Raw genomic sequence first — 57,671 nt, 5'->3', positions numbered from 1 at the left:
GCGGAGCGTAATTTCTTCATCAAAATGGCTCGTCCATTCATCGAGTGTCTCCCGGTCTTCATCCAGACCGCCGAGCGTAATCACTTCCGACACCAGCTGGGCATTTTCTATCAGATGTTCTTTCGTCATATCCGTATATGTATTTTGAATAATCGAACTGATAAAAAACCACAGCACCAGTATAAATGTAATCGATAATATTAAATAAGATCCTGTGATTTTCAGCCACAGACGCTGCATTTAATCCTGTCCTTCCATCTTGTAACCGAAGCCGCGGATCGTTCGTATATACACCGGCTGCTTCGTATCCGCTTCGATTTTTTCACGCAAATGGCTGATATGAACATCCACAATGCGCGTATCACCGTCGTAATGGAAATCCCAGACACCGTTTAAGAGCTGGTCGCGGCTCAAAACCTTGCCGCGGTGGTTAGCAAGATACAGAAGCAATTCGAATTCTTTCGGTGTCAGCACCAGCTGTTCACCTTTAAACATCACCATATATTTGTCGGGATGAATTTCCAGCTCGCCGATTTTAATCACTTCATCTTTCGCCTCAGCCTGAACGAGGTTGGTCCGGCGTAAAATGGCTTTAACCCGCGCGACGACTTCTCTCGGACTGAACGGCTTGGTCATATAGTCATCGGCGCCGAGTTCAAGACCGAGAATTTTATCGAACTCATCATCTTTTGCTGTCAGCATTAAAATAGGTGTGTTAATTTTTTCCTGGCGGAGCGTTTTGCAGACATCCATGCCGTCCATGCCCGGCAGCATCAGGTCGAGAACGATCAGCGTAAGATCTTCATTCACAGCAATTTCCAGCGCATCATTGCCGTTTTCAGCTGTGAGCACTTCAAAACCGCTCTGCTCCAGGTTGAATTTCAGTAAGGTTAAAATTGATGGTTCATCATCAACGACTAGCAGCTTCTTCATCTATAAGACCCTCCGTAAATTTCATTAAGTTATAACAACTATATTTTAGCACAATTCATACAATTTACAGACGAACTTTACACCATCTTAACAATAAGGTTCTAAAGACCATTGTTTGTAAATCAATAAAATGATTTAGCCCCGTGTCTGTGATAAAATCAAGGATGAAAGCGTTACATAAATTTCTATATTAATGAGTGAAAAATAATGGATAACAGATATTCAAGACAGCTGCTCTATTCTAATATCGGCGAGCGGGGCCAAAAGCTTCTCGGAGAGAAAACAGCAGTGATTGTCGGACTCGGCGCACTCGGTTCTTTGTCGTCGGAAATGCTCGTGAGAGCGGGGGTCGGCAAGCTGATTTTAATCGACCGGGATTACGTCGAACTGACGAATCTGCAGCGCCAGACTTTATATAACGAAGAAGATGCAAGAGAGAAGAAACCGAAAGCCGCCGCTGCTTACGATAAACTGTCTAAAATCAACAGCGCTGTCGAAATTGAAGTGCATGTGGCGCACTGTGACGCAGGCTTGATTGAGTCGGTCGCACAAGAGGCGGACCTGATCCTTGACGGGACGGATAATTTCGATACGCGGATGCTGATTAACGATGCGGCTTTTAAATATAAGCTTCCATGGATCTATGCGGCCTGTATTGAAGGTTCATATTCCAGTGCAGCCTTTGTTCCGGAGAAAACTCCGTGCTTCAGATGCCTGACGCCGGTGCTGCCGGCGACGACCTTGACGTGCGACACTGCAGGTATTATCTCGCCGGCAGTCCATATGGCAGTCAGCCATCAGGTGACTGCAGCACTTAAAATTCTGACGGAACAGTTGACAGGGCCTTATCATATGCATATCGGCAATGTCTGGGATATGGATTATATGAAGTTCGATATCAGCAGCATGACGGAAAGCGCATGTCCGACCTGCCAGACGAAAGAATTCCCGGAACTGAACAGGGAAGAAACGAGCGCTATGAAATTCTGCGGTCGGGATATGATTCAGGTAATCGACGGCCGGCTGACTGAGAGCGTGGTAACAGAAACACTTGAACAGGCGGATATCGTCTATAAAAGAACGCCGTATTTTATCGAGTTTAACTACGGAGAGACACGTATCGTGAGTTTCTCTAACGGCAGAATGCTGATGCATAACGTCGTGAATTTAAATAAAGCACGGACCATCATCAATCAATTATTCGGCTAGGAGCGGATGTTTTTGAGTATTGTGGACAGAATTGACAGAGATATTAAAGTGGCGGTAATTACAGTTAGTGATACGCGCGATAAAACGACGGACAAAGGCGGTAAACTCGTCATTGATTATATCAGGACGGTGAATGCCTTTGTGCCTGAAGAACATTATGAAATCGTTAAAGACGAAATTGATACGATTCAAAATGCGGTGAAGCAGCACCTTGCAGCGGGCGTGGATGTTGTGATTACGACGGGCGGCACGGGAATCGCAAGACGCGATGTGACGATTGAAGCGGTGACGCCGCTGTTCGATAAGGAAATCGAAGGATTCGGCGAGCTGTTCCGCATGCTGAGCTACACGGAAGACATCGGTTCACGCAGTCTATTATCCCGTGCAGCGGCAGGAACTTACGGTCACCAGCTGATTATCTCACTGCCGGGTTCAAGCGGTGCAGTAAAGCTCGGCATGGAAAAACTCGTGATGCCGGAATTGAACCACCTGGTATTTGAGCTGAATAAAGAGAATTAGAGTGTATGTGACGTTGTGTATACATGAGCGTCTGTCATGCCTATGTAACGGATCTTTCGTATACATGAGAGCCCGTCATGCCTATGCATCGGATCTTTCGTATACATGAGAGCCCGTCATGCCTATGCATCGGATCTTTCGTATACATGAGCGTCTGTCATGCCTATGCATCGGATCTTTCGTATACATGAGCGTCTGTCATGCCTATGCAACGGATCATTCGTATACATGAGGATCTGTCATGCCTATGCAATGGATCTTTCGTATACATGAGGGTCTGTCATGCCTATGCAACGGGTCTTTCGTATACATGAGAACCTGTCATGCCTATGCATTGGATCATTCGTATACATGAGCCAACACCCAACCCAGCACCCAACTAAAAAAATCCGCCTGCTCAAGGTCAGACGGATTCAATCATATTTAAGCCTTGTAGTCGCCGGATTTGCCGCCGGATTTTTCAAGAAGCTTTGTTTCTTTAATAATCATACCTTTATCGAGCGCCTTGCACATATCATAAACGGTGAGCGCTACAGCGCTTGCTGCTGTCAGTGCTTCCATTTCAACACCGGTTTTGCCGGTCGTTTTTACTGTCGCTTCGATAACGAGCAAATAGGTTTCATCAGTTTCCCAGCGGAATGAGACGTCAACACCGGACAGTGACAGCGGATGGCACATCGGAATAATCTGATGTGTGTTTTTCGCTGCCATAATACCCGCTACCTGAGCGACACCGAGAACGTCTCCTTTTTTTACAGTGCCTTCGGTGATACCTTTATAAATGTTTTCAGGCACTTCAAGCAGACTCTGTGCAGTTGCACTGCGTTTCGTGACTGATTTATCTGATATATCGACCATTTTGGCACGGCCTTCTTCATTAAAATGCGTAAAATTAGACATTTGCAACCTCCTATTTAGTACAATAAGTATAAGTAATCAAATTATATCAAACATTCATACGAAACGATAAATAACTTAAATACAGCGAGGATGATAGAAATGACTTTAAACAGAACACCGGTTCATGTTAACGATGCAGTGGCAAAACTGATGGAAAGAGTCACGGAACTCGGCACAGAAACTGTCAGCTATAAAGAGAGTTACGGCAGAGTGCTCGCGAAAGATTTAACAGCGACGTCGGATGTTCCTTTATTTACGAAATCTGCCATGGACGGTTTCGCAATTCATTCACAATCGTCTCAAGGTGCTTCAGGTGATAATAGAGTACCGTTTAAAGTAGTTGAAGAAGTGCCGGCAGGCAGCTCGAGCGATTACGTCTTAAAAGAAAATGAAGCTTTCCGCATTATGACGGGAGCTGAAATTCCAGAGTCGGCGGATACGGTCGTTATGTTCGAACAGACGAAAGAAACTGAAGACGGTTTTACAATCCGGCGTGCGTTTACACCAGGTGAAAATATCGCACAAAAAGGTGAAGAGTGTAAAGTCGGTGACATTATTGTAGAAAAAGGCACGGTGATTAACCCGGGTACGGTCGCGACACTTGCTACTTTCGGCTACAGCGAAGTTGAAGTGTTCAAGCAGCCGGCGGTCGGCGTGCTGTCTACAGGAACAGAACTTTTAGAAGTTGAAGATGAACTCGAACGCGGGAAAATCCGCAACTCGAATACACCAATGGTAATGAGCCAGCTGAAACGCATGGGCATCGAAGGCAAGCATTACAAATTAGAAACAGATGATTTCGACACATTGTATACGCGGATTAAAGCGATGCTCGATGAAGTCGACGTGATTATTACAACAGGCGGCGTATCGGTTGGGGATTACGACCTGCTGCCGAAGATCTACGACGAACTCGGTGCTGAAGTCCTATTTAATAAAGTAGCTATGCGACCGGGCAGTGTTACAACAGTCAGTATTTTAAACGATAAACTGCTCTTCGGACTCAGCGGCAACCCGTCAGCATGCTATTCAGGTTTTGAACTGTTTGCCCGTCCTGCGCTGAACTTAATGCAGAGTGCAGCACTGCCGTTTGCTCCGCTTATTGATGCGGTGCTTGATGAGGACCACTCGAAGGCTAACCCGTTCTCGCGCTTTATCCGTGCGGAACTGTTTTTTAAAGAAGGGAAAATATATGCACGCCCGTCCGGTTTTAACAAATCAAATGCGGTGACATCTATTGCACGAAGCAACGGCGTTATCGTTCTGCCAGGCGGTACGCGCGGCTTTGTTAAAGGCGATGCAGTCAAAGTGATGATGACTGATGTCACGACAGGCGCAGACAATTTTGGGGTGGAGTAGATGAAAACTTTACAGATAGCAGGCTATAAAAATACAGGTAAAACAACGCTCATTCTCGACCTGGTAAATTTATTAAAACAGCACGGCTATACTGTTGCAGTGATTAAACGGCATCATATTACCGAAGACATCCCGAACGATACGGACACCGGCAGATTTTTTGAAGCGGGCGCAGATTATACTGCCTTCAATATGCCGGGACATTCCATTATGACGGAACGTCCCGACAAGCCGCTGACTGTACAGCTGCAGAGATTTCAAACTGAAGGCGTGGATTTCGTACTCGTTGAAGGCTATAAAAAAGAAAACTATTCAAAAATTATTCTGACCTATTCGTTTACAGAAGGTGAAACGGATATTAATGAAATCGGCCTGACGAATGTGTTAAACCGTTTTGATATGCGTTACGATAAGGATAATGCAGTGAACTGGTTTAAAGAATGGAGCAGTATCGGCAATGAAAATGTTTGAAGTAACAGATAAAGAACTGGATATAAACAAATATCATAAAATGACTGTAAATGAACATCAGGGGGCAGTATGCACCTTTACGGGACATGTCCGCGAATGGACGAAAGGCACGCGCACCGTTCACTTGGAATATGAAGCTTATATTCCGATGGCGGAAAAAATGCTCGCTCAAATCGGCGATGAAATATCGGAACGCTGGCCGGGTGTGATTACAGCCATCGGCCACCGTATCGGCAAGCTTGAAATTTCCGATATAGCAGTGGTGATTGTAACGAGTTCGCCGCACCGTACAGACAGCTACCGGGCGAACGAGTATGCAGTAGAACGGTTAAAAGAGATTGTCCCGATCTGGAAAAAAGAAATTTGGGAAGACGGCGAAAAATGGATTGGCGATTCCCGCAAATATCATCCGAGTGTGGAGGAAAACTAATGGAAATTAAAGTATTTGCAAGTATAAAAGAAAAAATCGGCAGCGACACAATTGACTTGTTTGTCGGCGACTCAATTACTGTCGGTGAATTAAAGAATCATATTTTTATCGACTACCCTGAACTTGACGGCGAAGTATTTCAGGTAGCTAAAAACGAAGCATTTGTTAAAGATGACGAAGTCGTTACATCAGAAGATACTGTGGCGTTAATTCCGCCGGTAAGCGGCGGTTAAATGATCGGGGTAATTTTAGCGGGCGGCAAATCGAGCCGCTTCGGCGAGGATAAGGCCTTGTATATGTTAAATGGCCGTCCGATGTATGAACATGTCGCACAATCGTTAGAAAATGTTCAAGCAATAGACGAGATTGTCATCAACACAAATGATAAACTGAAGACAAGCTTTAAAAATTATAAAGTAATTACCGATGATCCGGAGTATATCGACCACGGGCCGCTCGGCGGATTATACGCTTCGGCCAAAGAGTATCCGGGGCAAGCACTGATGGTGATTTCCTGTGATACACCGTATGTCGATTCAGCCTGGCTCGATATTCTTGCTGAAGAAGCAGAGAAGACAGGCGATACGGTAATTACGACTGATAACGACAGAGAGCACCCGCTCATCGGGGTTTATCAGCATGACACTCTGGTTGAGCTGTTAAAAGCGCAGCTTGAGACGAAACGGTTAAGTTTAAAAGCGTTTTTCGAGAATCTCGATGTCCAATATTTAAACATCGAGTCTTATAATTTCAATAGTACGACGCTGATTAATATCAATCGGAAGACTGATATTAAATAAGGAGGAATTACATGGCTCAGGTAGTTACAGATAAATTTGGCCGTCCGATCCGGGACCTTAGAATTTCGGTCACTGATAAATGTAACTTCAGATGCCGATACTGCATGCCGAAAGAAATTTTCGGAGATGATTTTGAATTCTTAAAGCGTGAACAATTGCTTTCCTTTGACGAAATTGAAAGGCTCGCAAGAATTTACGCCAGTCTCGGTGTGAAGAAGTTGCGTCTGACGGGCGGGGAGCCGATGATGAGAAAAGACCTTCATGAATTAATCGAACGATTAAACGTGATTGAAGGTATTGAAGATATCGGACTCACAACGAACGGACTGCTTTTGAAGAAACACGGCCAGAAATTATACGATGCAGGCCTGAGACGCATCAATATCAGCCTCGATGCGATGGACGATGAACTGTTCGGTAAAATTAACGACCGGGGTATCGGCACGTCGCGCATTCTGGAACAGATTGAATATGCAATCGGCCTCGGTTTCCAGATTAAAATCAATATGGTTGTGCAAAAAGGCTTGAACGAGCAGGAAATACTGCCGATGGCACGCTATTTTAAAAAGCTGCCTGTGACCTTGCGCTTTATTGAATTTATGGATGTCGGCAACGATAACGGCTGGAACTTCGATAAGGTGGTCAGCAAGAAAGAAATTCTTGAAACCTTGCAGACGGAATTTGATCTTGCCCCGCTCGATCCGGCCTATTACGGTGAAGTGGCGAAAGTGTACAAGCATAACGATGCCGAAGATTCGTACTTAGGATTTATTACGAGTGTATCGGAAAGCTTCTGTTCGACTTGTACGAGAGCAAGACTGTCATCCGACGGAAAATTTTACGGCTGTCTGTTTGCAGTCGACGGTTTCGATATTAAGACACTGATGCGGGATGGCATCAGTGACGAAGAACTGACAGAAGTATTAATGGGTGTCTGGGACAAACGCGATGACCGTTATTCGGAAATCAGAACAGAAATTACAGAAGAAAAACGCCGGGAGCGGAAAAAAATCAACATGAGCTATATCGGCGGATAAATTTACAGAAAACGTGAAGGGGCCTCTTCACGTTTTTTGTGTCTGAAGGTGAGACTTTGAAACTGAATTTAAGTTTAAAACGAGCTGTATTGTACAGTTTAATTGCAGCAATCAGCCTTGCATTTTATATAGCTTTCGGCCATCAGTTATCCCGTATACTGGAAAGCATCGTGATGGCTAAGGATTTAAGCATACTCTCGCCGCTCATTTATATGAGTGCGTTTTTTGTGCTGTTTATAATAACAGATAAATTTTATAATCTGTATACGCAGATGTCTGCGAATAAATCAATCGAAAGAAAAGCAGATCAGCTGATCGACCGCATCGATGTTAAAACGCAGCGGGAGTCAGAAGGTATGATCAACGCTCTGCTTGTGCACCTGGAGTCCTACCGGCCGTATGAAACATCGTTTACACCGACAATTATTAAAACGATGATTAAAGTTACGGGCATTATAGCAGTCTTATTTTTTATCGATATCTATGCAGCAGCGATACTGCTGTTTACTGCACCTTTTATCCCGCTGTATTATGTGCTCGTTGGCCTGCAGACGCAGGAAGAATCGGTAAAGCAGGCGACGCGTTTTGACAATATCGGCACCTTGTTTTTAAATCTGATCCGCGGCAAGGATACTGTAAAAAATACGCAGTCCAGAAATACAGTGATAAAAAGACTGGAAGAAGATAACAAAGGTTTTGTCAAGGAAACCATGCACATTTTAAAATACGCCTTCCAGTCGACGATGATGCTCGAGTTTATAACGATACTCGGTATCGGTCTTGTCGCTTTAGAAATTGCGCTCCGAATAATTATTTTTGAAAATATTTCATTCTATACCGCATTTTTCGTCCTGCTTTTAGCACCGGAATTCTACAACGCGCTGAAAGTGCTCGGGACGGAATTTCATAACGGGAAGCTCGCACTCGGCAGCTTTGAAAAAGCGAAAGCAATTATTAACAAACCTGAAATGAATACAGCTTACAGAGGCAAAACAGACAGTTACGCAGCAGAAGCTGACAAACTGACAATCAGCCATGGCGAAAAGCTGCTGCTGGATAAGGCCGATTTTAAGTTCGGTAAAAGAGGACTGACCGCGATTACAGGCGAGTCTGGAGCCGGTAAAACAACGCTCTTAAGAACTATCCTCGGACTCCATGAACCGGATTCAGGCACCCTCGATGTGTTGACTACTGATATCGGCTATGTTTCAGACCAAGTGTATTTTTCTGATACGACGATCTATGACTATGTGTCGGGAGACAGTCATTCAGAAGAGAAAGTGCATGACATTCTCGAACAGTTAAATCTGTCATCGAGTATCGATAATTTGGAAGCGGGCATTCATACGCCGATTGTTAATCATAATATTCCATTATCCGGCGGGGAAATTGTCCGCTTAAAAATGGCGAGAGTATTAATCGCACGGCCTGACATTATTATCATGGATGAACCGACTGAGTTTCTCGATGCTGAAACAGAGCAGCTCGTGATGAAATATCTCGCTGAATTAAAAGAAACATCTGCAATCATTGCAGTCATTCACCGCCGGCAGCTGCTCGCAATTGCAGACAGTCATTATGTGCTAAGTGAAGGGCGCTTGAAAAGAGGTGAACGGATATGATGTATTTAAAAGGTGAAAAGATGCATATCTTCTACAGTATCGTCCTCGGCATTATCGGCGGGCTTGTAGGTGTTGCGATATTTGGACTGAGCGGCTACATGATCAGTTTAAGCTTCTTTGAACCGCCGTTCTTCCTTATTATTTTAATTATCGCCGCTATTAAAATGTTCGGTCTGACAAAAGGTGCTGCGAAGTATCTCGAGCGTCTTTTAAGCCACGATGCCACATTTAAAATGATCGGCAGATTAAGAGCGTCCTACTTCAAACAGTCGGTAAACAGCGAGGAGGATACACACAGCGTCCGCTATATTCAAAAGCTGACGAGTTACTTTGACGATATTGAAGATTATTATATCCGCATTATTTATCCTTATATCGTTGCGGTGTTTATCTCGCTTATATTAACGGTGCTGTCGCTGCTGGTTGATCCAAAACTGCTTGTGATTCTGCTCGTATCGGTGCTGATTCTGCTGCTCGCTATGCCGCTCATTATAAGCGGTATTTCAGGCAGGCTGTACGATGAGAGAAACAAGGCGGAAGATACACTGTTTACAGAGCTGTATCATTACATTCATGACTTTACGAATCTGTTTGTCGTGAAAGAAGATAAAAAAGTCAGCAGTAATATTAAAACTACCTATAAAAAGATTACGAAAAATGAAAACAGGGAAGCAGCCTTAGATGCGGCAATCGATATCATCAGTCTGTTTATCCAGCTTGGCGTGCTTCTTCTCGTCATTATTCTGTTCAGCGGCGATTATCCTTTATTAATCCCGATGATTATCCTGCTCTTGATGAGTTTCTTTGAACTGGCCATTCCGGTTATTAAACCGGCCAGTAAATATAAAGCGGTCAAAGCACGCGTTGAAGCGGTAAGTGATCCGGGAGAAATGATGACTGAGAACAAAGATCAGAAGCTTTCCTTATCCAATATGTCCTTCCGCTATCCGGAAACCAAACGCGATGTGCTGAGCAATATAAATATAGAAATTAAACCGGGTGAGAAACACGCGCTAATCGGCAGCAGCGGTTCCGGCAAAACAACCCTGCTCAACCAGCTGATTAAGCAGTCGGACGCGGGGATTATGCCGCAGCATCTGGATTTTTACAACGCCACGGTCAAAGAAAACCTGACGATGTTCAATCATTTTAAAGCAGATGAAGATCAGCTTGAGGAATTGCTTGAAAAATTTGAGCTGGGCCACTTTAAGCCGGATGACTATATTACGTCGGCTGAGTATTTATCGCTTGGTGAGAAAAAACGGATGCATCTGATCCGCATGTATATCGAAGATAAAGATACCTGGATAATGGATGAGCCGACAGCAAGTTTAAATACGCGCCTCAGAGATAAAATATGGCAGGAAATTTTCCAGAAAGATACAGTGCTTACGGCGACGCATGACCTCAGCCATCTGGAGCAGTTTGACTATGTGCATTATCTGGAAGGCGGGACGATAACAGAAAGCGGCAGCGTCAAAGAAGTCCTCGGACAGGACGGGCCGGCCAGAGAAGCATACAGACGATACAGAGATACTTTGTAAAGATGTTTTAACATCGGAGATATCCTTATGAAAACGGATTTTTATATGATATAATGTTCTTAATTTAACAAAATTAGTGGAGGTGACGGCTGTTGGGAAGGTGTATCTGAAAAGAACTTCAAAAAATACTGTGTTAACAAATAGCAGATTTATTCATGAACAAACGACCCGAGCGGTCACAAATTATCGGAGGTGAACCCCGCAGGAGGGGAACTGATTGGATATATCCACTATAACTAATTTATTATTATTTACATTATTAATCGTACTGACAATGTTGTTCGTAGGATCTGAATTTGCATTTGTTAAAGCACGTATGTCGAGAATACATTCGCTTGTTGAAATGGGAGACAAAAGAGCAGAACGCGTAGAAAAAATGATTAACAATCTGGACTATTACTTATCTGCCTGTCAGCTGGGAATTACAGTGACAGCACTAGGTTTAGGTTGGATCGGGGAATCGACGTTTGAAGTGATTTTACACCCGCTGTTTGATTTAGTCGGAGTACCGGACGCCATGCAGACGGTAACGACAGTTGCAGCAGCATTTATTATTGTTACATTTATTCACGTTGTTGTCGGTGAACTTGCACCTAAGACAGTGGCGATTCAGTATGCCGAAAAAATGGCAATGGGATTAAGCGGACCGTTATACTTCTTTGGTGTTGTCTTAAAACCATTTATCTGGACGATGAACGGTGCAGCAAGAGGACTTGTACGCTTAGTTGGTATTAAAGAAATGCCGACAGAACAGGCGCACTCGGAAGAAGAACTTAAAGTGATTATGACTGAAAGTTACCAGAGCGGTGAAATTAACCAGACGGAACTTTCATATATGCAGAATATATTTTCATTTGATGAACGTACGGCAAAAGACGTTATGGTGCCGCGGACGCAAATGATTACACTTGAGGAACCGGTAACAGTTGATCAGGTGGTCGAAACGATTAAAGAGTACAACTATACAAGATATCCTGTCACAGAAAGCAACGGTGACAAAGACAACATTATCGGTTTCATTAATGTCAGAGAATATTTAACAAATCACGTATCGGATGAACATGTTGCCGCAGGTGATTATATACATGACCTTCCGGTGATTACAGAATCATCGCGGATCAGCGATGCACTTGTTAAAATGCAGAGAGAAAGCGTTCATATTGCCTTAATCATCGATGAATACGGCGGTACAGCCGGAATGATTACGATGGAAGATATACTTGAAGAAATCGTCGGAGAAATCCGTGACGAATTCGATGAAGATGAAGAACTGGACGTCATTAAAGTCGACGATAATCTTTACCATATCAACGGACGGGTACTGCTTGACGATCTTGAAGATGACTTTAAGATAGCATTTGAAGAAAGCGAAGACATCGATACAATCGGCGGCTGGATGCAGAGCATCAACACCGATATCGAAGAAGGCGGCTATATCGATACCGCTGAAGACCGCTGGCAGGTGCTGGAAGTTGAAAACCACTCCATTAAACAGGTGGCATTCTTAAGAGATTACAATGTAGTTTCTGCTGACGAAGAATCGGAAGAAGCTGTTGAGCAGGAAGACGAAAAATAATATATATTGAGAAATCGGGACATTTTGTCCCGATTTTTTTGTTTTGCGGAGGAAATTTGGCTAGGGGTCTGGTTTGCAGTCCGATGAAACCCGCTCATCTGACTGAAACCCTTACTTGCGGTCCGATGAAACCCGCTCATCCGACTGAAATTCTTACTTGCAGTCCGATGAAACCCGCTCATCCGACTTCAAAACCAACTCTAACCACCCGCCAATAATATGGTAAAATAAAATCAAATATAAGGGGTGATGGACCGATGGATATTGTTGGACTGGCAGCAGTAATTCTAACATTCACTGTACCGCTGTACGCAATTTACAGGGGATATAATCAGAGCGATGACAAGATGGAATTAAAGAAAATGAAAGAACAGCGAAGACTCGAAGAAATTAAACAGGAAAACTACTTGCTGGAGAATGAATCGATGCGGATTGAGCTCGACAAAATTAAAAAAGAAAATGCAAGAAAGCAAAAAACGCTTGAGAATAAAGAAAATTCGAGATGGCTGATTGAAGAAACTGAAGATGAAACGAAAGACAAGGCTGAATAGGGCTTTGTCTATTTTTTTATAAGCACCGGACGCTGTGATAAACTGGAGTTAAGAAAAATCGGAGGGATGATATGGGAGTTTTTGAATTCATATTTTTCACGTCCTTAGTGACGTTCGGCTTTATCGCAAGTATTCCATTATACGCTATGCGGCGGGGGTACAATCAGAGTGACGAAAAGCTTGAAATCAAAAAGCTGATTGAACAGCGCAAGCTTGAGCAGATTAAACAGGATAATTATCTGCTGGAGAATAAAGTGATGGCTCTGGAGCTTGAGAAGATCAAAAAAGAACGCGAGCTGCGAGAACAGAAAGCACTGGATGCCAAAGAAAACCGGCGCTGGCTGATTGAAGATAAGAATGAAGAGGAAATTAAAAAGGGGTAATAACAATGAAAACATTAATTAAAAACGGTCTGATCGTAACGACGGAAAATGAATATAAAGGCGATATTTTAATAGAAGGGACTAAAATAGAAGCGGTCGGCAGAAATTTAAGAGTGGAAGCGGACAAAACAATCGATGCCGAAGGCATGGTAATTCTGCCGGGCGGCGTGGACCAGCATGCGCATTTTTCTTTTGAATTTATGGGGGAAAGAACGAAAGGTTTTGAAACGACAAATGCAGCAGCCCTTGGCGGTACAACGACAGTAATTGAGTTCGTCAATCAGGAAGCGGGCAAAGGTCTCGTTGAAACGGTAGAGGAGTATCGTAAAGAATGGGTCGAGGGTATTTCTATGGTGGATTACAGTTTCCACCCGGTCATTACCGACCCGACACCGGAAACGTTTAAAGATATTAAAAATCTGCCTGAAGCAGGTTATCCGACAGTAAAATTATTCATGGCATATAAGGGTCAGTTTTTCCATTCTGATGATGAAGCGGTGACTAATGCCCTCCTGGAAGCGAAAGATGCGGGTGTGACTGTCATGGTGCATGCGGAAAATGCCGACCTGATTGAGCTTATGCAGAAAAAAGCGATTGCGAATGGTGATACGGATCCGTATTATCACGCACTGACACGTCCGCCGATCGTAGAAACCGAAGCGACGGAACGCGCCATTAATCTGGCACGCTTTGCAGAGGCGCCGATTTATATCGTTCATGTCACGACTGAAGGGGCGGTCAACGCCATTAAGAAAGCGAAAGAGGAAGGACTGCCGGTCTACGGTGAAACGTGTACCCAGTATTTACTTTTCAATAAAGAGTATCTCGCCAAAGAAAACTTCGAAGGTTCGAAATACGTATGTTCACCTGCTTTGAGAGATGAGGCTGACCAGGAATACTTATGGAAATCGTTAAAAGACGGTTCGATTAATGCGGTAAGTTCTGACCATTGCGGTTTTACCTTTAACCAGAAGAAGATGGGTCTGAATGACTTCAGAAAAATTCCGAACGGAACGCCGGGCCTTGAAAACCGTCTGCCGATGCTTTGGACTTACGGTGTCGAAACAGGAAAAATCACGCGTTCAGAACTGGTGGATTACTATTCGACGATGCCGGCTAAAAACAATGGACTCGATCACAGAAAAGGATACCTTGCGCCGGGCTATGATGCAGACATTGTCATTTATAACCCGAATGTGAAGAAGAAAGTTACGGTTGAAGACAGCCTGAATGGTCTCGATTATACAGCTTATGAAGGATTCGACCAGATTGGTGAGTGCGATGCAGTCTTCTTAAGAGGCACGCCGGTCGTTAAAGATGGTAAATATATTGGTGAAAAAGGCCAAGGGGCATTTATTAAAGGCACAGCTTTCGGTACAGCGTTCAGCTGATAATGTTTTAAAAAGGGGTAAAACATGACTGAGAATAGTATTTCAATCAATAAAGAGCGTTTAATTCAAGATATGGAAGCAATCAACAGTAATACAGCGACACCAGGCAATGGCCGTACGAGATTTTCTTATTCTGAAGAAGACAGAAAGACGAGAGAGTATTTATCAAAAGAATTCACAAACTTAAATTTAGTAGTTAAAACAGATGGTGCGGGCAACATCAGAGCGAAATATGATCCGAAAAAGAACGACTTGCCGTCAGTAATGATCGGTTCTCATATTGATACTGTAATGAACGGCGGGGAGTTTGACGGTCTTGCCGGAACTATCGCAGCCTTGGAAGTCATCCGGACAATCAAAGAAAATAAGACAGATATTACTCATCCTGTTGAACTGGTGATATTCTCAGAAGAAGAAGGCTCGAACTTCGGCAGCACAACTGTCGGCAGTAAAGTGATGACAGGTAAACTGACTAAAGCGGATTTAAAGACTTTATATAATAGTGAGAAACAGTCAGCTTATGAAGTGATGCAAGCGTTCGGTTTTGATGCGGATTCAATAGGAAAAGACCTGCTTCAAAAAAATGAGGTAAAAGCGATGATGGAACTGCATATAGAACAGGGCGGCGTTCTGGAAGAAGAAAGTAAATCTGTTGGTATCGTTCATGCGATTGCGGGAATGAATACTTTCCAAGTAACGTTAAACGGTGTCTCGAATCATGCAGGAACCACGCCGATGCCTGGCCGGAAAGACCCTTTAGTTGGAGCATCCAAGGTGATTATTGCCTTGGAGGAATATGCACGGACTCAAGTTAATAATACAACTGTTGCGACAGTGGGCAAACTGGAATGCAGTCCTTCCGGTTCTAACGTTATTAATAAGACAGTGACTTTTAATGTGGATATCCGCGATATCGAGCAGAGCGGAATTGATCAGGTTTCGAATTATTTAAAAGATAAAATAAAAGAAACCGCAGAAACACAGCAGCTGGAATATGAAATAGATTTAATAGGAACATCAGCACCGGCGAGATTATCTGAAACTGTAATAGATACGCTGGTAGCCAAAGCAGAAAAACGGGAGATGGATTACTTAAAACTGCACAGCGGAGCAGTGCATGACACGATGATGCTGGCGGATGTGGCAGATGTTGCGATGATATTTGTGCCGAGTAAAAACGGCATCAGCCACAGCCCGGATGAGTATACGTCTTATGAAGATATTGAAGACGGTGCGAATTTGATGCTTGAAGCGGTGATTGAGCTGACTCAGTAAAAATAATACCTTTCGGGGTATTATTTTTTTACTCAAACAACGACTATGTAAAATTTTTTAAGTAATGACATAATTAGAATAATATTCTGTAAAAGGAGGATACTTTCATGAAAAAACTTTGGTTCATGCCGTTTCTTATACTGCTACTTATAATGACAGCATGTTCAAATGACACTGAAAATAATGAAACAGCGAGCGAAGAAAGCAGTGAAGAAAATAGTGAAGAAAAAAATATTGAGAACAGAGAAGAAGACGAAGCTGACACGGCAAATACAGAGAATCAGGAAGAAAGTGAAGCAGGACAATCAGAAGAAGAATCAGAACCTGCCGATGACACAGAAGAAGACAAGACAGGGAAACAAACAGCTGCAGATCAAGCGGACCAGTCTGATTCATCCTCGGACTTAATGTTTGATTTAAACTCCCCGGAAGTTCAGGCGCAGCTGCTTGGAACGAGTGCTGGAAATGATGAAGGCACTTTTGAACAGGACTTTATCACTGAAGGAATGACGCAAACAGAAGTGGAAGAGCTATACGATCCTTATGAATTTACGTTTTATTCAGGTGGAGCTTCACCGGCATTTCACGGCAACTTAGGTGTTGTGTACAGTGAACGTGCGCCCTACGGCCCTGGTGATGATGGTTCAGACAGCAGCATTAACCCGGATGAGAACTATGTGGAGTATGTCTGGTACTATGCTCACATTGAATCAGATGAACTTATAAATGCTTTAGGAGAACCAGATGATTATAATGATGGAAGTCAGTCTATGAATGGACTGCCACATTATGTTTATGAAGGTGAAGGAGACGACGGAAGGTATTACATTACTGGAGCAAGTACGTATAATTCACCTGAGGGAGAACGTATTGGTCTAATCAAACGGGAGATTTTTGATGAAGATCCAAAAGAGCAAGCTTCATCCGATAATGGAGAACGTTATTTTGAGGACTATTATACAGAAGGATTCCCTGTTGAACTGACAGAGGAAGATGATTATTTCACTTATGACACGTTAAGGAATTTTATTTTCAAAACGTATTTAGATAATTTGGCTGATTATTACAATGACGAAAATGACGATGTGCTTTCTATTCTGGAAGGAAATGCACTAGATAAAATTCAGGCTAATAAAGCATCCGGCAACTTTGCAGATCATCAAAATTATCCGGGAACAACAGCTTCCGTTCAACAGATTTCAGAGAGAGAATATCAGATTACTGTAAACAGAACGTATTCTCATGCAACATCGAATGGGCAGGAAACTAGACAAGTTACCTATACTGTACTCGATACTAATGGCATGTTGAAAATAACTGATTATGAGTAAGTACAATATTTATAAAAGATACCCGCAGAGTGCAAAGAAGTCTTTGCACTCTGCGGGTATGTTGTTATTGTGTATGCAAATATAATTTTACGTCACAAAGAGACGCAGTTTTGATGGATTTTTTAAATAAATAGATATAATCACTTCAGCTATAATTGTTAAACTGTTAATAAACAGATATAATTTTTCACTTTAGAAAATTAAAGGACTGTATAATCTCGTCATAGTTTCTTCCTAATCAACTACTTCAACGATGACTTGATCGCCTTCTCTAACAAGTTGTATAGCTTCTTGAAACACAATCCTTTCAGATATATTTTTTCCTAGTAACTTCTCAGTAAATATTTTTTCTGAACAAAATTTTTTAAACACTTCAATCTGCCTATTGAGATTCTGATCCAGTGTAGAAACACGAGCATATGCAACTTTCATTAAATCAATCCTTTTTTCTAACACTTAATTTACACCCTAATCATACAGCGTGAAGCTAATCATATCAATACATATATAATGTCTATTGAGGGTCTAATCTAATCAAACAAAAATTTAAGAGAGAAGTCATATCTACAAGTTTTTTAACCAGAAGATTATTTTGATCTATTTCAAAAATTTTCAAACCGTTCTTAAAAGTGTATTTTTATAACCGTATGATAAAAGAGAAATTTTAGTCGCTTACTTCGTTTCAAGATATTACTGATACAATAAGGTTAAAAATCGGTACGTTTAACGGAACAAGTGTAGGTATTATAATAAACGTTTTTGATTTTGATGAAAAATAAGCTGTTCAATTTTTGATTGAACAGCTTTACCTAGTTATCCTTACTTTTATTCTTTTACCCTCAAAAGGCGGAGAGCATTCAGTATTACAATAATAGCAGCTCCTGTATCACTTAATACGGCCATTCATAGTGTAAGTATTCCCAAGAATATCAGAACAAATGCCGCCAACTTTATTGTGATGGAAAACCAGGTGCGGTTGGGAAAATCCCCTTCCTGCGATTACCGTTCACAAACGCCCAAAAAGAGCAACTGGCCCTTTTAGCTCTGGGACTGTCTTGGCATAGAGAAGGTAAAACCTTTCCCACTTAAAAGAACGGAAAAAGACGCTCTGTCCTGGCATTATCTTTGGCTCGACGCTTGCCCCCATACGGATATTAATCGTTTCGAAACTTTTAATACAGTCAATTTAACTTTTGAATGTAAACTGGCTGCCTTAAGTCACTGTTTATGATTTTATGCTTCCCATGCTCTTTAATTGCTTATTTGACCGCCCGTATGATAAAAACGGTATGCAAGGCATTGTTTTTACTCATAACATCTTTATTAGATTGCTCTGTTTTTTAGTGTCCAATGTTATGGGAACATTGTAGAATCCACACTTCAAAGTTCATTCATGTCAATCGATTCGTTCATTATTTAGATCTTAATAATCGAAGTCCATTTAGTATAACAACTAAAGTACTTCCTTCATGAACAATTACACTGATTGTAATATCAGTTAATCCTAACAAACTAACGACAACTAAAAAGGCAACAACTGCCATTGAAAAAATAATATTTTGCCTAATAACACGACCCATATTTGAGGAAATTTTATGAGACTGTACTAATTTAGATAAATTGTTCTGCATTAAAACCAAATCAGATACTTCTACTGCCACATCAGTACCGCCCCCCATAGCTATACCAACATCAGCATTAACAAGGGCCGGTGCATCGTTCACACCATCTCCGACCATGGCAGTAACTCCAAATTTTTCTTTTTGTTCTTCTATAATTCTGGATTTATCTTCAGGCATTACATTAGCGATAACTTCGTCTATTCCCAATTGTTCGCCTACAGCTTTTCCCGTCATTTCCGAATCACCAGTAATTAAAGTCGTGTGGATACCAAGTTTCTTAAAGTAATTAATTGTTTCTTTAGCATGCTCATTCGGAATATCCATTAGAGCTATAAGCCCAATAACTTCTTCATTTTCTGCTACGTATACAACCGTCTTTCCTTCTGATGCCCAATCATGATTGAACTGGGTATACTCTTCAGAAGCACTTTCAAAAGAAGTAGGCTTACCAATACGATAATTTTTTCCATTATAATCTCCTGTCAGACCTTTTCCAATTTGATTAGTAACTTCGATGTCTATTTTATTTTTAACTTCAAATTTTTCTAAAATAGCATTAGCGAGTGGGTGATTGGATTCCTTTTCAAGGGCGACTATAATATCAATAATATTTTCTTCGTTCACAGAATGAGTGAAATAGTAATTTGTTACTTTAGGTTCTCCGTTCGTAAGGGTTCCTGTTTTATCGAAGGCAATTGCATCTATATCCGCTAATTGTGATAGGTAAGTACTTCCTTTTGAAAGCACGCCTTTTTTAGCTAGGTTAGATGTTGTAGACAATGTTACAGATACAGTAGCTGCTGCCAAAGCACACGGTGAAGCTGCGACTAAAAGCACTAATCCCCTGTAAACACTTTGCGACCATGTCCAATCAAATAGAAAAGGAGCAAGTAACATTACTAATGGTATTGCGATTAAAACTATATTAACATATTTAGGCTCGAATTTTTGAATGATACTGGCAGCTTTTGTTTGATTATCTTGGTTTTGACTAACTAATTGTAAAATTTTAGAGAATACAGTATCCTTGTTTTCCTTAGTGACTTCCATAGTAAAAGTACCTGTTCCATTAATCGTACTTCCAAAAACTTCGTCACCCTTAGACTTCTCTTTCGGTATACTTTCTCCATTAATAGAAGATTCATCAATTGAGGTAGTACCGGATAAAATAATCCCATCAATTGGAACTTGATCACCGTTCAGCACTTGGAGTTGATCTCCAACTTTTAATTCACTGACATCAACAATTTTTGTGTTTCCATCAGGTAGGATTAATTTAGCTGTCGTTGGGTTCATTTCGAGTAGCTTAGTAATTTCTCTTTTACTTCTTCCTTCAGCGTAATCTTCAAGAAAATGAGCGCCGGAAAAAATAAGTATCAAAAGGGTTCCTTCCCAAAAACTCCCTATCAGAGAAGCCCCGATTGCAGCTAATCCCATTAGAATATGAGAATTAGGAGTGAATTTTCCCTTTAATTTAGTATTTTCAACTGTCTCTCCAATTCCTTCGAGAATAATTACATGGTAGCCGGCTGTGATTGTGGCAATTGAAAATAAGATGTTTTGTATTAATAAATTTGCATCACTTAAAAAAAGCCCAATTATAGCCAACACTAAGCCAATAAAATATGAAATAATTGGCATTTTTCCGTGATCATGATCATGACTATGATCGTGGCTATGACTTTCGTGTGCTTGTTGCTCTTGAATATTTTTCATTTCTATCACCTTTCTAAATAAATATGATATATCGGGTTCCAATATATTCGCAGTAAGCTTTACTAAACCAGGACGTTAATTGACCACATCCAAACTTTTTGTATCCAATAATACATCCTATGAATTTATCAACCGTATTCACTAACCCTCTCTGCTACACCCATCTCACTTTCCTTCGAGATATCATACAACGCTTTCCATTCTGTTTTTTTGTTTTCCATATCCATTGCAAAACCCCCTTTTCATATGCCTATAATATTGTTATATGATCATATAACAATATTAATGACGTGAATTATTATTAACACTCATTACTGGTTTACGGAATACTAGTGATGACAGGCGTGATCGATCGCCTGTTTTAGCATATTCATAGTATGTTCATCATCATGGGAATAAAACAATGTTGTGCCTTCCCTTCGGAATTTTACTAACCGTAAATTTTTCAAGAACCGCAATTGATGGGAAACTGTTGATTGTCTAAGATGTAGCGTTTCAGCAATACCGTTTACCGAATACTCCTTATAAAAGAGCAAATGGAGAATCCGGATTCTCGTAGGATCACCTAACGCTTTAAATGTTTGCGATACGACAAATAATGTTTCATCATCTAAGTCCTTATTATTTACTTCCTCTAATTCCTTTTTTTCTTCCATTATCCTTCCCTCACTTTAGGTTTCAATTCAAAACCTTATATATAATAATCACTATTTATCTACATATATTAATATATGTTCATATATATGATATCACCATCTGAATAAAGAATCAAATAATATTTAATATGAATTCATATATTTTGTTTTGATTTTTTAGAGTAAAATAAACAAAGCCTTTTTAAGAATAGTGGGATGAGTGCAGTATGGATGATCGGGCGTTAGCTTCCGCACTTGGAATTGGTGTTGGCGGTGGACTCGCTTGGATAATGGAAGGTTTTCAAAGTGGTTATGGCTTTATTTATTCATTATGTGCAGGCCTTATAATTGGCTTATTATTTTTTGAAATGATTCCGGAAAGTATTGAATTAGGCGGGTGGGTAATTTTACTCGGTGGAATAGCAATAGGCTTAGTATTATTCCAATCCATTCATCTATTAATGGATAAAATTACAATTATCACTAATAGTCATCAAAAAGATATTTTCGTTCGATCGGGGGTACTTTTAATTATCAGTATAGCAATTCATAATTTCCCTGTTGGCATCGCGCTTGGACCAACAATTGGAACAAGTATGGGAAATTTCATGTTGACCACCTTAGTTCTACATAACATACCTGAAGGAATAATTATTTTTAGCTGCGTTCGGTATGCTTACTTGGATACTGTTCGCAATAATTTTAGCAATCCATATCACGACAGGGTAATTATTCAGTCAATTGTTCGAGATTGGAAAATCATCTTTCATTGCATTATTTTCCTTAGCGTATGTTTTCCGTGTTTTGTTGGTAGGCCCTTTATTATTCAAACATCTGCTTGAATAAAGAAAAATAAGATGATACACTATATTCAAACAAATATTTGAATGATGAGGTGTATGTATGAATAAAAAAGAAACATGTGAAGTTTTTTGTTATGACGAAGAAAAGGTTAACCGGATGCAAGAGAATTTACAAACTGTCGATATTGCCGGTATATCACAGATGCTTAAGGCTATTGCCGATGTGAATAGGGCAAAAATCACCTATTCCTTATGCAAGGAAGAGGAATTATGCGTCTGTGACATCGCAAATATACTCGGTGTGACTGTAGCAAATGCATCTCATCATTTACGCACGCTCTACAAAGAAGGCATCGTTACATTCAGGAAAGAAGGGAAACTCGCGTTCTATTCTCTGGAAGATCAGCATATTAAAGAAATCATGACGATTGCATTAATACATAGGAAAGAAGTGATAACCAATGTCTGAAGGGATTGCAGAACTGACTGAAGAAGAAAAAAATATTTACCGTGTTCAGGGGTTTTCTTGTGCGAATTGTGCAGGGAAATTTGAGCGCAATGTGAAGAAACTACCTGAAGTTCAAGATGCGAAGGTGAATTTTGGCGCATCAAAAATTTCTGTATATGGTTCTGCAACGGTTGAGGAACTGGAAGAAGCAGGAGCATTTGAAAATCTCAAAGTGGTGCCTGAAAAGTCTAGTCGTCAAGCGCAACCAGAAGTTAATAAAGAAAAAAATGTTTACCGTGTTCAGGGATTTTCCTGTGCAAATTGTGCTGGCACATTTGAGAACAATGTGAAGAAACTACCTGAAGTTCAAGATGCGAAGGTGAATTTTGGCGCATCAAAAATTTCTGTATATGGTTCTGCAACGGTTGAGGAACTGGAAGAAGCAGGGGCGTTTGAAAACCTCAAAGTGGTGCCTGAGAAATCCCGGGAAGAAAGTGGACAAGACAAAAAAGAAAAGGAAGTAACCATTCCATTTTATAAAAAGCACAGCACTCTGCTCTATTCGCTACTGTTTATCGCTTTTGGCTTCATTTCAATGTTGGTGAATGGTGATGACAATATTCTTACACCACTGCTATTCATCACTTCCATGATTGTCGGAGGGGCTTCAATGCTGAAAACGGGTCTCCAGAATTTAGTCCGGTTTGAATTTGATATGCGAACCCTGATGACAGTCGCAGTGATTGGCGGTGTCATCATCGGAGAATGGGCCGAGGTCGCCATTGTTGTCATCTTGTTTGCCATCAGCGAAGCGTTGGAGCGTTTCTCGATGGATCGAGCAAGGCAATCCATCAGTTCATTGATGGATATTGCTCCTAAAGAGGCACTTGTCAGACGCAACGGACAGGAAATGACAGTGCACGTCAATGATATTGCTGTGGGCGATATCATGATTGTTAAGCCTGGACAGAAAATTGCTATGGACGGCGTAATTGTCAATGGCTACTCTGCAATCAACCAGGCAGCAATCACAGGTGAATCAGTGCCGGTTGAAAAATCGATCGATGATGAAGTATTTGCAGGGACACTGAACGAAGAAGGCTTACTGGAAGTTAAAATCACTAAATTGGTTGAAGATACGACCATTGCCAAAATCATTCATCTGGTGGAAGAAGCACAAGGTGAGCGTGCTCCTGCCCAGGCATTCGTTGATAAATTTGCAAAATATTATACGCCTGCCATTATGGTTGTCGCAGTGCTGGTTGCGATTGTACCCCCGTTATTTTTCGGTGCGAGCTGGTCCACTTGGGTGTATCAAGGGTTAGCGGTTCTCGTTGTAGGTTGTCCATGTGCATTGGTAATTTCCACGCCGATAGCGATTGTTTCGGCAATCGGAAATGCTGCCAAGAAGGGAGTCCTTATAAAAGGCGGGGTCTACCTCGAAGAAATGGGTGGATTAAAGGCCATTGCATTTGATAAGACCGGCACACTCACAAAAGGCGTCCCGGTTGTAACTGATTATCGTTTAATCGACAATGCAATTGATGAAAAGGAAATGCTGGCAGTCATCACAGCATTGGAAGATCGTTCCCAGCATCCATTGGCATCCGCGATTATAAAGAAGGCAGACAGTTATAACCTTCCTTATTCTGATATTTTTGTCGAAGACTTTTCTTCCATTACAGGCAAAGGGATACGGGGCAAAATCAATAATGAAATGTATTACGTTGGCAGCCCGGCATTATTTGAAGAGATAGAGGCAGCTAATTTCAATGATTCAATTAAAAGTGATGTCAAAACACTTCAAGAACAAGGTAAGACCGTTATGGTTGCAGGAACGAAAAATACAGTTCAGGCAATCATTGCAGTCGCGGATGAAGTCCGCGAATCAAGTAAAGCGGTAATCCAGAAGCTGCATCAGGCAGGCATCGAAAAAACAGTCATGCTTACGGGGGATAATCATAGTACTGCCCGTGCGATTGGTTCACATGTCGGTGTCACAGATATTCAATCTGAATTACTCCCGCAGGATAAACTAGACGTAATCAAGCAACTAAAAACTGATTATCGTCATGTAGGCATGGTCGGCGATGGGGTCAATGACGCCCCGGCGCTGGCAGCTTCCACCGTTGGTATCGCTATGGGTGGCGCCGGTACAGATACCGCTCTTGAAACAGCGGATGTCGCTTTAATGGGCGATGACCTGAGGAAACTGCCCTTTACCATCAAACTTAGCCGTAAAACATTGAACATCATCAAAGCGAATATCGCTTTTGCCATTGGAATCAAACTGATTGCTCTATTGTTGGTCATCCCAGGATGGCTGACACTCTGGATTGCGATCCTCTCAGATATGGGTGCCACGGTATTAGTCGCGCTCAATGGTTTGAGACTCATGCGTGTGAAGGAAGATGAATAGGTTTTGAATCTCTTCACTTTGAATCGAAATTTTAAAATATTGGAGATGGAAGAATGATTGTAACGGCATTTACAGCTGCTGCGGTTTACGTAGCAACAGGCATCGATTACCTTATTATATTGATTCTTCTGTTCTCACAAGTGAAAAAGGATCAGATAAAGCATATTTGGATCGGTCAGTATATAGGAACGGCAATTATCATTGGTGTGAGCCTTCTGGTCGCTTTGGGGGTTGCCAATCTGGTTCCCCAACAATGGATGATTGGTTTGCTTGGGCTCCTGCCCCTTTACCTGGGTATCAAAATATGGATTCAAGGTGAAGAAGACGAAGATGAAGGCAACATTCTCTCCCTTTTCTCTTCAGGCAGATTCAATCAATTATTCATAACGGTCACTTTCATTGTACTGGCTTCCAGTGCGGATGATTTCGCTATCTATATACCGTACTTTACGACTTTAAATATGATGGAAATCATTATTGCCGTCATTGTTTTCATGATCATGGTTGGTGTTCTATGTCTAATCAGCTATCGATTGGCTTCCTTGAATTTTGTTTCAGATAAAATCGAAAAATATGAACGTTGGATCGTTCCAATCGTCTTTATAGGATTAGGAATTTATATCCTATTTGAAAATGGCACATTCAACGCTCTGTTCTCATTCCTATTTTAATAGAAAATTTTATAAGCCGATATCTCTCTTTTAATGTGGTATTGTGTATTGCTATACATCCTAGCATAGGTGAAAGATTACTAATAACATTGAATGACATAAGACTGATGCGAGTTAAAGACTAATATTGTTCTATTTGAAGAGTAAAGAGAACTTCTTATAACTGCTAATTTTATTAGTCTAATTCTCGAGTTCCAATAAAATCTCTTAATGATATGAAATGTCACATTAAATACTAAGAAACTGCACAGTTTCTTTGAAAATTTAGCTTAAGCTAAATAATTAGGAGTGAATTTTTCTTAACAGTTAAAGTTTGTACTTAGATTGGTGTGAGAATGAACTTTTATTTTTAACAAAAATTTTCTTTCAAAGCCAACCAAAAATGCATGATTTGTTCGATGAAAGGAATCGTTACAGGAGGTGTAATATTATGAAAAAAACAACAAGAAGTATTCTTAGAGTAAGTATTATACTAAGTATCATTATTTTATTAGGGGTCACTTTGTGGTTCAATTTAACTTCTGATAAAAAAACTGTACAAGTAGGCGATGAATCAATTGATTTTCAATTGGAGACGTTAAATGGTGATTCAATACAATTATCGGATATCAATTCAGAAAAAGGTGTTATTTTGAATTTCTGGGGGACTTGGTGTAAACCGTGTCGTGAAGAAATGCCTGATATGAACCGAATTTATAATGAGGGACATGATGATTATGAAATCATTGCAGTAAATGTTTCGGAAGATGAGCAGCAGATTAATCAGTTCTTATCCAGTTTAGATGAAAAACTTGATTTTCCAATCGCATTAGATCGAAACAGAGATGTAACTAAAGCATATCAAGTCGGTCCATTGCCTACAACAATAGCAATTAATAAAAATGGCATTGTTGTGGATAAAAAAGAATATCAGTTAACTGTAGAAGATATTTACAGCTTTGTGGAACAATCAACTTCTGAATAGGGTGAACTTTGATGGAATTAAATAAGATAACATGTGAATCCTGTAATTATGTTAATCCACCTGGGACACAATTATGCCAGTCCTGCGGGAAAATGATAAATAGTGATTACGATAAAAATAAAATAAAAGATCTAATGCGCTATGATGGCAGTGCAATTCGTTCTAAAACCCGTTCTAAGAGTGTTTTTGATAAAATTTGGATTTTCTTTACATCAATAAAAGTCGGGGTAGCAATCATTGCGATCATAACTATTGCTGCCTCTATAGGAACGATTTTCCCTCAGGAATATTTTATTCCAGTGGGTGCTGATCCCCAACAGTACTATACAGAAAATTATGGAGCTCTAGGAAAAATTTATATCGAACTGGGTTTTCATAATTTATATTCTTCATGGTGGTTCATTTTGCTTAACGGCATGCTCGCATTATCAATTATTGCTGCAAGTATCGATAGAGGAGTGCCTTTATACAAATCTTTAAAGAATCAACGTGTAAAAAAGCATCCGACATTTTATAATAGACAACGTTTAAATTTACATAGTGATAATGTTAACAACATTGAAAATATAGTTCGTGCTCTTAAGAAAAAAGGCTACAAAGTAGAAGAAGACCATAATCACTATTTATTTGAAAAAGGAAGACTGTCCAGATGGGGCCCATATATAAATCACATTGGTTTAATTCTTCTTTTATTCGGTAGTATGTTGAGATTTTTCCCAGGAATGTATGTAGATGAATTGATTTATATTATTGAAGGTGAAACAGTCCAAGTACCTGAGACAGATGGTCAATACTATTTAAAAAACAATAAATTTACAATAGATATTTATGATGAAGAATCCGGGACGGTATTTGATGATACATTACAGAATATAAATGAGACTGTAGTAAGTAATTATCAGACGGATTTTACTTTTTACGAAAATAAAAGCATGGATGTAGTGGGCGCTACACCTGATTTACAGAAGATAGAAGATTACAGTGTACAGGTAAATCATCCATACCGTTTCGATCTATTTGAAATATATCAGGCTAGTTATGATAATTCTCAGATGAAATCCATGACGTTCCAGCTTGAAGACAATGATAACAATCCTGTTGGAGAACCATTCACAGTTGAATTGGATAATCCACATCAGAGTCATGAAATTGCAGACGGGGTGAGTGTAGACATGAGAGCGTATGCCCCGGATTTTCTTGAAATAGATGAGAATGGATCACTTATTTCCGAAACACCCGTAGCTAAAAATCCTGCTTTTGTATTTGAAGTTTTTGACAGTGAATCTAGTGAACTTAGCTTGATTCAAATTATGAACTCAACCGATATTACAGAGAATAACGAATATAATGTGAAGTTCGTTGAAAATGAAAATCATTGGGCTACTGTTTTGACATTAAAGAAAGATCTGACAATGCCCTTGATAGCAACAGGATTTGTGATATTTTTAGTGGGACTATCTATCGGTTCATACATTAATCATAGACGAATTTGGATTAACACTGATGATGGATTCAGTATCAGTGCGCATACAAATAAAAATTATTTTGGTCTGAAGAAAGACATCAATCCTATATTGAGAGAATTCGGGTACGAGGAGATTTTAGATAGAGATAGCCAAAAAAATAATGAAATATAAACAGTGATGAGGAGGAATAAATATGGAATCCACACTATTATCGATTAGTAACTGGCTGATTACTGCTGCCTTTATTATTTTATTGATTTCTCTTATACCACTTGCATTAAGTGTTAAATCTAATAAGAAAAACGCAGAATTCATTTCTATTATAATGATTATAGTGGCTTTTGTTATGGAAATTGCTTATTTCTTATTAAGGTGGATAGCAACTGGCCATGCTCCTGTCTCAAATATGTATGAATTCATTGCAACTTTTTCAATAATGTTAATTTTAGGTTATTTAATCACATATCACTACTATAAAACGAAAATTTTAGGATTATTCGTCATTCCCTTGTCGTTAATCCTCATTGCTTATGGGAGCATGTTTTCAACAGATGTGAATCCACTGATTCCGGCACTTCAGAGTAATTGGCTCGCAATCCATGTAATCACGGTAACAATATCTTATGGTATTTTATCTATGAGTGCGGTGGCAGGTTTAATATATTTGCTAAAATCAATTCCAGAAAATGAAAAATCATGGAGAGCAAAAGCACTGGAAATGATTATGGCAGGACTCGTGATTGTGTTGGTATATATTGCAACCACACTGATTATGAAAGGTGTAGTTGGTTATAGTGATGAATTCATGTATACAGATCAGCGGGGGCAAACTGTAGTTGCAGATTATCATTTACCAAGTTTGATTAATTTTGAAGGTGCAATAGCGGTAGAGCATTTAGGTGATAATCAATACGAACCTGCGGACCATTTTCAATTAGGAATCAATTTACCACCAGTCATTCAATCACAATCATTAAATACGGTAATATGGTCTGTGATACTGGGAATGATTGTTTACGGAGGGCTTCGCTTAATACTTAGAAGGAGACTGTCAGCAATTATCAAACCACTTGCAAATAAAGCAGATTTAAACTTAATGGACGAGATAGGCTATCGTTCAGTAATAATAGGTTTTCCATTGTTTGCACTTGGGGGTATATTTTTCGCAGCGATTTGGGCACAAATTGCTTGGAGCAGGTTTTGGGGCTGGGATCCGAAAGAAACCTGGGCGTTTATCACAGCTATGTTTTATACTATTTTCCTACATTTAAGGTTAAACAAAGGATATGAAGGAGAGAAATCTGCATGGCTGGCAGTAATCGGCTTTATACTGATACTGTTTAACTTAATTGCAATAAATTTAATTGTTGCAGGGCTTCATTCGTATGCATAATTGGATTAGATATAGTTTATTATTAACATAATATAAAAAATTCTGAGAAAATATATTAGGAGTTCGTTCGAATTATCGTAAAATCTCAATATGAATGGAGTGTTATTTTGGGTAGTGAAATGACTTTCTTACTTGCATTTGGAGCTGGATTCTTAAGTTTTGTCTCACCTTGTGTACTTCCAGTATTTCCTGCTTTTATCTCTTACATAACAGGAATGAGTTATAATGAAGTAGAAAATCAAAAATTCAATGCACGCGCAATATTCCACACACTTTTCTTTCTTGTGGGATTCAGCTTATTCTATATAGCCCTGGGGTTTGGCACGTCCTTTTTAGGCGGAATATTGATTGACCATGCGAATCTGATCAGACAACTGGGTTCAATCTTGATTATTTTCTTCGGGCTTATCATTACCGGCGTGCTTAATTTTAATTTCTTGATGAAAGAGAGGAAATTAAAATTTAAAAACAGACCGTCAGGATTTTTAGGTTCAACTTTAATAGGTATGGCTTTTGGTGCCGGATGGACGCCGTGCAATGGACCGATTATCGGAGCTATTTTCGCAATGAGTGCCAGTGCACCAAACGATGCTTTAATGTTAATGGTTATTTACTGTCTGGGCTTTGCAATTCCATTCTTTATATTGAGCTTTTTCGTATCTCGTACACGCTGGATGCTGAAATACTCGAATACGATTATGAAAGTTGGTGGGGTCATCATGATATTAATGGGTGTACTTCTGTATTTTGATGGATTGACTCAGATTATCATTTGGCTGCAGCCGTACTTTGGAGATTTTCAAGGCTTCTAATTATGAATACATTAAATGACTTGTTTATATAACTTTCATAGAAATGATATATTATTATAAAATTTGTTTAAAAATTATTGTTAAAATTAAATATCAAGGAGGAATCTGGATGAAAAAATATTTAATGCCAGTTTTGATGGGCGTAATCTTTATTTTAACAGGTTGTAGTGATGACTCAGCATCGAACGAATCAAATATTAAAGAAATGGTTTCGGAATTAAGCGCTAGTAATATTGTAGAATCAGCATCTATAAATGATAAAACACTTATTGTTAAAGATAGTGGAGATGAGAATGTCTATACTTTACCAGACGATGAATTTTTTGTATCTATTGCACCATACATCTCATATACACATCCTTGTGAATTTCATAGCTTAACAGGTTGTCAGGGAGAGCTGATGAATGAAGAGATGGATGTAAAAATTACAGATGAAGATGGAGAAGTTCACGTTGATGAGAAGTTGACTACCCTTGAGAATGGTTTCTTGGATTTTTGGCTGCCAAGAGATAAAAATTACTCTTTAGAAATTAATTATGATGGAAAAAAAGTTGAATCTAATTTTTCAACTTTTGAGAATGACAGCACCTGTCTGACAGATTTACAGCTTAAATAATATTATTAAATGCAGATTACCCAATGCTATTTAGTGTTGTGGAATCTGCATTTTTAATTCAATGTTAAATCTCAGAGTAGCAGTTAATTTATTTTTACTTAGTTTTTAAATACATGTAGTGGATAGTTTCTGCACATATATTTTTTATAATAAACTTAGTAAATTAATAGCTTGACAAATAACGACTACAGATGTAAACTTAAATTAATAAATCGTTTACAATTGTAGTATTATTATAATGTAGGAGGGGGAAAGAAATGAATAAAGAAGGTAATCATAATCATGCTGAGCATGAAGAAAATCATCATAACCATGAGGAGAGCCACGAATCCCATAATCATAGCGGACACGATCATCATGCGCATATGGTGACAGATTTTCGTAATAAATTCTTCATTATCCTGATATTCACAATTCCAATTGTACTTCTATCTCCGATGATTCAAAATTTCATAGGTGTGGATTGGCAATTTACTGGAGATAGTTATATTGTGGCAGCGTTGGCCACGTTCGTTTATTTCTACGGGGGTTGGCCATTCATTAAGGGCGCTTACGATGAATTGAAAAACAAAGAACCAGGCATGATGACATTAATAGCAATGGCGATTTCTGTCGCTTACTTCTATAGTATGGCAGTTGTTTTTGGATTCAATGGGGAAGAAATTTTCTGGGAGCTGGCAACTCTTGTATTAATCATGCTTCTGGGACATTGGATTGAAATGCGAGCTATTAACAATGCTTCCAAGGCTCTGGAATCCCTCGCATCATTAATGCCTGATACGGCAAACCGTATCACTGAAAATGGTGAAACAGAAGAAGTTCAGATTGATGATATTAAAGCGGGTGATTTACTATTAGTAAAACCCGGAGAAAAAATGCCGCTGGATGGTAAAATCGTTAAAGGAAAGTCGCAAGTTGATGAATCAATGTTAACGGGTGAATCTGTTCCAGTTGGAAAATCCGTTGATGACGAGGTCATTGGAGGTTCAATCAACAGAGAAGGTTCTCTCACTATTGAAGTAGAGAAACTGATGAATGAATCTTATCTGACACAAGTTATAGATATGGTTAGAGAATCACAACGTACTAAATCGAAAACTCAGGATGTAACTAATAAAGCAGCTAAATGGTTATTCTATATCGCTTTAGCTGCCGGTATTATCACATTTATCGTTTGGATAAGTGTTGGAGCAACTATAGATACTGCTATCATGAGATTGGTAACAGTTTTGGTTATTGCTTGTCCTCATGCTTTAGGTCTGGCAGCACCGTTGGTTATTTCAGTATCTACATCACTTGCTGCAAAGCACGGTTTGTTAATTCGAAAACGTCCACAGTTTGAAAAGGCTCGTAAAATTAACGCTGTGATCTTCGATAAGACGGGTACTTTGACTGAGGGTAAATTTGGTGTTACAGATATACAGACTTTCAATAATATTGACGAAAATATCCTTTTAAGTTATGCAGCAACAATAGAAAATGACTCGGAACACCCTATTGCGAGAGGTATACTCAATGAAGCCAAGTTAAAAGAACTTGAATTGCTTGAAATGTCAAATTTCAATTCAATTACTGGTGTAGGAATTGAAGGGACGATTGATGATAAACAAGTCAAAGTAGTGAGTCCGGGATATGTACGTAAACAAAAAATAGATTTTGACGATAAGAACTTTAATAAATGGTCAGAACAAGGTAAGACGGTAGTTTTTCTTTTGGTAAACGAAGAATTAGCAGGTGCCATTGCACTGGCAGATAAAATTAAGGAAAGTTCTAAGCAGGCAATTGAACAGCTGCATAAGAGAAATATTAAAGCTATCATGTTGACTGGGGACAATCAGAAAGTCGCAAATTACGTTGCAGAACAAATAGGAATTGATGAGGTTTATGCGGAAGTGATGCCCGATGAGAAAGCCGACAAAGTGACAGAAATCCAAGAACGTGGATTGATCGTTGCAATGACAGGAGATGGCATCAATGATGCACCTGCATTGACTAAAGCAGATGTTGGCATCGCTGTGGGCGCAGGTACAGATATTGCAATAGATAGTGCAGACATCGTTCTCGTTGACAGTAACCCGAAAGATATTCTTGCAATATTCAGCCTATCTAAAAAAACATATAATAAACTGATACAGAATCTGATTTGGGCAACCGGATATAACGTGATTGCTCTCCCATTGGCAGCAGGAGTACTGGCGCCTTGGGGGATAATACTCAGTCCGGCTGTAGGTGCGATTTTGATGAGTCTCAGTACAATCATCGTTGCAATCAATGCGCAGTTACTTCATAGATTTGAAGTAGAATAAAATAAATGCCGACAAATCCTTACTTAAGGATAGTCGGTATTTTAATTCTTTACTGTATGAAATATGAAAGACATCTTAAAAATACTTGAAAAAATTAGAGGTGAAAATATGACCAAAACAATTGATTCAAATATCACAGATTCCGAATGGGAAGTGATGCGGGTCGTTTGGGCACAAAACAAAACGACGAGTAAAGATATTAGAGATATTATAGAAAATAAAAAGAATTGGAAACCGGCCACGACCAAAACACTTATTGGAAGACTTGTTGATAAAGGTGTATTAAACACAGAAAAGGACGGCAACAAATATATTTATTCAACTAATTTAAAAGAAAGTGACTTTCTCAAAAGTACACTTGATCAAACTTTCGATAATATATGTAATAAAGATGTTGGAAAAATTATTGCAGATTTAATTTCAAAATCAACATTAAGCTATATAGATATAGAAGAGTTGGAAAAAGTGTTAGAGATGAAAAAAGAGGATGCAGTTGACGTAGTGCCATGTAATTGTGTTCCAGGTCAATGTAAGTGTTAATCAGCAGTAGATACAATGAATTAAGACAGATAATTGATTGGTTAAATAAAAAAATAGAGAAAATATAAAATACCTGCCTGGGGTATGATGAAATTATTGTATAGCGTAATCTAATTAAATTTTAAGGAGGAATTTATATGTCAAAAGTAACACTTAATGTAGAAGGAATGTCATGTGGGGCTTGCGTTAATAAAGTTGAGGAAAGTGTCAGTCAATTAAATGGCGTTGAATCAGTCAAAGCTCAAATTCCTGAAGGTAAAGTAGATGTAACATTTAATGACAGTACAATTAATTTGGCAGACATCAAAGGTGCTATTCAAAATACCGGCTACGAGATTAAAGAGGATATTGATAAAGAAGATGGTTCTGCGTGTTCATGCTGCAGCTAGTTAATGACAAAAGATTTTAAGAATTTAGAGTATCATCTTTTTATGTCATATTGATTCTATATAATAATTGTAGAAAGAGACCAAGATAAAAAATCCGGCAAATCTTAATTCAAGATTTGCCGGATTTTTTCTTTGTAATCAGGAATCCATGCTTTTATCCTATATTACTATTCACTAATTTATTCCACAGGTGCCAGTTCACTTTCTGTAACCCACTTATGATTCTGAACTTCTTCTTCAGTATCTGTTGTAACGAAATCCACCATATAGACAGTGGTCTCTTCAGCAGAATCAATCGTAGCCGTTGCACCTTCCATGCCTTCCATGTGTGATGCATTCATTACTGCTTCATCGCCTTGTTCTAATGGGGCTTCTCCCGGTTCTTCCAATTCTTCATGAATGACCCATTTATGATCTTCTACCAGTTCTTCGCCGTTCGTCGGTGTGTATGAGACAGTATAGACAGTGGTGTCAAAAGCACCGGAAATTGTTGCTTCAGCACCATCCATACCTTGCATGTGTTCTGCTTCAATAATCGCTTGACTTCCAACTGCATAAGTTGGATTTTCTGCTTCTTTCAAGTCTTCAGGTACTTCACCGGAACTGGACATCTCATCAGCTGAATGTTCCATATGACCTCCGGAATCTGATTCCATGTCCATTTCCTCCTCAGAGCTGGACTCTGTTTCAGTGCTTTGGCTTTCTTCATCTTCATTAGGCTGAGTTTCCCCATTACCACAGGCAGCCATTAAAAATACAGCGAATATGGAAAGAAGCCCTAATAATATTTTGTTTTTTACCATGTATATACCCTCCATTTTATTAGTTCTACTGAGAACTCTACCCATAACTTTTGCAGTTTACGTGCAGATTCAATGAAAAATAAATGTATTTAATCAAGAATAATATTACCGACTCGACATATTGGATTTCAATTTAAAGGTTTATTAACCGTGGATGATATCTCAGCGCTTCCTTCAAATCTGCACGAAAAATCGATATTTAAATAATAAAATGTATAAAGAGAGTAGCGAATCATGATACCAAGAAAATTAATAATTAATACTATAATATTATCATCTATATTTTTAGCGGGATGCGGTAAAATCACTCATGTAACTTCGAGTTACCCTTTAAATTTAAAAAGTCTTGACGGTCAGGTGTTATACTTAGTCATACATTTTTCAGACTAAAACTTCGTTGCAGCTGCTACCTCTGCTAGATTATTTTTATCGAAAGATAGTGGAGATGAAAGATGATGGTATTTTGTATGTTGCAATCAATCCACAGAACGAAGATGAGTTAGCAATCTAGACTATAAACGGAAATATTTATGTGTCTAATGACGGCTCATAAGAACAGTGGAAGAAAATTTTAGTTGTGGGCAAAGTAAAATAAGCTGAATTATTCATAATAAAAATACTACTTTTCTATATAATATGACTAATGAACAAAAAGATAAGATGATCTATTACGATTTATCCTGTTGCAGAAAACTGAGGAGGCTTTTATGTTCAATAAATTAGCTTTAAAAATCGGACTTTTGGTTTTTCTGGTGATTCTTATTATTGAAATCATATTATTCTATATCCTATATACAAATCTGGTCGCTGATCGTGTGGAGGAAGTGATGGGGGATTTATTGGCCCGGGGGAATACACACAGAGACGTATTGGAAGAAAACTATACAACCACGACATTGGAACATGTTGCGATTATGGAGTCAGAATCAGATTTTATTGTGGTGATAACAGATGAGAATGGAGAGATAATCACCAATTCTGATCCGGTTGAACCAGAAATGATAACTGTTATTGAACATACTGATTATGGTGAAATACCACAAGAAGGAGTTATCCTGAAATCAAATTGGTCAGAAGAAAAATATGTCTCTACAGACAGCCCCCTAACTTTTAACGAAACACATAGCGGGCATGTTTTCATGTTCGCTGAAAGTGATAGCATCGAACGGATTATTGATCATCTCAGCCATAAGTTTTGGCTTGTCGGCCTATTGACTTTGCTTCTGACTGTTATAACGGTGTTTATTCTTTCCAAAGTTATTACCCAACCGGTATTGAGGATGAAAAAAGCGACAGAACAATTAAGTAGAGGCAATCATAACGTGGAATTGTATACACATCGAAAAGATGAGCTTGGAGATTTGGCGACTTCGATTACTTTGCTGTCGCAAGATCTGGAACGTTTAAAAAACGAGAGAAATGAATTTTTAGGGAGTATATCGCATGAGCTACGAACACCTTTAACCTATATGAAAGGGTATACGGATATTATTAGCAGAAAAGAAATATCCACGACGGACAGGAATAGATACATTAAAATCATTCAGGAAGAAACAGAGCATTTAGCAGACCTGATAAAAAATCTGTTTGAATTAGCTAAAATCGATCATAATGAATTTGCCATCACAAAAGAGAGGGTAGTATTTAGCGCTTTAATTGAGACGGTTTTAGCACGAATCCGTCCAGCGCTCAATGAAAAAAAGATAGAGCTTTTCTTTCATTGTCCGGACAACTTGGTTGTTATGGCAGATCCCGAAAGAATTCAACAAGTTATATTGAATATATTAGATAATGCAATAAAGTATACTCCCGAGAAAGGTCATATCACAATGGAAGTTATTCAAAATAAAAATGAAATTTTAACAACTATTTCAGATACAGGAGAAGGAATCCCAGAAGAAGATATACCCTTTATATTCGATCGACTGTATCGTTCTGAAAAGTCTAGATCCCGGGTAAGCGGAGGGTCTGGTCTCGGGCTGACAATCGCTAAAGAAATTGTGGAGTTGCATGGTGGCGAGATTGGAGTAGAAAGTACACTCGGTAAGGGGACTGTTTTCGTCATATCTTTAAAGAAGGAGAATGTAAATGAATAAAGTGCTGTTAATCGATGATGAAGAGAGAATGCTCGAACTGTTGACATTATACTTGAAACCTTACCCTTATTTTTGTCGAAAAGCAGTAGGTGCAAAAGCAGGGCTTAAGTTTGTTAAAGAAGAGAATTTTGATCTTATTCTACTGGATATCATGATGCCTGAAATGAATGGATGGGAAGTATGCAGAGAAATACGGCAATACTCAGATGTACCTATTATCATGGTGACTGCACGTGAGCAGAAAGAAGATATTGTAAAAGGACTCAAGCTGGGTGCAGATGACTATATAACAAAACCTTTTAATGAAGAAGAATTGGTTGCAAGAATGGATGCATTACTAAGAAGAACAAGACCTGTCAACCGGATTGAAGTCGAAAGACTGTTATGGGACGAAGATCAATTTGAACTATCCTATAAAAAACAGCTTGTAAAATTAACACCAAAAGAATTTGCAATCATTGGATTACTCATGAAAAATCCAGGAAGGGTATTTTCTAGAAATCAATTGATTGATTTAGTGTGGGGCATGCATTCTGAAACGGAAGGACGTACTGTGGATTCCCATGTTAGAAATATGCGGGAAAAAATTCGGGAAGTCGGCTTTCCTATCGATGATTACTTTCACACGGTGTGGGGCGTTGGTTACAAATGGATTAAAAATTAAAAAACACTTTCAATATTAGAACGTTAGACTGATTGCTTTTGTTCTATTAATAAGAAACGCCATGCCAGAATTATTATCTGACATGGCGTTTTTTCTATATAAGTTTTATTTTAAGCGATTTCCTTACAAGCTTCTGCACATCTCTGACAGTGTTCGTGGTCGTGTTTCTGACATTCATTTCCGCAAGCTTCGCAAATTTTGGCGCATACTGCTGCTAAATCAGAAGAAAATGGAGAACCTCTCATTAATGCTTGTTCCAGAAATCCACAGATATCTGCACATTCGCGATCCAGTCTGATGAACTTTGCCATCATATTTACGTCTTCTTCCTTCAAACAGGCATCGTAGCAATGGTTACAAGCTTCCATACATTCATGTAACGTCTGAATCAGTTGTCGGTGTTGTTCATGTGCCATTGTAAATACCTCCTATAGATTTAAATACGCTTGCATTAATTGAATTCCCATCCATTTCGCATATAAACCGATATTGGTAAACTCCATAGAAAATGCACATAATTTTAATGATGATTGTCCTTCTCCACTTATTCAATAATGTAATTCGCCTAGAAAAATCAAAAAATAGTTCCTTTTTTATTATTAGATTGAAGATTTGGATCTTATTCTACTTTAACCTGTCCCATCATCCCATTGTCCTCATGTTCAAGTATGTGACAGTGGAACATATGTATGCCTTTATTTTTAAACTGAATGGCAATTTTCACAGTCTCATCCGGGGCAACGGAAAAACTATCTTTCCAGCCTCTTTCGTTCTCAGGTGGTGCTTCTCCATTCCTGGAAAGGATTTTAAACTGAGCACCATGGATGTGGAACGGGTGAATCATGCCGCCCATCATGTCTGGTTTATTATAGATTTCCCATACTTCGGTGACACCTTGTTCCTGCGTAAAATCAATTCTTTCAGAGTCAAATTTTTTACCATTTATCGTTACCTGATCCATCATGCCGAAAAGTTCAATTTCTTTTGTTACTGGTAAATTCTTTTCTTCTTCCGTAACTGAAAAGTCATTCATTTCATCAGGTATATCTATGGTTTTACCTGTTTGATCTGTGATTTCAAAAGGTAAGAGCGTGGTACCTTCTTCGTTTACTAAAGCAATCTCTTCATTAGTTTTAACTTGTGAGAAGTCAATGACTATTTCGGCCCGTTCTGAAGGCGTGAGTGTGATTTCTTGCATTGAGACCGGTTCATTTAAAAATCCGCCGTCCGTTGCGATTTGTACAAAAGCATCTTCTGTATTTAGTTTAACGGTGTAGTTTCTTGCATTTGAGCCATTTAAAAGTCGAAGCCTTACTTTTTCTTTATCTACAGTTAATTTTGGATTTAATGTTCCATTAATTAATGATGTATCTCCGACAGTGCCATCTTCATTTGCTGCTGCTTTATAATTCAACTGTTTTTCGTCATCAAAGACTCTGTCCTGGAAAATGAGAGGAATGTCATTTTCTCCATATTCACTTGGTAATTCGAGATTTTTTGAATTTTGGTCCTCGATATAAATTAACCCAGCAAGTCCGTTGTACACTTGTTCAGAGGTTTTTCCTTCCGGGTGGGGATGGAACCACAATGTGGCAGCTTCCTGTGTCACTTCAAATTCAATAGTACTCTCTTCGCCTGGCTCCAATACATTGTGTGGACCACCATCGTCATTCCCTGGCACTTCCAATCCATGCCAGTGAAAAGTGGTATTTTCATTGAGTTCATTGATTAAGTTTATTTTCACAGTATCTCCTTTTTCAAATTGAAGCATGGGACCTAGAAACGAGTCATTATAGCCATATGTTTTTGTTTGAACGCCATCAAATATTTCTGTTTCTCCTTTTTGCGCGCGTATTGTATACTCAGTTCCTTTGTTGCTGTCGCTTTTGAGTACAGGGGGGATATTCAGTTCATTCTCTCCTGTCGAATCAATTAGACTTACCACATCATCATGATCCATATGACCATTACCCATGGAACCATTATTCATTTCTCCTTCACTGGAGGAGTTATTCATATTTTCTTCCATAGAATTTTCATTGTCCTCATTCATATTCATCTGTTCATTTGAATCCTTTCCATTGTTAGTATCTTCTACAGATGCTTCTCCGTCATTGCTTGTACAAGCTGATAAAACAATGACCATCATCAGAGAAAACAAGCTTATCAATAGGTTCTTTTTTCTCATACTTTACAATCCCTTCTTTCTACTTTTAATAAAGAACTTGTCATTCCTTTATGTATTAGACTAGATTATAATTTTCGAGAATCCGTGCATAAAATGAGTATTTAATATGACAAAAACTACATGTAAAATTAAGTTTAAAAAACGACCATTAATTGGACTATTTTGTGAAAGAATAAATGGTCTTTTAAACCTATGATTAAAGACCAAAAACCCGTATAGTAATCAACGTATAAATAATATAAAAATACATGATTTTTTGAACTCAAGCATTAGCTGTGGGCTTTGATTTGTGAACATTGATAGGGTAAGTGTTTGTTTAATACAATGAAAGCGACTAAAAAAGAGTGAAGGAATGGCGAAAATTGGATATGCACGTGTCAGTATTCGAAATCAGAACTTAGATTGTCAAATTGATATATTAAAGGCAGTCGGATGTGACCGTATACTCTCTGAAAAAGTGAGTGGACGAAAGTTTAAATGTGCATAATTAGATAACTGTCTCGACTATTTGCGTAGCGGTGACACACTTGTAATTACTAAGCTCGATCGATTGGGATGGACGACAAAGCCACTGATCGAATTATCGCAACATCTTGAAGACAATGGGATAGACTTGGAAATCATCGATATGAACATTAATATGAAAGATGCGATAGGGAAAATATTCTTTACGATGTTGAGAGGATTAGCTGAACTCGAAGCCAGCATACTTAGTGAAAGAACAAGAAAAGGGTTAGAATTCGCATAATCGAGAGGCAGGGTCGGTGGACGACCACGAATCACTCAAGAGAAAGTGAATGTGATTGTGTCGCTCTATCATAGTAAAACAGATACCATCAACGAGATAGTGAAAATGGCGGGTGTGTCAAAAGGGACGATATATAATGTAATCAATCAAGAGAAATTGAATACACAGCAGGATATGATGCTTATTCGATACGCGAGAATCGGTTCAATCCGTCGCATTGAGATGCGTTGAAAATATAATAAATATACATAGAAAACCGGTGTTACAAGAAGTACAATCGATACAAGCAGTCCAGCATTGAAATTAGACTAGGAAATGTATAGGAAACGTCTCAGGTGACCTATACGGTACTGGATACAAAAGGAATGCTGAAAATAACTGATTATCAGTAAATACATTATTTATAAAAGATACCCGCAGAATGTAAAGACTTCTTTACACTCTGCGGGTAATTTTTTAGTGTCTATGTAAAGATAAATTTACATTATAGAGAGCGTATTCAATGAAAATGGTTAACTATATAAAAGAAATATGTCTGTCCAGAGGGGGACCCAGGTTAAAATGGCTGAGGATTTACAAGTCACGAGATAGACTATCAATGCAATTGAAAAGAATAAATATAATCCGAGTCTGGAGTTAGCACTAAAACTGATAGAATATTTTGATATACCAATAGGCGAGTTATTAATTTTAAAGGGGGATGGTGAATGAGTGAAAATGATGAAAAGAAAGCATTGATTCAAGAGAAATATAGTTCATTGTTCATGATTACTTGCACGTTTTTTGGAGCTATTCTGGAATCGCTTCTGCTGTATTTTATAAAAGGAGAATTTCCATATGAAGTGCTTGCAGGTGGATTAGCGCAATTATTATTCTAATAATTATTGAGGTAATAAAAAAGAAGAGCAAGAAAGATAATGTACCGGAAGTTGATGAACGGGTAACTCATAATATTTTTAACTTCTTTGTATATAGCTCGCATATCTTTACGGCTATTTTGATTATCGGTATAGCAAGCAGTATTTACAATGATGGGTAATGAATCAATGCCATTAGTCTATCTCTGGATATTCTTTTTTATATATGGGCTGAAGGAATAGGTGCTCTTATTGTTAAAAGAAGATAGGGATTGAAGATACTTGTCAAGACGTGGAATATTTGAGGTTTCGCGCTTTTATTTGGATTAGAAAATATTTCTAAATAGAAAGGAATATCTTGGGGAATATAGTACAATAGGAATAACTTCCAATATTTATAAGTGAGGGTTGTTTTATGGGATATCAGAGCGAGGTAGCACTTGAGAATCAAGTAATGGAACAGCTTGGACAACAAGGTTTTGAGAATGTAAAGCTGTATTCCATTGAAGCAATTACTGATAACTTCAGAAAAATATTAAATGAACGGCATCAGGATAAATTAAATGGGAAACCGCTGACTGACAGTGAGTTTGATCGACTGATGACTCAAATAAATGGTAAGAATGTATTTACCAGTGCACAGATTTTAAGAGATAAATTTGTCCTTAGAAGAGATGATGAGACTGAAATTTACCTCGAGTTTTTCAGCAAAGATTCATGGCGCAAGAATACATATCAGGTAACAAATCAGGTTGCAGTGAGTGATAAGTACAAAGGGCGTTATGATGTAACAATACTTATTAATGGTTTGCCGGTGACTCAAATTGAACTTAAACGCAGCGGTGTAGCAATTAATGAGGCATTTAACCAAATTGAACGTTACAGAAGAGATAACTATAAGGGGCTCTTTAAATATGTTCAATTATTTATTGTGAGTAACAGTCAAAATACAAGATATTTTGCAAACAGTGATAAAGAAATATTTAAAAGTGCAATGTTCTACTGGTCAGATGAGAAAAATAATACAATCAACAGACTGACAAACTTTCTGGAAGATTTCTGTACACCATGCAGATTATCTAAAATAATCAGCCGATATATGATAGTGAATGAAACAGACCATAATTTAATGGTGATGCGTCCGTATCAAGTCTATGCTACAGAAGCTTTAATTAATCAGGCATTAGAAACTAATAATAACGGCTATATCTGGCATACAACTGGAAGCGGAAAGACTCTGACTTCTTTTAAAGCGAGTCAGCTATTGTCTGAAAGACCTGAAATCCAAAAGGTAATCTTCCTCGTAGACCGGAAAGACCTGGACGCACAGACTATGGCTGAATTTAATAAGTTCCAGAAAGACTCAGTGGACTTTACGAAAAATACAGCAAAACTTGAGCAGCAGCTTGCAGATAAGTCTCAACCGATGATTGTGACGACAATTCAAAAGCTCAACAATGCGGTAAAAAGAAATAAAAGAGTTATGGATCAGTATAAAACTGATAAAGTAATTTTCATAATAGATGAATGCCATCGTTCGCAATTTGGTGAGATGCATACTCAGATTGCTAAACATTTTACGAATGCTCAGTTTTTTGGATTTACTGGAACACCGAGATTTGAAGAGAACAGAAGTGCAGACGGCAGAGCAACAGCCGATATTTTTGATAAGTGTCTGCATTACTACTTAATTAAAGATGCGATTCGTGATGGAAACGTCTTAGGATTTTCAGTTGAGTATATAAATACTTTTAAAGGTGAGAATCCGTTCTTGAACGATGAGTATGTGTCAGGAATTGAAGCAAATAAAATATGGATGGCTGACGACCGTATTGATTTGGTTACAGATTATATATATAATATCCATTCCAAGAAGACAGTCAGAAAAGAATATTCAGCAATATTGGCTACCCAAAGTATTGAAATGGCGATGAAATACTATGATGCTTTTAAAGCTAAAGAAGCTGAGAAAACAGACAACAAGTTGAAAGTTGCAACAATCTTTTCATATGAAGCTAACCAGGATACACGGGATGGAGAAGTTAAAGAAGCTGCTAAAGACCAGCTGGCTCGAGTCATTACGGATTATAATGATTTGTATGGTACTAATTTTTCTTTAGATTCCTATGATGGCTATTTTAATGATATCTCGAAAAGAGTTAAAAAAGGAATAAGAGGCGAAAAAATAGATGTTCTTATTGTTGTGGGGATGTTTTTAACCGGCTTTGATAGCAAGAAATTAAACACACTATATGTCGATAAAAACTTGAAACACCATGATTTAATTCAAGCATATTCCAGAACAAACAGAGTTGAAAAATTAACAAAACCATATGGTAATATCGTGAACTTTAGAAATTTAAAGCAGGCAACTGATGATGCCATAAAACTGTTCTCTCAAACAGAGGACACTGATACAGTGATTCAAAAACCATATGAAGATTATTTATTTGAATTTAAAAAAGCTCTGTATGCTTTAAAAGCGATAGCACCAGAACCAGAACATGTAAGCTATATTGAAAAAGAAGAAGAAATAAAAGAATTTGTTGAAGCTTTCAGAAGAATGAGCAGAACTTTAGTAAAGTTAAAAACTTTCATCGAGTTTGAATTTACTGAAGAGGTGACTGGAATTGATCAACAGCAGCATCAGGATTATCGCAGTCACTACTTAGATTTATATGAAAAACATATTAAGAAACCAGATCCGGAGAAAGCTTCAATTCTCGACGATATAGACTTCGAAATTGAAATCATCCGAAACGAAACGATTAATGTAAGTTACATTGTTAATCTGATTAATGATATTGATCTGGTTAATAAAGGTAATCAGAAACGTGAAATTGCGAGTATTAGAAATATACTTGATGGTGCGGATGATGAACAGCTGCGTTTGAAATCAGAATTAATTAAAGAATTCCTAGATACAGTTGTTCCAACATTAGGGAGAAACGCTAATGTGGCAGCGGAGTATTTGAATTTTGAAGAGGAACAAAAAATTAAAGAACTGAATGAGTTTGCTAAAGAAAACGACTATTCTGAAGAACAGCTGAATGAGTTACTGTCAGAGTATCAATTCAGCGGTCAGGTTTACCGGAAAGATATTGAAGAGGGTATCTCTGGTTCTTTCTTAGTGCGACGTAAGAAAGTGGATAAGATTCAAAACTACATTAAAGAAGTGACGGCAAAATACGGCGTGTAAAATTACTCCTGAGAACATTGTTTCTTAGGGGTTAGTCGTGTTGATTTTCAGGAGGAGTAATTATAATGATGACAGTAACAGAGAAACAGAGACAGCAGCAGGCTGAATTACAGAAGAAATTATGGAGTATCGCTAATGATTTGCGTGGAAATATGGATGCGAGTGAGTTCCGTAATTACATATTAGGGTTAATATTCTATCGTTTCTTATCGGAAAAAGTAGAAGAAGAAGTAGATGGTTTATTAGAAGAAGACAAAATTTCATTTAGTGAAGCTTGGGAAGATGAACAGTTAAAAGAAGCATTGTCTGACGAGCTCATTACAAGAATCGGATACTTCATTGAACCTGAGTTTTTATACAGCAGTCTGGTTCAAGATATTGAAGCAGGTAAATTTGATATTGAAGATTTGTCTAAAGCGATTAACAAAGTAGAGGAATCTACATTAGGTACGAACAGTGAGGATGATTTTGTTCATTTGTTCTCTGATATGGATTTAACTTCAAATCGTCTAGGAAATAATGTATCTAACCGTACGAAGTTAATTTCTAAAGTAATGCTAAATTTAGCGGATTTACCGTTTGTGCATAGTGACATGGAAATAGATATGCTTGGTGATGCATATGAGTATATGATTGGGCAGTTCGCAGCGACTGCAGGTAAGAAAGCAGGGGAGTTCTATACACCGCAGCAAGTTTCTAAACTTTTAGCAGAGATTGTTACAACAGGAAAAGAGAATTTACGCAGTGTATATGACCCGACGTGCGGGTCAGGTTCATTGCTGTTACGTGTAGGCCGGTTGGCACATGTACGTCATTACTATGGACAGGAATACAACAGCACTACATATAACCTGGCACGAATGAACATGCTGCTGCACGATGTAAACTTTAAAGCTTTCTCTATAGAAAATGGGGATACTTTAGAAGAACCAGCATTTGAAGACCAAAAATTTGATGCGATTGTAGCCAACCCGCCATACAGTGCGAAGTGGAGTGCTGATCCATCTTTCTTGGAAGATGAACGTTTCAGTAACTACGGTAAATTAGCACCGAAATCTAAAGCAGACTTTGCTTTTGTACAGCATATGATTCACCACTTGGATGATGATGGAACGATGGCTGTTGTTTTACCGCACGGGGTTCTGTTCAGAGGGGCTGCTGAGGGAGTTATCCGTAAATATCTGATAGAAGAGAAGAATTACTTAGATGCAATAATCGGATTACCGGCTAATATTTTCTTTGGTACAAGCATTCCAACGACAATCTTAGTGTTTAAAAAATCCCGTCAGACTGAGGATGTTCTTTTCATTGATGCCTCACAATCATTTGAAAAAGGTAAGAATCAGAATCATATTACCGACGAAGATGTAGATAAAATATTAGAAACGTACAGAAATCGTGAAACGGTAGATAAGTACAGTTACTTAGCGACTCGTGAAGAAATTGAAGAAAATGAATATAACCTTAATATTCCAAGGTATGTCGACACTTTTGAAGAAGAAGAGCCAGTAGATATAAAGGCACTTCACGAGGAAATTAAAACTATCAATAAAGAAATTGCTGAAGCGGAAGCAAGTCTGCTTGAAATGTTAGATGAGCTTGAAGGTGATGAAGACGGAATGGCACTTATAGAAGCAACGAAAGAGGTGTTTCGTCGATGAGTAAAGAAGAAAGAAAAGTCCCTGAACTGCGGTTTAAAGACTTTCATGACGATTGGGAACAGCGTAAGTTGAAGATGGTTTTCAAAAACTTTATTGTACCTATGAGAGATAAACCTAAAATTTTTTCAGGTGATATTCCTTGGACACGTATTGAAGACATCCAAGGTAGATATCTTCATGGGTCTACAAGTGGAAGATACGTTTCTGAAGATACTGTAAAATCTATGAATTTAAAGGTTATTCCCAAAGACTCTATAATAGTTTCTGTAAGCGCAACTTTTGGAGTCGTTGCTATTGTTTCTAATGACTTAATAACAAACCAAACTTTTATTGGATTGACACCTAAACCTAATTATAATATTGACTTTCTATACTCATTTTTTAAGAGTTCTATAACAAGAAAAAAAATGAGAAATGAATCTGCTGGTTCTACTATATTTTATATTACAAGAAAAAACATTGAGAATATGATAGGGAATTTTCCATCTAATGAGGAGCAAGACAAAATAGGGAAATTCTTAAAGTCACTAGATACAATAATTGCTCTTCATCAGCGTAAAATTAACATGCTAGAAACTCTTAAAAAAGTCTATCTTAGTATAATATTTCCAGATAGATGTGAAACTAACCCAAAAATGAGATTCAAAAATTTTAATGAAAATTGGAAAGAATACAAGTTTTTTGAAAATATCAATAAAATAATTGATTTCAGAGGACGTACACCTAAGAAGTTAGAAATGAAATGGTCTGATAAAGGATATTTAGCTTTATCAGCGTTAAATGTGAAAAATGGTTTTATAGATAAAAATGTTGATGCTAAATATGGTTCTGAAGAGTTATATCAAAGATGGATGGGCGGAAATTATCTAAAAAAAGGAATGGTATTATTTACTACTGAAGCCCCCATGGGAAATGTTGCACTAGTTCCTGATAATAATGGATATATATTGAGCCAAAGAACTATTGCTTTTGATGCAGATAAGAAGATGATGACAAATTTATTTTTGGCTACTATTCTACGAACGCCCTTGGTGATTAATAATCTAATCTCTATTTCAAGTGGGGCTACTGCTAAGGGTGTAAGTCAAAAGTCATTACGTGCTCTTAACCTTATAGTTCCAACTAACTTAAAAGAACAAGAAAGAATCGGTGAATTTTTAACTAATATATATGATGATATCCAAATTCATCAAAAACAAGTTAACATTTTAAATAAACTTAAAAGTCTATATCTCCACAAAATGTTTTTATAATTACTTTATATCTTCTAAAATCAGTAACGTTGATTTTATCTAATCAGCGTTACATTTTAGGAGGTTTTTTTATGTCAGTGAGAAAGAAAGAGAATCAACTATTTTTTAGATATTTCGAAGATTGGATTGAATTATACAAAGTCGGAGCTGTTCGTGATGTTACTTTAAATAAGTATTATATGACCCTTCAGAAACTAGAGTTGTTAGCTCCAAATTTAAGAATGTACGATTTAGATCGTCAAAGTTATCAACAGATACTAAATGATTACGCTTTTACTCATGAAAAACAAACAACAATGGATTTTCATCATCAGTTAAAAGGGGCAATAATGGATGCTGTGGATGAGGGAATTATTGATAAGAATCCTACTCGTAAAGTGATTATAAAAGGAAGAAAAGCTCGACCTAAGAAAATCAAATTTCTTAATCAATTTGAATTGCAGGCTTTACTTAAAAATTTAGATCTTAATGATGAGATTAATTGGGATTGGTTTATACTGTTAGTTTCAAAAACAGGATTACGATTTTCGGAAGCACTTGCATTGACTCCAAATGATTTTGACTTTTCGAAGCAAAGTATTTCTGTAGATAAAACTTGGGATTATAAATCTTCAAAAGGTGGTATGCAGGAAACTAAAAATAAATCATCAAACCGTAAAGTGATAATGGACTGGCAGGTTGCTATGCAGTTTTCACAAATGATTAGAGAATTAGACCCTGAGAAACCTATATTCGTTAAAGGTAGAATCTATAATTCTATGGTAAATAATAGATTGAGAGCATTATGTATTAAAGCTGATATCCCTATTATTTCAATCCATGGACTTAGACATACACATGCTTCTCTATTACTTTTTGCAGGCGTCTCTATCGCTAGTGTTGCAAGAAGACTTGGACACTCCAGTATGATAACTACTCAGGAAACATATTTGCATATAATTAAAGAATTAGACAATCAAGATAACGATAAAATAATAAGACATTTATCTAGCTTGTAATAAAAAATATCTAGAGAGAATTATTCTCTCTAGATAAACATTTTATTTAAGTAAACTTGTTTTATTTTATTAAGTTTGTGCAACTTTCTTTGATGAAGATTAATATAGCTATCTAGTTCCTTTAAAGACTTTCCAATTGATACTTGTTCTTGTAAATCTTTAGGAACTCTCACTCTTTTTTTAAGTACTTCTTTCTTAGTTATCCCTTTTATAGATGTTCCTTGTAAAGCTAATAATTCTTTTTGCAAATTATGATACATCAAATATAGACCGAAATATTTATCTACATTTAAATTACTTAAAGATAGAAAGTCTTGACTAGTAGTATACTCGAAAGGGATAAGAGCAACCTTACCTACACCAACTCTAGTCACAATAGCTAAAGAGTTCTTTGGAATTAATTTTGCAGCAGAGTGTTCCAATCCTATTTTAGTAATTTTCTTATTTACTCTTATACTTTTTACATTATGTTCTTTAAGATCTGAACTTTGTATCCAAGGGATATCACCATCCCAATATATTTTTTTAGATGTTTTAGGTGTACCTCCTCCAAAAGTTTTTTGAGATAAATTAGAGACTTCACACTGTTCCCATGCTTCACTAAAAGATTTAAAGTGCAAACGTGGTATATCTTCACTTCTATTTGAAAACATTACATTAAGATAGACTTTCTTAAGAGTTTTTAAAATGTTAATTTTACGCTGATGAAGGGTGATTATTTTTTCTAATCGTTTAAGAAATTTAGCAATCTCCAATTGTTCTTCTTCATGAATTGGAATAATAATTTTCTTCTCGAAGAAGCTATTAACAGGTATGTTAAGTAACCCATGGTTTCTAGCACCTTCTGCTGATAATTTCATAACTTCACGATGCCATTTATTTGTATCATAGTAAATACTTAAAAAATCTGAGTTAACTTTTTCAGGTCTAAAAACTATATATAATGACGAAAGAGTGCCTTCGTCATACTTATCCAAACGTTTCACTGTACCAAGAGGGAAACCATTTGAATAACTTTTATTATATGCAAAATCACCTTTTTTTAATAAGTAGTAGTTACTCATATCTTTGCTAGCTACTTGTTTATTAAAATACGTGTTTTGATCTACTAAACCATCTTGAGCAGATATTGTAAGTGGAAGTGTAGATTCATTATTTTTATTCTTTCGAGTTATACGTTCTACGATTGTATTTAACTTACGCTGTTCCCAGTCATTTTAATCTATTTAATTAATTTTTTGTCTTAAAACCCTTTTAATGGAATATATAATATCCGATTGAATTTAATGGAAATTTAATAATGAATTATATGTAATTTATCTTTGAATATAAAGGAATATTATTGTGTTAAGATACAGATAATTAATGAAAACGAAGATGGAAGAAGGGATTCAATGAATAAAGTAATCATAGACACCGACACTGCAGGAGACGACACGATTGCAATCCTGACTGCTCTACATAATTTCGACGTTCTGGGAATTACAATTACTGGTGGTAATGTTGATTTTAATCAGCAGATTGACAATGCACTTTATACTACACAGATTGCGGGCCATAACAATATTCCTGTCTATCCGGGATACGATGGTCCAATTTTCGGCAATTCTGAACAAGAGCATACGACTGTTGAGGATGTGCATGGCAGCGATGGCATGGGGGATTCTTTCTTCCCGAAACCCGAGCGTTCCGCGGAATCGAGGCATGCGATTGATTTTATCATCGATACTATTAACGAGAGTCCGGGAGAGGTATCATTGCTTGCGATTGCACCTTTAACTAATATTGCCATGGCGATTAAAAAGGATCCCGGTATCACTAAGAAGATTGAACATCTGTATATTATGGGTGGAACGAATAATGCGCTCGGTAATATTGTGCCTGCTGCTGAGTATAATTTTTACGTTGATTCTGAAGCGGCTAAGCTGGTGCTGCAGTCAGGTATTAAAATGACTATGGTCGGCTGGGATATGTGCACGGATTATTCTCTCATGTTCGATAAAGAACATGCCGAAATTGAAAGTTTTGGCACTGCGGGTTCACGGTTCTTTAGAGATGTGAACAAAGTAGTGAAGAAGTTTAACAAAGAAGTACATAAGCTTGATGGAACGACTCATCCTGATACGCTGCTGGTCGCAATCGCAGCTGATGAAAGAATTATGGAGAAGTCTACTAAGTATTACGTTGATGTTGAAACAAAGGGAGAACTGACACGCGGCTACAGTTTAGTTGATATCAACGGACGGTTAGGTAAAGAGCCAAATGTCAGAGTGTGTGAAAAAGTAGATAGGGATTTATTTAAAGAACATTTGTATGATGTGCTGAAAAGTCTAGAGTAAATTTTTAAATTTAAGTTAATCAAACGGGAAAGAACAATCTTTAACCATATTCTTTAGAGAAGCTATAAATAGATTTATTTGAACCTTTAATAAGTCCCCTTAAAATTTATTATTTTTAAGGGGACTTATTATTATTAAAAAATTATCATAACTAAAAATTATGTAAGCGTTATCATTCGATAAGTTTTTAAAACTATAATTGTATTGTTATTAAAAATAACCTATGATATATTCATGTTGTATACAACATATTCATAAAAAAGCAAAGGGGATTTTTGAAATGATTATTAATCAAAGAGTAGAAAACAAACAACTTACAGAGAAATTGCGAGAAGAATTTCATAAGGTGGAACCTGCGACTATTGGACATCATTTACATTACGGTTTTATGGATCCTAGAATCCAAAGTATGTTAGAGAATGTACAAGTTGTAGGCACAGCATTTACTGTTAGAACTTCTGTAGATGATTCAACGTTAGTTCACAAGGCAGTAAGTATGGCTACAGAAGGAGATGTAATCGTCATTGATAGAACTAGTGATACTAAACATGCAGCAGTGGGAGAAATGGTAGCATATGCAGCCAATTCAAGAAAAGTTAATGCAATCATCATAGATGGTCCCTGTACTGATATTCAAGCAATTAAGGAAATTAATATGCCTTTATTTGCAACAGGACTATCGCCTATAACTACGAAATTACAAGGACAGAGTGGAGAAATCAATACAGTTGTCCAATGCGGTGGTGTAACTGTTCATCCAGGAGATTTAATTTTAGCAGATGATAATGGAGTTTTAGTTATTGATTCGGATTTAGATTATAATTCTGTTTTGAAAAAAGCATTAGAAAGTGAAAAAAAAGAGCCAATTACAAAACAACAGCTTGATGCAGGAAAAGTACTTAGCAGCTTAACAAAAGCTGATGAGTTGATTGATAAAAAGTTAAATGAGGATGGTTAATATGAACAAATATCTCTCATTAATAATAATATTTTTTTTCGCTCTAATTGTAAGCGCTTGCAACAATGCGACTAATGCAGATGAAAAAAATATTGTTATAAAAATGGGGACAAAGATGCCTAAAGAATCTCTTGAAGGACAAATGTTTGAGTATTTTGCTGATACAGTTCATGAAAATAGTAATGGTGAAATCACTATTCAACTTTATCCTGCAGAACAACTAGGTAAGGGAACAACCCAAGTAGATAATATACTGAATGGTACTCAACAAATTTATGCAGAAGGTATCACATATTTTAGTGATTTAGATCCAAGAGTAAACCTTAGTTCAGTACCATTTTTATTTAGAGATTTTGAACATTACCAGAAATTTAACAAAAGCGAATTAGGGCAGGATATTCATAATACATTAATTGAGAATAATGTGAGAATTTTAAATGATGAGAGAAATTTTAAAAGAGGTCCCGAAAGGGTTTTACTTTCTAAAGAACCAGTAGTTTCAGTAGATGACTTAAAAGGTCTGAAAATAAGGTCATTTGAATCTAAAACATACTCAGAGGCATATACTCATGTAGCTTCAAATCCGACTGTAATTGCTTGGACTGAAACGTATTTAGCGTTAAATCAAAACTTAGTTGATGCAGCAACATCCCCATTATCTCTAGTATGGGGAATGAAATTTACTGAAGTTGCTCCACATATGTCAATGGTTGATGAATATCAGCAAGATATTGTGCTGGCTATGAATGAAGAATTTTTTCAGGGTTTAACAGATGAGCATAAAAACATTTTAATCAATGCTGCAAACAAAACAGGAGAAGTCAACAATGACAGAATAAATGAAGTTGTTGACGAACAGCTTGCTCTAATGCAAGAAGAGCACGATATTAAAATTCATGAAATAAATAAAGTAGAATGGTCAGAAGCTTTTGAAGATTTTCATTATCAAATGGAAGAGGATGGAATTGCTCCCAAAGGAACCATAGATTCTATTAAGTCCATAGAATAAGGAATGATTTCGTGAGAAAACTAATAGATAGCATAGCAAATGTTTATGTAATAATCGCGCTCGTAGGTTTAATCATTCTCATTGCTACAATGATTTTCGAAATTGTAATGAGATATTTTACAAGTAGTTCTATAATATGGCTTCACGAATTTTTAGGAATTGTTATTATTTGGATAACATTTTTGGGATTTGGAAAAATAGTTGCTGATCGAGAAGACATAATGATTACTTTTCTTGTCGAAAAATTTGAGGAGAAAACACGTAAAGTAATAATGTATATCAACACCATACTATTACTAATAATTTCAATTGTTTTAAGCATTACATCCATAAGTTTAGCCATCAAAGGATTCAACAGATCAACGTTGTTATTAGAAGCGCCGTATACGTTGTATTATTTCCCTTTAGTACTTCTGATGTTACTTGTAACTTTAATAATGATTGAACATCTTAGACAAATTAAAGATGGAAATATAGATATTTTCACTGCACGTCAGGAGGGGGAAAAATGATACTGGGTATTATAATGTTCGGGGTGTTTTTAATACTCTTAGCAATAGGTTTTCCTGTTTCTTTTGCAATGATTCTTTCAACATTATTAGCATTGCTGTTTGGCAGTTACAGTCTTGAAGTATTCCCAATTCAAACGGTAGAAGGGATCTACGGTTATACGTTATTAGCGGTCCCATTGTTTATACTCGCAGGAAATTTAATGAATTCTGCTGGAATAACACAAAAGATTTTTGACTTTTGTGTTGCTATTATAGGATTTGTTCGTGGGGGGCTTGCTCAAGTAAATATATTAGCTAGTGTCATATTTGCAGGTATCTCAGGAACAGCCGTTGGAGATCAGGCAGGATTAGGTGCCATAGAAATGAGAGCTATGGTTGAAAAAGGTTATTCAAAAGGGTACAGTGCGGCTCTAGTTTTAGGATCTTCAGTCATAGGGGGTATAATACCTCCAAGTGTTCCTTTGATTGTTTATGCATACTTAGCAGAGGTATCGGTAGAAGAGTTATTTATTGCAGGTGTAGTCCCTGGTTTAATCATTGCTGTGACCCTCGGAATTTTTGTGTATACACAAATTATTTCTGGCAAAGTAGAAGCTCCTGAAGCAACAGAATTTAAGATTAGTTACGTAGGCACTACATTTAAAAAAGGATTTTTTGCTTTGTTGGCACCAGTTGTAATTCTTGGTGGAATGTTGGGAGGAGTAGTTACACCTACAGAAGCAGGGGCGATTGCAGCGGCTTATGCAATAATATGTGCTGCTATATATAAAGAATTCAGCTTTAAAAATTTAAGAGAAGGTTTTTTAGCAAGTGTCAGTTCAACTGCATTGATAATGTTTTTAGTCGGTGTTGGAACAGCAATGGGGTGGATTATTTCCGCTGAACAACTACCGCAGTTATTATCAAATGGCTTACTTTCTATGACTGAAAATAAGTATATGATGTTACTTATTATAAATATATTACTACTTGCTTTAGGCGCTGTAATGGAAGGTATACCTATTAAGTTGATTATGGTACCTATATTGTTACCGATAATCGATTCACTAGGAATAGATCGAGTACATTTTGGAATTGTAATGTCATACAATCTTTTACTCGGAATGATAACTCCACCAGTTGGAATAGGATTATATGTAATTTCTAAAGTCGGGAAAGTGAAGTTTGAGGAAGTAGTAAAAGGTATAATACCATTCTATATTCCATTAGTTATTGCATTAATATTAATTACGTTTTTCCCACAACTTTCTTTGTGGTTACCGTCTCTATTATCAGATTAAATTTATAGGAGGATTTTAATATGAAAATTGCACTTGTACAAATGAATACTAAACAGGATAAAGCGAAAAATCTCAACGATATTACTAATTTTATTGAAGAAGCGGCAAGTGAGGGAGCAGAATTAGTTTCTCTACCTGAATATTGTACTTATATGGGTAAAGATGAAGATAAGGTTAAACATGCAGAATCTATCCCCAATGGAGAAACGTTTGAACTGCTTAGTAACTTAGCAAAAACACATTCAATCTTTATACATGTAGGAAGTATCCTTGAAGAATATAACAATGAAAAATCATACAACACAAGTTTTATAATTAATCCACATGGAGAAATAATCGGTAAATATCAAAAAATACATTTATTTGATATAGAAATAGAAGGTGTATCTAAATATATGGAGTCAAATAGTATTATAAATGGTACATCTCCTAAAATGATTGATTTACCTGTTGGAAAGGCTGGACTAAGTATTTGTTACGATATGAGATTTCCAGAATTATATAGAGGATATGCCTTAGAAGGTGCTAAGATACTGTTTATACCAGCTGCATTTACAAGGTATACAGGAATGTTGCATTGGGAATTAATTTTAAGAGCTAGGGCAGTTGAAAACCAATGTTTTGTAATAGCTGCAGGACAATTTGGTGAAAATTTGCCAGGGAAAGAATGCTTTGGGAGTAGTATGGTAATTGATCCTTGGGGAATGGTGATTTCAAGAGCATCTGAAGGAACTGGTGTAATTTATGCTAATTTGGATATGGATTTAGTGGATAAAGCACGTACGAGTATACCATCTCTGCAGAATAGAAAACCAGAATATTACAAAGAGTTATCATAAAAAAATATATAGTTTATAATATACAAGTGTGCAATGGTGTGACCAGCACGCTTGTATCGTTTTTATGAACTTTTTAAAAAAACTACACATCCGTATTTTAAATGAGTATATTTAGAATATACAAGTAATAGTGCGCAAGATAGGAGTATACTTATATGAAGAAAAAGTATTTGAAAGATATAGCGTATGAAACATTAAAAGAAATGATTTTGTTAGGAGAACTTAATGGACCAGTAATTACAGAGCAACAGCTAGTAGATATGCTTAATATCAGTAGAACCCCTATAAGAGGCGCCTTACAAAGGTTAGATAATAATGATAACTTAATTGAAATATTACCAAAAAGAGGTATTTTAATTAAAGAATTATCAGTAAAAGAAACAATAGACTTAATGGATCTAAGATTAGCAATTGAACTGTTTTCTTTCAAAAAAATAAAAAAAAATTTTAATGACCAGCATCTTAGAGTATTGGATAAACTTGTAGAACAGCAAAAAATATATATAGATAATAACGAAATAAGTAATTTTATAAAATCAGACATTGAATATCATAAAGTATTCTTAGATATTTATGATAATAATCATTTTCATAAAGTATTAGATAATATAACGGATCGAATTTTTCTACATGGAATAAAAATATTCACGAAGAATCCAGAACGTTTGCAAGAATCTTTTAAGGATCATATTTTACTTAATGATTGTCTTAGGAGAGAAAACTTTGATGAAGCAGAAAAAATGTTAGAAAATCATATTAGCAAAGGAAAAAGCTTATATTTAAGTTAACTTAAAACTATGGTTATTTTTAGATAACCATAGTTTTATTTTTCAAACACCGTTTTATAAAGTATTTTAACAATATCATCAATTTCCTCAGTATAGAGACTCGCAAATCCCAGTACATATTTTTTCCATTCGTCGTCATTACTAACGTAGTCAGTGGAGAATCTTCTCATGTCGTATAATTCCAGAGAGTATTTTTCAGCACACATTTTTATTTCATCATATGATTTTTGGGTCTTGAATTTCGCAGTAAAGTGCAAGCCTGCTGGAATGTCTGCGATTGCCACCTTATCTTTAAAGTGCTTTTTTAATGATTTAATGAGTGCATTTCTATTATTTTCATAATGCAGATTCATTTTTTTAACATGTCTGCTGTATTCTCCTGATTCGATAAAGTACTTCAAAGTATAGAGTTGTATGCTATTGTTGCCCTGCAGCCAGTTTTTATGTTTTTCTTTATATAATTCCAAAAGATGCAGGGGCAGTATCATATAAGTCATTCTGAAGCTCGGCAACATAGTTTTAGAGAAAGTCCCGATATAAATCACTTTTTCTTCTTTGTCCATGCTGTGCAGTGAAGGGATATTATCAGTTCCGTATTTAAATTCACTGTCGTAATCATCTTCCACAATATAGCGGTTTTCTTTTTCCGACGCCCAGTTAAGCAGATCAATTCTTCGTGATATCGGCATAATCGTACCTGTAGGGAACTGGTGCGACGGTGTCAAAAACTGCAAGGTTGGGTTTTCTTTTTTCACAGCGTCTATATCTGCGCCATTATTATCTAAAGGTATTTCCGCTACATTAATTCCTTTATCAACAAGCATATCCCGTACCCTGGCGTAGCCCGGATTTTCTATCCCTGCTTTAATATCTGCTGTAAATAAATCAACAAGCTGATCGATAAGCGGCTGGGTGCCTGTTCCGATAACTATCTGTTCTGCATAACAGTTAATGCCTCTCGTTATAGTTACCAGGTCTCTGATCGCTTCACGGACTTCTATCGGCCCCTGCGGATGGCTTAATTGTGAAATCTCATATTGATGATTTTCAATGACCTGCTTTTGAAAGCTCATCCACTTTTTATGAGGAAAGTATAGACTGTTCGTAGTCATATGAGATAATGAGTACTTGTATCTTCTAATTTTTTTACTTTCTTTTAATGATTCTTTTAATTTTTTTCGGTTCGAATTTTCCTGTTTAAAAGCATTGAGTTCTACTATGTGAACTGTAACCCGAATAATAGACAGCTTATAAAAAGCGTCTCTTATTCGGGTTTTTCTATGCCCTAAAGATTATCTTGTTTATACTTAAATAAACTATCTGTACGGAGGGCTATCATGGCTAGACA

Annotated in this window: 53 protein-coding genes and 2 pseudogenes (1 of these 55 running past the window's edge); 44 read left to right on the top strand and 11 right to left on the bottom strand. The window is 37.4% G+C overall.

Translation table 11 applies throughout. The annotated features are described in order from the left end of the window. On the bottom strand, positions 1-240 hold the beginning of the coding sequence (gene pnpS, locus IR135_RS07950; RefSeq protein ID WP_135098358.1) for a two-component system histidine kinase PnpS. Its footprint begins 1,536 nt before the window's first position; the window shows 240 of its 1,776 coding nt (coding positions 1-240); the start codon lies at positions 238-240; its stop codon lies beyond the left edge, outside the window. After that, positions 241-933 (bottom strand): response regulator transcription factor, encoded by a 693-nt coding sequence (locus IR135_RS07945; RefSeq protein ID WP_135098356.1) that lies wholly within the window; start codon positions 931-933, stop codon positions 241-243. 207 nt (positions 934-1,140) lie between these two features. Here IR135_RS07945 and IR135_RS07940 point away from each other — a divergent pair, with 207 nt between their 5' ends. Both IR135_RS07940 and IR135_RS07935 read left to right on the top strand, forming a co-directional pair. Beyond that, the gene (locus IR135_RS07940) at positions 1,141-2,142 is read left to right on the top strand and encodes a ThiF family adenylyltransferase (protein ID WP_135098354.1); all 1,002 of its coding nucleotides are present in this window, start codon (positions 1,141-1,143) and stop codon (positions 2,140-2,142) included. Positions 2,143-2,154: 12 nt separating this feature from the next. Beyond that, positions 2,155-2,661 carry a MogA/MoaB family molybdenum cofactor biosynthesis protein gene (locus IR135_RS07935; protein ID WP_416212703.1) on the top strand — a complete coding sequence of 169 codons (507 nt, stop codon included), beginning with the start codon at positions 2,155-2,157 and terminating at the stop codon, positions 2,659-2,661. A gap of 423 nt (positions 2,662-3,084) precedes the next feature. Here the strand turns inward: IR135_RS07935 and moaC are convergent, their stop codons facing one another. Then, positions 3,085-3,561, bottom strand: a complete 477-nt coding sequence (gene moaC, locus IR135_RS07930; protein WP_135098350.1) for a cyclic pyranopterin monophosphate synthase MoaC — start codon at positions 3,559-3,561, stop codon at positions 3,085-3,087. Between the two features lie 99 nt (positions 3,562-3,660). Between moaC and glp the strand changes: the two genes are divergently transcribed. From glp to IR135_RS07860, 14 genes are all read left to right on the top strand, one after another. Then, positions 3,661-4,920 (top strand): gephyrin-like molybdotransferase Glp, encoded by a 1,260-nt coding sequence (gene glp / locus IR135_RS07925; protein WP_135098348.1) that lies wholly within the window; start codon positions 3,661-3,663, stop codon positions 4,918-4,920. Next, entirely contained in the window at positions 4,921-5,391 is a 471-nt protein-coding gene (mobB, locus tag IR135_RS07920) for a molybdopterin-guanine dinucleotide biosynthesis protein B (RefSeq protein WP_135098346.1), read from the top strand. Next, positions 5,378-5,821, top strand: coding sequence for a molybdenum cofactor biosynthesis protein MoaE (locus IR135_RS07915; protein ID WP_115885853.1), 444 nt, complete (start codon positions 5,378-5,380; stop codon positions 5,819-5,821). Before mobB ends, IR135_RS07915 begins: the two co-directional genes overlap by 14 nt. Further along, positions 5,821-6,054 (top strand): MoaD/ThiS family protein, encoded by a 234-nt coding sequence (locus IR135_RS07910; RefSeq protein ID WP_115885852.1) that lies wholly within the window; start codon positions 5,821-5,823, stop codon positions 6,052-6,054. Before IR135_RS07915 ends, IR135_RS07910 begins: the two co-directional genes overlap by 1 nt. Next, on the top strand, positions 6,055-6,621 hold the full coding sequence (mobA, locus tag IR135_RS07905; protein ID WP_135098344.1) for a molybdenum cofactor guanylyltransferase: 567 nt from the start codon (positions 6,055-6,057) through the stop codon (positions 6,619-6,621). A gap of 11 nt (positions 6,622-6,632) precedes the next feature. Further along, on the top strand, positions 6,633-7,658 hold the full coding sequence (moaA, locus tag IR135_RS07900) for a GTP 3',8-cyclase MoaA (RefSeq protein ID WP_135098342.1): 1,026 nt from the start codon (positions 6,633-6,635) through the stop codon (positions 7,656-7,658). Positions 7,659-7,714: 56 nt separating this feature from the next. Further along, on the top strand, positions 7,715-9,280 hold the full coding sequence (locus IR135_RS07895) for an ATP-binding cassette domain-containing protein (protein WP_135098340.1): 1,566 nt from the start codon (positions 7,715-7,717) through the stop codon (positions 9,278-9,280). Beyond that, entirely contained in the window at positions 9,277-10,824 is a 1,548-nt protein-coding gene (locus IR135_RS07890) for an ATP-binding cassette domain-containing protein (protein ID WP_135098338.1), read from the top strand. Before IR135_RS07895 ends, IR135_RS07890 begins: the two co-directional genes overlap by 4 nt. Positions 10,825-11,041: 217 nt before the next feature. Next, positions 11,042-12,400, top strand: a complete 1,359-nt coding sequence (locus IR135_RS07885) for a hemolysin family protein (RefSeq protein WP_135098337.1) — start codon at positions 11,042-11,044, stop codon at positions 12,398-12,400. Between the two features lie 257 nt (positions 12,401-12,657). Next, positions 12,658-12,951 (top strand): hypothetical protein, encoded by a 294-nt coding sequence (locus IR135_RS07880; RefSeq protein WP_135098335.1) that lies wholly within the window; start codon positions 12,658-12,660, stop codon positions 12,949-12,951. 71 nt (positions 12,952-13,022) lie between these two features. Continuing rightward, positions 13,023-13,334: a hypothetical protein gene (locus IR135_RS07875; RefSeq protein WP_135098333.1), complete on the top strand. Its 312-nt coding sequence runs from the start codon at positions 13,023-13,025 to the stop codon at positions 13,332-13,334. A 5-nt stretch (positions 13,335-13,339) separates the two neighbouring features. Further along, positions 13,340-14,725 carry a dihydropyrimidinase gene (hydA, locus tag IR135_RS07870; protein WP_135098331.1) on the top strand — a complete coding sequence of 462 codons (1,386 nt, stop codon included), beginning with the start codon at positions 13,340-13,342 and terminating at the stop codon, positions 14,723-14,725. A 24-nt stretch (positions 14,726-14,749) separates the two neighbouring features. Further along, positions 14,750-16,000: a Zn-dependent hydrolase gene (locus IR135_RS07865; protein ID WP_135098329.1), complete on the top strand. Its 1,251-nt coding sequence runs from the start codon at positions 14,750-14,752 to the stop codon at positions 15,998-16,000. Positions 16,001-16,107: 107 nt separating this feature from the next. After that, the gene (locus tag IR135_RS07860; protein ID WP_135098327.1) at positions 16,108-17,331 is read left to right on the top strand and encodes a hypothetical protein; all 1,224 of its coding nucleotides are present in this window, start codon (positions 16,108-16,110) and stop codon (positions 17,329-17,331) included. Positions 17,332-17,565: 234 nt separating this feature from the next. Here IR135_RS07860 and IR135_RS07855 read toward each other — a convergent pair whose 3' ends face one another. The 3 genes from IR135_RS07855 to IR135_RS07845 form a co-directional block, all read right to left on the bottom strand. Next, entirely contained in the window at positions 17,566-17,787 is a 222-nt protein-coding gene (locus IR135_RS07855) for a recombinase family protein (protein ID WP_318272320.1), read from the bottom strand. 956 nt (positions 17,788-18,743) lie between these two features. Beyond that, positions 18,744-20,669 (bottom strand): heavy metal translocating P-type ATPase, encoded by a 1,926-nt coding sequence (locus IR135_RS07850; protein ID WP_167753393.1) that lies wholly within the window; start codon positions 20,667-20,669, stop codon positions 18,744-18,746. 329 nt (positions 20,670-20,998) lie between these two features. Further along, positions 20,999-21,325, bottom strand: a complete 327-nt coding sequence (locus IR135_RS07845) for an ArsR/SmtB family transcription factor (RefSeq protein WP_000391495.1) — start codon at positions 21,323-21,325, stop codon at positions 20,999-21,001. A gap of 206 nt (positions 21,326-21,531) precedes the next feature. On the opposite strand from IR135_RS07845, the gene IR135_RS11580 reads away from it, so the two are divergent. The 12 genes from IR135_RS11580 to IR135_RS07785 all read left to right on the top strand — a co-directional run bounded on the left by IR135_RS11580 (position 21,532) and on the right by IR135_RS07785 (position 34,131). Further along, positions 21,532-22,146, top strand: a complete 615-nt coding sequence (locus IR135_RS11580) for a ZIP family metal transporter (protein WP_228063462.1) — start codon at positions 21,532-21,534, stop codon at positions 22,144-22,146. 61 nt (positions 22,147-22,207) lie between these two features. Next, complete coding sequence (locus tag IR135_RS07835) at positions 22,208-22,576, top strand: ArsR/SmtB family transcription factor (RefSeq protein WP_052256044.1); 369 nt, start codon at positions 22,208-22,210, stop codon at positions 22,574-22,576. Next, the gene (locus IR135_RS07830; protein WP_135098323.1) at positions 22,569-24,974 is read left to right on the top strand and encodes a heavy metal translocating P-type ATPase; all 2,406 of its coding nucleotides are present in this window, start codon (positions 22,569-22,571) and stop codon (positions 24,972-24,974) included. Before IR135_RS07835 ends, IR135_RS07830 begins: the two co-directional genes overlap by 8 nt. A 53-nt stretch (positions 24,975-25,027) precedes the next feature. Then, positions 25,028-25,645, top strand: coding sequence for a CadD family cadmium resistance transporter (locus tag IR135_RS07825; protein WP_135098321.1), 618 nt, complete (start codon positions 25,028-25,030; stop codon positions 25,643-25,645). A gap of 430 nt (positions 25,646-26,075) precedes the next feature. Further along, positions 26,076-26,609: a thiol-disulfide oxidoreductase ResA gene (gene resA / locus IR135_RS07820; RefSeq protein ID WP_135098319.1), complete on the top strand. Its 534-nt coding sequence runs from the start codon at positions 26,076-26,078 to the stop codon at positions 26,607-26,609. 11 nt (positions 26,610-26,620) lie between these two features. Beyond that, positions 26,621-28,246, top strand: a complete 1,626-nt coding sequence (locus tag IR135_RS07815) for a cytochrome c biogenesis protein ResB (protein ID WP_135098317.1) — start codon at positions 26,621-26,623, stop codon at positions 28,244-28,246. 22 nt (positions 28,247-28,268) lie between these two features. Further along, complete coding sequence (gene ccsB / locus IR135_RS07810) at positions 28,269-29,468, top strand: c-type cytochrome biogenesis protein CcsB (protein WP_135098315.1); 1,200 nt, start codon at positions 28,269-28,271, stop codon at positions 29,466-29,468. Positions 29,469-29,575: 107 nt separating this feature from the next. After that, entirely contained in the window at positions 29,576-30,280 is a 705-nt protein-coding gene (locus IR135_RS07805) for a cytochrome c biogenesis protein CcdA (protein ID WP_135098313.1), read from the top strand. Between the two features lie 109 nt (positions 30,281-30,389). Next, positions 30,390-30,896, top strand: a complete 507-nt coding sequence (locus IR135_RS07800; protein ID WP_026859513.1) for a CueP family metal-binding protein — start codon at positions 30,390-30,392, stop codon at positions 30,894-30,896. Positions 30,897-31,153: 257 nt separating this feature from the next. Further along, a complete protein-coding gene (locus tag IR135_RS07795; protein WP_026859512.1) occupies positions 31,154-33,202 on the top strand; it encodes a copper-translocating P-type ATPase in 2,049 nt (682 codons plus the stop codon). A gap of 108 nt (positions 33,203-33,310) precedes the next feature. After that, on the top strand, positions 33,311-33,742 hold the full coding sequence (locus tag IR135_RS07790) for a CopY/TcrY family copper transport repressor (protein WP_135098311.1): 432 nt from the start codon (positions 33,311-33,313) through the stop codon (positions 33,740-33,742). A 137-nt stretch (positions 33,743-33,879) separates the two neighbouring features. Next, complete coding sequence (locus IR135_RS07785) at positions 33,880-34,131, top strand: copper ion binding protein (protein WP_135098309.1); 252 nt, start codon at positions 33,880-33,882, stop codon at positions 34,129-34,131. Positions 34,132-34,310: 179 nt separating this feature from the next. Here the strand turns inward: IR135_RS07785 and IR135_RS07780 are convergent, their stop codons facing one another. After that, positions 34,311-34,934, bottom strand: coding sequence for a YdhK family protein (locus tag IR135_RS07780; protein WP_135098307.1), 624 nt, complete (start codon positions 34,932-34,934; stop codon positions 34,311-34,313). A 707-nt stretch (positions 34,935-35,641) separates the two neighbouring features. Here IR135_RS07780 and IR135_RS07775 point away from each other — a divergent pair. After that, positions 35,642-37,030 (top strand): ATP-binding protein, encoded by a 1,389-nt coding sequence (locus tag IR135_RS07775; protein WP_135098305.1) that lies wholly within the window; start codon positions 35,642-35,644, stop codon positions 37,028-37,030. Next, complete coding sequence (locus IR135_RS07770) at positions 37,023-37,694, top strand: response regulator transcription factor (RefSeq protein WP_194194256.1); 672 nt, start codon at positions 37,023-37,025, stop codon at positions 37,692-37,694. The genes IR135_RS07775 and IR135_RS07770 overlap by 8 nt, the downstream gene beginning before the upstream one ends. A 110-nt stretch (positions 37,695-37,804) precedes the next feature. On the opposite strand, the gene IR135_RS07765 is transcribed toward IR135_RS07770, so the two are convergent. Both IR135_RS07765 and IR135_RS07760 read right to left on the bottom strand, forming a co-directional pair. Further along, positions 37,805-38,110 (bottom strand): four-helix bundle copper-binding protein, encoded by a 306-nt coding sequence (locus IR135_RS07765; RefSeq protein WP_135098303.1) that lies wholly within the window; start codon positions 38,108-38,110, stop codon positions 37,805-37,807. Positions 38,111-38,313: 203 nt separating this feature from the next. Next, positions 38,314-39,882, bottom strand: a complete 1,569-nt coding sequence (locus tag IR135_RS07760) for a multicopper oxidase family protein (protein WP_135098301.1) — start codon at positions 39,880-39,882, stop codon at positions 38,314-38,316. Positions 39,883-40,234: 352 nt separating this feature from the next. Between IR135_RS07760 and IR135_RS07755 the strand changes: the two are divergent. The 7 genes and pseudogenes from IR135_RS07755 to IR135_RS07725 all read left to right on the top strand — a co-directional run bounded on the left by IR135_RS07755 (position 40,235) and on the right by IR135_RS07725 (position 48,598). After that, positions 40,235-40,861 (top strand): annotated as a pseudogene (locus tag IR135_RS07755) (recombinase family protein). A 271-nt stretch (positions 40,862-41,132) separates the two neighbouring features. After that, positions 41,133-41,341: pseudogene (locus IR135_RS11785) on the top strand (helix-turn-helix transcriptional regulator). Continuing rightward, a complete protein-coding gene (locus IR135_RS07745; protein WP_167753392.1) occupies positions 41,338-41,508 on the top strand; it encodes a hypothetical protein in 171 nt (56 codons plus the stop codon). Before IR135_RS11785 ends, IR135_RS07745 begins: the two are co-directional and overlap by 4 nt. Before the next feature lie 394 nt (positions 41,509-41,902). Further along, positions 41,903-44,686, top strand: a complete 2,784-nt coding sequence (locus IR135_RS07740) for a type I restriction endonuclease subunit R (RefSeq protein WP_135098299.1) — start codon at positions 41,903-41,905, stop codon at positions 44,684-44,686. Between the two features lie 68 nt (positions 44,687-44,754). Continuing rightward, positions 44,755-46,347, top strand: coding sequence for a type I restriction-modification system subunit M (locus tag IR135_RS07735; RefSeq protein WP_135098504.1), 1,593 nt, complete (start codon positions 44,755-44,757; stop codon positions 46,345-46,347). Then, positions 46,344-47,600 (top strand): restriction endonuclease subunit S, encoded by a 1,257-nt coding sequence (locus tag IR135_RS11575; protein ID WP_228063461.1) that lies wholly within the window; start codon positions 46,344-46,346, stop codon positions 47,598-47,600. Before IR135_RS07735 ends, IR135_RS11575 begins: the two co-directional genes overlap by 4 nt. Positions 47,601-47,671: 71 nt before the next feature. Beyond that, positions 47,672-48,598: a site-specific integrase gene (locus IR135_RS07725; RefSeq protein ID WP_135098297.1), complete on the top strand. Its 927-nt coding sequence runs from the start codon at positions 47,672-47,674 to the stop codon at positions 48,596-48,598. 29 nt (positions 48,599-48,627) lie between these two features. Here the strand turns inward: IR135_RS07725 and IR135_RS11780 are convergent, their stop codons facing one another. Beyond that, positions 48,628-49,728: a restriction endonuclease subunit S gene (locus IR135_RS11780; protein WP_416212705.1), complete on the bottom strand. Its 1,101-nt coding sequence runs from the start codon at positions 49,726-49,728 to the stop codon at positions 48,628-48,630. Positions 49,729-49,992: 264 nt separating this feature from the next. On the opposite strand from IR135_RS11780, the gene IR135_RS07715 reads away from it, so the two are divergent. The 7 genes from IR135_RS07715 (at position 49,993) to IR135_RS07685 (ending at position 56,323) form a co-directional block, all read left to right on the top strand. Further along, entirely contained in the window at positions 49,993-50,937 is a 945-nt protein-coding gene (locus tag IR135_RS07715) for a nucleoside hydrolase (protein ID WP_135098293.1), read from the top strand. Between the two features lie 280 nt (positions 50,938-51,217). Beyond that, a complete protein-coding gene (locus tag IR135_RS07710) occupies positions 51,218-51,895 on the top strand; it encodes an RraA family protein (RefSeq protein WP_167753391.1) in 678 nt (225 codons plus the stop codon). A 1-nt stretch (position 51,896) separates the two neighbouring features. Beyond that, positions 51,897-52,904 carry a TRAP transporter substrate-binding protein gene (locus IR135_RS07705; RefSeq protein WP_167753390.1) on the top strand — a complete coding sequence of 336 codons (1,008 nt, stop codon included), beginning with the start codon at positions 51,897-51,899 and terminating at the stop codon, positions 52,902-52,904. A gap of 11 nt (positions 52,905-52,915) precedes the next feature. Further along, complete coding sequence (locus IR135_RS07700; RefSeq protein WP_135098287.1) at positions 52,916-53,416, top strand: TRAP transporter small permease; 501 nt, start codon at positions 52,916-52,918, stop codon at positions 53,414-53,416. Then, complete coding sequence (locus tag IR135_RS07695) at positions 53,413-54,696, top strand: TRAP transporter large permease (protein ID WP_135098285.1); 1,284 nt, start codon at positions 53,413-53,415, stop codon at positions 54,694-54,696. Before IR135_RS07700 ends, IR135_RS07695 begins: the two co-directional genes overlap by 4 nt. Before the next feature lie 20 nt (positions 54,697-54,716). Beyond that, complete coding sequence (locus IR135_RS07690) at positions 54,717-55,535, top strand: carbon-nitrogen hydrolase family protein (RefSeq protein ID WP_135098283.1); 819 nt, start codon at positions 54,717-54,719, stop codon at positions 55,533-55,535. 155 nt (positions 55,536-55,690) lie between these two features. After that, positions 55,691-56,323, top strand: a complete 633-nt coding sequence (locus IR135_RS07685; protein ID WP_135098281.1) for a GntR family transcriptional regulator — start codon at positions 55,691-55,693, stop codon at positions 56,321-56,323. 35 nt (positions 56,324-56,358) lie between these two features. On the opposite strand, the gene IR135_RS07680 is transcribed toward IR135_RS07685, so the two are convergent. After that, complete coding sequence (locus tag IR135_RS07680) at positions 56,359-57,396, bottom strand: PLP-dependent aminotransferase family protein (protein WP_167753389.1); 1,038 nt, start codon at positions 57,394-57,396, stop codon at positions 56,359-56,361. Between the last annotated feature and the right edge of the window lie 275 nt (positions 57,397-57,671).

The sequence above is a fragment of the Jeotgalicoccus nanhaiensis genome, from assembly GCF_015235105.1.
GTDB classification, from domain to species: Bacteria; Bacillota; Bacilli; order Staphylococcales; family Salinicoccaceae; genus Jeotgalicoccus; species Jeotgalicoccus nanhaiensis.
Note: the sequence above shows the minus strand (reverse complement) of the source record. Positions and strands in the feature narration are given on the sequence as shown.

Excerpts from the sequence above, each read along its gene's own strand:
- IR135_RS07945 (WP_135098356.1), bottom strand. The coding sequence starts at position 933 with ATGAAGAAGCTGCTAGTCGTTGATGATGAACCATCAATTTTAACCTTA.
- IR135_RS07940 (WP_135098354.1), top strand. The coding sequence starts at position 1,141 with ATGGATAACAGATATTCAAGACAGCTGCTCTATTCTAATATCGGCGAG.
- moaC (WP_135098350.1), bottom strand. The coding sequence starts at position 3,561 with ATGTCTAATTTTACGCATTTTAATGAAGAAGGCCGTGCCAAAATGGTC.
- glp (WP_135098348.1), top strand. The coding sequence starts at position 3,661 with ATGACTTTAAACAGAACACCGGTTCATGTTAACGATGCAGTGGCAAAA.
- mobB (WP_135098346.1), top strand. The coding sequence starts at position 4,921 with ATGAAAACTTTACAGATAGCAGGCTATAAAAATACAGGTAAAACAACG.
- IR135_RS07915 (WP_115885853.1), top strand. The coding sequence starts at position 5,378 with ATGAAAATGTTTGAAGTAACAGATAAAGAACTGGATATAAACAAATAT.
- IR135_RS07910 (WP_115885852.1), top strand. The coding sequence starts at position 5,821 with ATGGAAATTAAAGTATTTGCAAGTATAAAAGAAAAAATCGGCAGCGAC.
- mobA (WP_135098344.1), top strand. The coding sequence starts at position 6,055 with ATGATCGGGGTAATTTTAGCGGGCGGCAAATCGAGCCGCTTCGGCGAG.
- moaA (WP_135098342.1), top strand. The coding sequence starts at position 6,633 with ATGGCTCAGGTAGTTACAGATAAATTTGGCCGTCCGATCCGGGACCTT.
- IR135_RS07890 (WP_135098338.1), top strand. The coding sequence starts at position 9,277 with ATGATGTATTTAAAAGGTGAAAAGATGCATATCTTCTACAGTATCGTC.
- IR135_RS07880 (WP_135098335.1), top strand. The coding sequence starts at position 12,658 with ATGGATATTGTTGGACTGGCAGCAGTAATTCTAACATTCACTGTACCG.
- IR135_RS07875 (WP_135098333.1), top strand. The coding sequence starts at position 13,023 with ATGGGAGTTTTTGAATTCATATTTTTCACGTCCTTAGTGACGTTCGGC.
- hydA (WP_135098331.1), top strand. The coding sequence starts at position 13,340 with ATGAAAACATTAATTAAAAACGGTCTGATCGTAACGACGGAAAATGAA.
- IR135_RS07865 (WP_135098329.1), top strand. The coding sequence starts at position 14,750 with ATGACTGAGAATAGTATTTCAATCAATAAAGAGCGTTTAATTCAAGAT.
- IR135_RS07860 (WP_135098327.1), top strand. The coding sequence starts at position 16,108 with ATGAAAAAACTTTGGTTCATGCCGTTTCTTATACTGCTACTTATAATG.
- IR135_RS07850 (WP_167753393.1), bottom strand. The coding sequence starts at position 20,669 with ATGAAAAATATTCAAGAGCAACAAGCACACGAAAGTCATAGCCACGAT.
- IR135_RS07845 (WP_000391495.1), bottom strand. The coding sequence starts at position 21,325 with ATGGAAGAAAAAAAGGAATTAGAGGAAGTAAATAATAAGGACTTAGAT.
- IR135_RS11580 (WP_228063462.1), top strand. The coding sequence starts at position 21,532 with ATGGATGATCGGGCGTTAGCTTCCGCACTTGGAATTGGTGTTGGCGGT.
- IR135_RS07835 (WP_052256044.1), top strand. The coding sequence starts at position 22,208 with ATGAATAAAAAAGAAACATGTGAAGTTTTTTGTTATGACGAAGAAAAG.
- IR135_RS07830 (WP_135098323.1), top strand. The coding sequence starts at position 22,569 with ATGTCTGAAGGGATTGCAGAACTGACTGAAGAAGAAAAAAATATTTAC.
- IR135_RS07825 (WP_135098321.1), top strand. The coding sequence starts at position 25,028 with ATGATTGTAACGGCATTTACAGCTGCTGCGGTTTACGTAGCAACAGGC.
- resA (WP_135098319.1), top strand. The coding sequence starts at position 26,076 with ATGAAAAAAACAACAAGAAGTATTCTTAGAGTAAGTATTATACTAAGT.
- IR135_RS07815 (WP_135098317.1), top strand. The coding sequence starts at position 26,621 with ATGGAATTAAATAAGATAACATGTGAATCCTGTAATTATGTTAATCCA.
- ccsB (WP_135098315.1), top strand. The coding sequence starts at position 28,269 with ATGGAATCCACACTATTATCGATTAGTAACTGGCTGATTACTGCTGCC.
- IR135_RS07800 (WP_026859513.1), top strand. The coding sequence starts at position 30,390 with ATGAAAAAATATTTAATGCCAGTTTTGATGGGCGTAATCTTTATTTTA.
- IR135_RS07795 (WP_026859512.1), top strand. The coding sequence starts at position 31,154 with ATGAATAAAGAAGGTAATCATAATCATGCTGAGCATGAAGAAAATCAT.
- IR135_RS07790 (WP_135098311.1), top strand. The coding sequence starts at position 33,311 with ATGACCAAAACAATTGATTCAAATATCACAGATTCCGAATGGGAAGTG.
- IR135_RS07785 (WP_135098309.1), top strand. The coding sequence starts at position 33,880 with ATGTCAAAAGTAACACTTAATGTAGAAGGAATGTCATGTGGGGCTTGC.
- IR135_RS07780 (WP_135098307.1), bottom strand. The coding sequence starts at position 34,934 with ATGGTAAAAAACAAAATATTATTAGGGCTTCTTTCCATATTCGCTGTA.
- IR135_RS07775 (WP_135098305.1), top strand. The coding sequence starts at position 35,642 with ATGTTCAATAAATTAGCTTTAAAAATCGGACTTTTGGTTTTTCTGGTG.
- IR135_RS07770 (WP_194194256.1), top strand. The coding sequence starts at position 37,023 with ATGAATAAAGTGCTGTTAATCGATGATGAAGAGAGAATGCTCGAACTG.
- IR135_RS07765 (WP_135098303.1), bottom strand. The coding sequence starts at position 38,110 with ATGGCACATGAACAACACCGACAACTGATTCAGACGTTACATGAATGT.
- IR135_RS07760 (WP_135098301.1), bottom strand. The coding sequence starts at position 39,882 with ATGAGAAAAAAGAACCTATTGATAAGCTTGTTTTCTCTGATGATGGTC.
- IR135_RS07745 (WP_167753392.1), top strand. The coding sequence starts at position 41,338 with ATGAGTGAAAATGATGAAAAGAAAGCATTGATTCAAGAGAAATATAGT.
- IR135_RS07740 (WP_135098299.1), top strand. The coding sequence starts at position 41,903 with ATGGGATATCAGAGCGAGGTAGCACTTGAGAATCAAGTAATGGAACAG.
- IR135_RS07735 (WP_135098504.1), top strand. The coding sequence starts at position 44,755 with ATGACAGTAACAGAGAAACAGAGACAGCAGCAGGCTGAATTACAGAAG.
- IR135_RS11575 (WP_228063461.1), top strand. The coding sequence starts at position 46,344 with ATGAGTAAAGAAGAAAGAAAAGTCCCTGAACTGCGGTTTAAAGACTTT.
- IR135_RS07725 (WP_135098297.1), top strand. The coding sequence starts at position 47,672 with ATGTCAGTGAGAAAGAAAGAGAATCAACTATTTTTTAGATATTTCGAA.
- IR135_RS07715 (WP_135098293.1), top strand. The coding sequence starts at position 49,993 with ATGAATAAAGTAATCATAGACACCGACACTGCAGGAGACGACACGATT.
- IR135_RS07710 (WP_167753391.1), top strand. The coding sequence starts at position 51,218 with ATGATTATTAATCAAAGAGTAGAAAACAAACAACTTACAGAGAAATTG.
- IR135_RS07705 (WP_167753390.1), top strand. The coding sequence starts at position 51,897 with ATGAACAAATATCTCTCATTAATAATAATATTTTTTTTCGCTCTAATT.
- IR135_RS07695 (WP_135098285.1), top strand. The coding sequence starts at position 53,413 with ATGATACTGGGTATTATAATGTTCGGGGTGTTTTTAATACTCTTAGCA.
- IR135_RS07690 (WP_135098283.1), top strand. The coding sequence starts at position 54,717 with ATGAAAATTGCACTTGTACAAATGAATACTAAACAGGATAAAGCGAAA.
- IR135_RS07685 (WP_135098281.1), top strand. The coding sequence starts at position 55,691 with ATGAAGAAAAAGTATTTGAAAGATATAGCGTATGAAACATTAAAAGAA.
- IR135_RS07680 (WP_167753389.1), bottom strand. The coding sequence starts at position 57,396 with ATGAGCTTTCAAAAGCAGGTCATTGAAAATCATCAATATGAGATTTCA.